General features: G+C 64.4%; 64 protein-coding genes (2 of these 64 cut by a window edge). 37 read left to right on the forward strand and 27 right to left on the reverse strand.

All coding sequences use genetic code 11. The features are described from left to right. Positions 1-151, forward strand: partial view of a hypothetical protein gene (locus HCO70_RS12785; RefSeq protein ID WP_172296296.1) — the end only. Its footprint begins 479 nt before the window's first position; the window shows 151 of its 630 coding nt (coding positions 480-630); its start codon lies beyond the left edge, outside the window; its stop codon occupies positions 149-151. On the opposite strand, the gene HCO70_RS12790 is transcribed toward HCO70_RS12785, so the two are convergent. Further along, positions 118-1,224: a class II histone deacetylase gene (locus HCO70_RS12790; RefSeq protein WP_172296708.1), complete on the reverse strand. Its 1,107-nt coding sequence runs from the start codon at positions 1,222-1,224 to the stop codon at positions 118-120. The genes HCO70_RS12785 and HCO70_RS12790 overlap by 34 nt on opposite strands. Positions 1,225-1,288: 64 nt before the next feature. On the opposite strand from HCO70_RS12790, the gene HCO70_RS12795 reads away from it, so the two are divergent. Next, positions 1,289-1,537 carry a DUF167 domain-containing protein gene (locus HCO70_RS12795; RefSeq protein WP_172296710.1) on the forward strand — a complete coding sequence of 83 codons (249 nt, stop codon included), beginning with the start codon at positions 1,289-1,291 and terminating at the stop codon, positions 1,535-1,537. A gap of 49 nt (positions 1,538-1,586) precedes the next feature. Here the strand turns inward: HCO70_RS12795 and HCO70_RS12800 are convergent, their stop codons facing one another. The 7 genes from HCO70_RS12800 to HCO70_RS12830 form a co-directional block, all read right to left on the reverse strand. Next, positions 1,587-3,932, reverse strand: coding sequence for an aldehyde dehydrogenase family protein (locus HCO70_RS12800; protein WP_172297395.1), 2,346 nt, complete (start codon positions 3,930-3,932; stop codon positions 1,587-1,589). Further along, complete coding sequence (locus HCO70_RS12805; protein ID WP_172296712.1) at positions 3,929-4,318, reverse strand: hypothetical protein; 390 nt, start codon at positions 4,316-4,318, stop codon at positions 3,929-3,931. Before HCO70_RS12805 ends, HCO70_RS12800 begins: the two co-directional genes overlap by 4 nt. Beyond that, positions 4,305-5,309 carry a deoxyribose-phosphate aldolase gene (gene deoC, locus HCO70_RS12810; RefSeq protein ID WP_253913266.1) on the reverse strand — a complete coding sequence of 335 codons (1,005 nt, stop codon included), beginning with the start codon at positions 5,307-5,309 and terminating at the stop codon, positions 4,305-4,307. Before deoC ends, HCO70_RS12805 begins: the two co-directional genes overlap by 14 nt. A gap of 76 nt (positions 5,310-5,385) precedes the next feature. Further along, positions 5,386-6,570 (reverse strand): phytanoyl-CoA dioxygenase family protein, encoded by a 1,185-nt coding sequence (locus HCO70_RS12815; protein ID WP_172296714.1) that lies wholly within the window; start codon positions 6,568-6,570, stop codon positions 5,386-5,388. Positions 6,571-6,640: 70 nt separating this feature from the next. Next, positions 6,641-7,639 carry an NAD-dependent epimerase/dehydratase family protein gene (locus HCO70_RS12820; protein WP_172296716.1) on the reverse strand — a complete coding sequence of 333 codons (999 nt, stop codon included), beginning with the start codon at positions 7,637-7,639 and terminating at the stop codon, positions 6,641-6,643. Between the two features lie 24 nt (positions 7,640-7,663). Next, on the reverse strand, positions 7,664-8,134 hold the full coding sequence (locus tag HCO70_RS12825) for an SRPBCC domain-containing protein (protein ID WP_172296718.1): 471 nt from the start codon (positions 8,132-8,134) through the stop codon (positions 7,664-7,666). Next, the gene (locus HCO70_RS12830) at positions 8,131-8,463 is read right to left on the reverse strand and encodes a helix-turn-helix transcriptional regulator (protein WP_172296720.1); all 333 of its coding nucleotides are present in this window, start codon (positions 8,461-8,463) and stop codon (positions 8,131-8,133) included. Before HCO70_RS12830 ends, HCO70_RS12825 begins: the two co-directional genes overlap by 4 nt. Positions 8,464-8,612: 149 nt before the next feature. Between HCO70_RS12830 and HCO70_RS12835 the strand changes: the two genes are divergently transcribed. The 7 genes from HCO70_RS12835 (at position 8,613) to HCO70_RS12865 (ending at position 13,398) form a co-directional block, all read left to right on the forward strand. Beyond that, positions 8,613-9,251, forward strand: coding sequence for an ATP-dependent Clp protease proteolytic subunit (locus HCO70_RS12835; protein ID WP_172296722.1), 639 nt, complete (start codon positions 8,613-8,615; stop codon positions 9,249-9,251). Positions 9,252-9,395: 144 nt separating this feature from the next. Beyond that, positions 9,396-10,661, forward strand: a complete 1,266-nt coding sequence (clpX, locus tag HCO70_RS12840) for an ATP-dependent Clp protease ATP-binding subunit ClpX (RefSeq protein WP_172296724.1) — start codon at positions 9,396-9,398, stop codon at positions 10,659-10,661. A gap of 96 nt (positions 10,662-10,757) precedes the next feature. Next, positions 10,758-11,144 carry a RidA family protein gene (locus HCO70_RS12845; protein ID WP_172296726.1) on the forward strand — a complete coding sequence of 129 codons (387 nt, stop codon included), beginning with the start codon at positions 10,758-10,760 and terminating at the stop codon, positions 11,142-11,144. Positions 11,145-11,285: 141 nt separating this feature from the next. Continuing rightward, positions 11,286-11,885, forward strand: a complete 600-nt coding sequence (locus tag HCO70_RS12850) for a 2-hydroxychromene-2-carboxylate isomerase (RefSeq protein WP_172296728.1) — start codon at positions 11,286-11,288, stop codon at positions 11,883-11,885. Positions 11,886-12,051: 166 nt separating this feature from the next. Beyond that, on the forward strand, positions 12,052-12,429 hold the full coding sequence (locus tag HCO70_RS12855; protein ID WP_172296730.1) for an NADH:ubiquinone oxidoreductase subunit NDUFA12: 378 nt from the start codon (positions 12,052-12,054) through the stop codon (positions 12,427-12,429). Positions 12,430-12,433: 4 nt separating this feature from the next. Next, entirely contained in the window at positions 12,434-12,892 is a 459-nt protein-coding gene (mlaD, locus tag HCO70_RS12860; RefSeq protein WP_172296732.1) for an outer membrane lipid asymmetry maintenance protein MlaD, read from the forward strand. Further along, positions 12,889-13,398 (forward strand): DUF2155 domain-containing protein, encoded by a 510-nt coding sequence (locus tag HCO70_RS12865; protein WP_172296734.1) that lies wholly within the window; start codon positions 12,889-12,891, stop codon positions 13,396-13,398. The genes mlaD and HCO70_RS12865 overlap by 4 nt, the downstream gene beginning before the upstream one ends. On the opposite strand, the gene aat is transcribed toward HCO70_RS12865, so the two are convergent. From aat to accB, 3 genes are all read right to left on the reverse strand, one after another. Next, a complete protein-coding gene (gene aat, locus HCO70_RS12870; protein WP_253913267.1) occupies positions 13,362-13,943 on the reverse strand; it encodes a leucyl/phenylalanyl-tRNA--protein transferase in 582 nt (193 codons plus the stop codon). The two genes, HCO70_RS12865 and aat, sit on opposite strands and share 37 nt — an antisense overlap. A gap of 175 nt (positions 13,944-14,118) precedes the next feature. Further along, entirely contained in the window at positions 14,119-15,468 is a 1,350-nt protein-coding gene (accC, locus tag HCO70_RS12875) for an acetyl-CoA carboxylase biotin carboxylase subunit (protein ID WP_172296738.1), read from the reverse strand. A 1-nt stretch (position 15,469) separates the two neighbouring features. Then, positions 15,470-15,967 (reverse strand): acetyl-CoA carboxylase biotin carboxyl carrier protein, encoded by a 498-nt coding sequence (gene accB / locus HCO70_RS12880; RefSeq protein WP_172296740.1) that lies wholly within the window; start codon positions 15,965-15,967, stop codon positions 15,470-15,472. Between the two features lie 237 nt (positions 15,968-16,204). On the opposite strand from accB, the gene HCO70_RS12885 reads away from it, so the two are divergent. From HCO70_RS12885 to preA, 4 genes are all read left to right on the forward strand, one after another. Further along, positions 16,205-17,035 (forward strand): glycosyltransferase family 2 protein, encoded by an 831-nt coding sequence (locus HCO70_RS12885; protein WP_216665418.1) that lies wholly within the window; start codon positions 16,205-16,207, stop codon positions 17,033-17,035. 9 nt (positions 17,036-17,044) lie between these two features. Beyond that, a complete protein-coding gene (locus HCO70_RS12890; RefSeq protein ID WP_172296742.1) occupies positions 17,045-17,878 on the forward strand; it encodes a glycosyltransferase family A protein in 834 nt (277 codons plus the stop codon). Positions 17,879-18,057: 179 nt separating this feature from the next. Next, complete coding sequence (locus HCO70_RS12895; RefSeq protein ID WP_172296744.1) at positions 18,058-19,389, forward strand: NAD(P)-dependent oxidoreductase; 1,332 nt, start codon at positions 18,058-18,060, stop codon at positions 19,387-19,389. A gap of 42 nt (positions 19,390-19,431) precedes the next feature. After that, a complete protein-coding gene (gene preA, locus HCO70_RS12900; RefSeq protein ID WP_172296746.1) occupies positions 19,432-20,739 on the forward strand; it encodes an NAD-dependent dihydropyrimidine dehydrogenase subunit PreA in 1,308 nt (435 codons plus the stop codon). Between the two features lie 33 nt (positions 20,740-20,772). Here the strand turns inward: preA and HCO70_RS12905 are convergent, their stop codons facing one another. Then, positions 20,773-21,327, reverse strand: coding sequence for a hypothetical protein (locus HCO70_RS12905; RefSeq protein ID WP_172296748.1), 555 nt, complete (start codon positions 21,325-21,327; stop codon positions 20,773-20,775). Between the two features lie 93 nt (positions 21,328-21,420). After that, the gene (locus HCO70_RS12910) at positions 21,421-22,035 is read right to left on the reverse strand and encodes a TetR family transcriptional regulator C-terminal domain-containing protein (RefSeq protein WP_172296750.1); all 615 of its coding nucleotides are present in this window, start codon (positions 22,033-22,035) and stop codon (positions 21,421-21,423) included. A gap of 219 nt (positions 22,036-22,254) precedes the next feature. Between HCO70_RS12910 and HCO70_RS12915 the strand changes: the two genes are divergently transcribed. From HCO70_RS12915 to HCO70_RS24855, 5 genes are all read left to right on the forward strand, one after another. Then, positions 22,255-22,677: an ACT domain-containing protein gene (locus HCO70_RS12915; protein WP_216665419.1), complete on the forward strand. Its 423-nt coding sequence runs from the start codon at positions 22,255-22,257 to the stop codon at positions 22,675-22,677. Between the two features lie 10 nt (positions 22,678-22,687). After that, positions 22,688-23,938 (forward strand): Zn-dependent hydrolase, encoded by a 1,251-nt coding sequence (locus HCO70_RS12920; protein ID WP_172296752.1) that lies wholly within the window; start codon positions 22,688-22,690, stop codon positions 23,936-23,938. Then, positions 23,935-24,243, forward strand: coding sequence for a hypothetical protein (locus tag HCO70_RS12925; RefSeq protein ID WP_172296754.1), 309 nt, complete (start codon positions 23,935-23,937; stop codon positions 24,241-24,243). Before HCO70_RS12920 ends, HCO70_RS12925 begins: the two co-directional genes overlap by 4 nt. A gap of 66 nt (positions 24,244-24,309) precedes the next feature. Then, the gene (gene hydA / locus HCO70_RS12930; RefSeq protein WP_172296756.1) at positions 24,310-25,764 is read left to right on the forward strand and encodes a dihydropyrimidinase; all 1,455 of its coding nucleotides are present in this window, start codon (positions 24,310-24,312) and stop codon (positions 25,762-25,764) included. Positions 25,765-25,771: 7 nt separating this feature from the next. After that, positions 25,772-26,251: a DUF4760 domain-containing protein gene (locus tag HCO70_RS24855; RefSeq protein WP_172296758.1), complete on the forward strand. Its 480-nt coding sequence runs from the start codon at positions 25,772-25,774 to the stop codon at positions 26,249-26,251. Positions 26,252-26,264: 13 nt separating this feature from the next. Here the strand turns inward: HCO70_RS24855 and HCO70_RS12940 are convergent, their stop codons facing one another. Next, entirely contained in the window at positions 26,265-26,678 is a 414-nt protein-coding gene (locus HCO70_RS12940) for a cupin domain-containing protein (RefSeq protein ID WP_172296760.1), read from the reverse strand. Between the two features lie 102 nt (positions 26,679-26,780). Here HCO70_RS12940 and HCO70_RS12945 point away from each other — a divergent pair, with 102 nt between their 5' ends. From HCO70_RS12945 to HCO70_RS12975, 7 genes are read left to right on the forward strand one after another with little or no spacing between them, the layout of a single operon-like run. Next, the gene (locus HCO70_RS12945; protein WP_371742212.1) at positions 26,781-27,218 is read left to right on the forward strand and encodes a VOC family protein; all 438 of its coding nucleotides are present in this window, start codon (positions 26,781-26,783) and stop codon (positions 27,216-27,218) included. A 22-nt stretch (positions 27,219-27,240) separates the two neighbouring features. Then, on the forward strand, positions 27,241-28,017 hold the full coding sequence (locus HCO70_RS12950) for an ATP-binding cassette domain-containing protein (RefSeq protein ID WP_172296762.1): 777 nt from the start codon (positions 27,241-27,243) through the stop codon (positions 28,015-28,017). Positions 28,018-28,023: 6 nt separating this feature from the next. Further along, complete coding sequence (locus HCO70_RS12955) at positions 28,024-28,362, forward strand: hypothetical protein (RefSeq protein WP_172296764.1); 339 nt, start codon at positions 28,024-28,026, stop codon at positions 28,360-28,362. Then, a complete protein-coding gene (locus HCO70_RS12960; RefSeq protein WP_172296766.1) occupies positions 28,359-28,574 on the forward strand; it encodes a hypothetical protein in 216 nt (71 codons plus the stop codon). Before HCO70_RS12955 ends, HCO70_RS12960 begins: the two co-directional genes overlap by 4 nt. Beyond that, complete coding sequence (locus tag HCO70_RS12965; protein WP_172296768.1) at positions 28,567-29,424, forward strand: ABC transporter permease; 858 nt, start codon at positions 28,567-28,569, stop codon at positions 29,422-29,424. The genes HCO70_RS12960 and HCO70_RS12965 overlap by 8 nt, the downstream gene beginning before the upstream one ends. After that, positions 29,421-30,266 carry an ABC transporter permease gene (locus HCO70_RS12970; protein ID WP_172296770.1) on the forward strand — a complete coding sequence of 282 codons (846 nt, stop codon included), beginning with the start codon at positions 29,421-29,423 and terminating at the stop codon, positions 30,264-30,266. The genes HCO70_RS12965 and HCO70_RS12970 overlap by 4 nt, the downstream gene beginning before the upstream one ends. Before the next feature lie 30 nt (positions 30,267-30,296). Then, positions 30,297-31,289, forward strand: a complete 993-nt coding sequence (locus HCO70_RS12975) for an ABC transporter substrate-binding protein (RefSeq protein WP_172296772.1) — start codon at positions 30,297-30,299, stop codon at positions 31,287-31,289. Between the two features lie 72 nt (positions 31,290-31,361). Here HCO70_RS12975 and HCO70_RS12980 read toward each other — a convergent pair whose 3' ends face one another. Beyond that, on the reverse strand, positions 31,362-31,631 hold the full coding sequence (locus tag HCO70_RS12980) for a glucose-6-phosphate isomerase (protein WP_172296774.1): 270 nt from the start codon (positions 31,629-31,631) through the stop codon (positions 31,362-31,364). Between the two features lie 720 nt (positions 31,632-32,351). On the opposite strand from HCO70_RS12980, the gene HCO70_RS25010 reads away from it, so the two are divergent. The 3 genes from HCO70_RS25010 (at position 32,352) to HCO70_RS12990 (ending at position 34,664) form a co-directional block, all read left to right on the forward strand. Further along, positions 32,352-32,483 (forward strand): hypothetical protein, encoded by a 132-nt coding sequence (locus HCO70_RS25010; protein WP_256372997.1) that lies wholly within the window; start codon positions 32,352-32,354, stop codon positions 32,481-32,483. Between the two features lie 185 nt (positions 32,484-32,668). Beyond that, positions 32,669-33,670, forward strand: a complete 1,002-nt coding sequence (locus HCO70_RS12985; RefSeq protein WP_172296776.1) for an isoaspartyl peptidase/L-asparaginase family protein — start codon at positions 32,669-32,671, stop codon at positions 33,668-33,670. A gap of 214 nt (positions 33,671-33,884) precedes the next feature. Next, complete coding sequence (locus HCO70_RS12990) at positions 33,885-34,664, forward strand: prephenate dehydrogenase (RefSeq protein ID WP_172296778.1); 780 nt, start codon at positions 33,885-33,887, stop codon at positions 34,662-34,664. Between the two features lie 48 nt (positions 34,665-34,712). Here the strand turns inward: HCO70_RS12990 and acs are convergent, their stop codons facing one another. The 7 genes from acs to HCO70_RS13025 all read right to left on the reverse strand — a co-directional run bounded on the left by acs (position 34,713) and on the right by HCO70_RS13025 (position 42,195). Then, complete coding sequence (gene acs / locus HCO70_RS12995) at positions 34,713-36,668, reverse strand: acetate--CoA ligase (protein ID WP_172296780.1); 1,956 nt, start codon at positions 36,666-36,668, stop codon at positions 34,713-34,715. A gap of 78 nt (positions 36,669-36,746) precedes the next feature. Then, entirely contained in the window at positions 36,747-37,529 is a 783-nt protein-coding gene (locus tag HCO70_RS13000) for an ABC transporter ATP-binding protein (RefSeq protein WP_172296782.1), read from the reverse strand. 35 nt (positions 37,530-37,564) lie between these two features. Next, positions 37,565-37,735, reverse strand: a complete 171-nt coding sequence (locus tag HCO70_RS13005) for a hypothetical protein (protein ID WP_172296784.1) — start codon at positions 37,733-37,735, stop codon at positions 37,565-37,567. Next, positions 37,735-38,490: an ABC transporter ATP-binding protein gene (locus tag HCO70_RS13010; protein WP_172296786.1), complete on the reverse strand. Its 756-nt coding sequence runs from the start codon at positions 38,488-38,490 to the stop codon at positions 37,735-37,737. Before HCO70_RS13010 ends, HCO70_RS13005 begins: the two co-directional genes overlap by 1 nt. A gap of 12 nt (positions 38,491-38,502) precedes the next feature. Further along, the gene (locus tag HCO70_RS13015; RefSeq protein ID WP_172296788.1) at positions 38,503-39,708 is read right to left on the reverse strand and encodes a branched-chain amino acid ABC transporter permease; all 1,206 of its coding nucleotides are present in this window, start codon (positions 39,706-39,708) and stop codon (positions 38,503-38,505) included. Positions 39,709-39,714: 6 nt separating this feature from the next. Next, positions 39,715-40,746, reverse strand: coding sequence for a branched-chain amino acid ABC transporter permease (locus HCO70_RS13020; protein ID WP_172296790.1), 1,032 nt, complete (start codon positions 40,744-40,746; stop codon positions 39,715-39,717). Positions 40,747-40,851: 105 nt separating this feature from the next. Then, the gene (locus tag HCO70_RS13025) at positions 40,852-42,195 is read right to left on the reverse strand and encodes a substrate-binding protein (protein WP_172296792.1); all 1,344 of its coding nucleotides are present in this window, start codon (positions 42,193-42,195) and stop codon (positions 40,852-40,854) included. A gap of 222 nt (positions 42,196-42,417) precedes the next feature. On the opposite strand from HCO70_RS13025, the gene HCO70_RS13030 reads away from it, so the two are divergent. The 5 genes from HCO70_RS13030 (at position 42,418) to HCO70_RS13050 (ending at position 48,422) form a co-directional block, all read left to right on the forward strand. Then, complete coding sequence (locus HCO70_RS13030) at positions 42,418-43,728, forward strand: helix-turn-helix transcriptional regulator (RefSeq protein WP_172296794.1); 1,311 nt, start codon at positions 42,418-42,420, stop codon at positions 43,726-43,728. A gap of 114 nt (positions 43,729-43,842) precedes the next feature. Then, on the forward strand, positions 43,843-44,211 hold the full coding sequence (locus HCO70_RS13035; RefSeq protein ID WP_172296796.1) for a response regulator transcription factor: 369 nt from the start codon (positions 43,843-43,845) through the stop codon (positions 44,209-44,211). Next, positions 44,208-44,471, forward strand: a complete 264-nt coding sequence (locus HCO70_RS13040; protein ID WP_172296798.1) for a hypothetical protein — start codon at positions 44,208-44,210, stop codon at positions 44,469-44,471. Before HCO70_RS13035 ends, HCO70_RS13040 begins: the two co-directional genes overlap by 4 nt. Then, a complete protein-coding gene (locus tag HCO70_RS13045) occupies positions 44,468-47,158 on the forward strand; it encodes a sensor histidine kinase (protein WP_172296800.1) in 2,691 nt (896 codons plus the stop codon). The genes HCO70_RS13040 and HCO70_RS13045 overlap by 4 nt, the downstream gene beginning before the upstream one ends. Before the next feature lie 100 nt (positions 47,159-47,258). Continuing rightward, positions 47,259-48,422, forward strand: a complete 1,164-nt coding sequence (locus tag HCO70_RS13050) for a FliM/FliN family flagellar motor switch protein (protein ID WP_172296802.1) — start codon at positions 47,259-47,261, stop codon at positions 48,420-48,422. Between the two features lie 26 nt (positions 48,423-48,448). Here HCO70_RS13050 and HCO70_RS13055 read toward each other — a convergent pair whose 3' ends face one another. The 4 genes from HCO70_RS13055 to HCO70_RS13070 are packed head-to-tail and all read right to left on the reverse strand — an operon-like array spanning position 48,449 to position 50,620. Then, positions 48,449-48,874 carry a TIGR01244 family sulfur transferase gene (locus tag HCO70_RS13055; RefSeq protein ID WP_172296804.1) on the reverse strand — a complete coding sequence of 142 codons (426 nt, stop codon included), beginning with the start codon at positions 48,872-48,874 and terminating at the stop codon, positions 48,449-48,451. A gap of 10 nt (positions 48,875-48,884) precedes the next feature. Beyond that, complete coding sequence (locus HCO70_RS13060; RefSeq protein ID WP_172296806.1) at positions 48,885-49,316, reverse strand: DUF6691 family protein; 432 nt, start codon at positions 49,314-49,316, stop codon at positions 48,885-48,887. Then, complete coding sequence (locus tag HCO70_RS13065) at positions 49,316-49,741, reverse strand: YeeE/YedE thiosulfate transporter family protein (protein WP_172297405.1); 426 nt, start codon at positions 49,739-49,741, stop codon at positions 49,316-49,318. The genes HCO70_RS13060 and HCO70_RS13065 overlap by 1 nt, the downstream gene beginning before the upstream one ends. 15 nt (positions 49,742-49,756) lie before the next feature. Then, on the reverse strand, positions 49,757-50,620 hold the full coding sequence (locus HCO70_RS13070; protein ID WP_172296808.1) for an MBL fold metallo-hydrolase: 864 nt from the start codon (positions 50,618-50,620) through the stop codon (positions 49,757-49,759). A gap of 137 nt (positions 50,621-50,757) precedes the next feature. Here HCO70_RS13070 and HCO70_RS13075 point away from each other — a divergent pair, with 137 nt between their 5' ends. Further along, on the forward strand, positions 50,758-51,096 hold the full coding sequence (locus HCO70_RS13075) for a TraR/DksA family transcriptional regulator (protein WP_371742213.1): 339 nt from the start codon (positions 50,758-50,760) through the stop codon (positions 51,094-51,096). A 51-nt stretch (positions 51,097-51,147) separates the two neighbouring features. Beyond that, a complete protein-coding gene (locus HCO70_RS13080) occupies positions 51,148-51,360 on the forward strand; it encodes a hypothetical protein (protein ID WP_172296810.1) in 213 nt (70 codons plus the stop codon). An 81-nt stretch (positions 51,361-51,441) separates the two neighbouring features. Here the strand turns inward: HCO70_RS13080 and HCO70_RS13085 are convergent, their stop codons facing one another. Beyond that, positions 51,442-51,657, reverse strand: coding sequence for a hypothetical protein (locus HCO70_RS13085; protein ID WP_172296812.1), 216 nt, complete (start codon positions 51,655-51,657; stop codon positions 51,442-51,444). Positions 51,658-51,787: 130 nt separating this feature from the next. On the opposite strand from HCO70_RS13085, the gene HCO70_RS13090 reads away from it, so the two are divergent. Both HCO70_RS13090 and HCO70_RS13095 read left to right on the forward strand, forming a co-directional pair. Then, positions 51,788-52,051, forward strand: coding sequence for a DUF2312 domain-containing protein (locus tag HCO70_RS13090; RefSeq protein ID WP_172296814.1), 264 nt, complete (start codon positions 51,788-51,790; stop codon positions 52,049-52,051). 190 nt (positions 52,052-52,241) lie between these two features. Further along, on the forward strand, positions 52,242-53,280 hold the 5' portion of the coding sequence (locus tag HCO70_RS13095; RefSeq protein WP_172296816.1) for an iron ABC transporter permease. The gene runs 617 nt beyond the window's last position; only the first 1,039 of its 1,656 coding nucleotides appear in the window; its start codon is at positions 52,242-52,244; its stop codon lies beyond the right edge, outside the window.

Genomic DNA, 53,280 nt, shown 5'->3' on the forward strand with positions numbered 1-53,280 from the left:
GCCGGTGCTGGGGCGGGTACGGTTCCCGGGCGTGCTCGCACGCCCGGCGGCGTCGCTGATCCACGGGATCATGGCGCGGCGACAGTTGAAGGGCATCCGCGCGAGGGTGGAGATGGGTCAGAAGAAGAAGTCTTCCAGCTCGCCGATGTAGTCGGACAGGAAGGCCTGCATCTTCGCGTTTGGTTGACGAATTTCCAGTGTCTCGGCCAGCGGGTCGGGGGCGGTGATGGCGGAGCCCGAAAGCTGTTCCAGCACAGCATGGCCGCAGAACGGTACATGCGCCTCGGAATAGCCGCCCTCGTGGACCATGACGACGCGCCCGCCGCAGAGGTCGTCCGCCGCCTCCATCACCTGCCGGGTCATCTGGCGGAAGGTGTCGGCGGTGCAGAGCATCCGCGCCAGCGGGTCGAAGGCGGAGGCGTCATAGCCGCAGGCGACGACGATCACCTCCGGCTGGAAGGCGCGGAGCTTTGGCAGGACCAGCCGTTCCATTGCTTCGAGGTATGTGGCGTGGCCGCCGCCGGGGGGCAGCGGGATATTCATGTTGGCGCCCTTCGCGGCGCCTTCGCCGGTGACATCGGCGTCGCCGGTATCGAGCGGGTAGTTCTTTTCCTGGTGGATCGAGATGGTCAGGACGTCCGGATCGTCGATGAAGATGTGCTCGGTTCCATTGCCGTGATGCACGTCCCAGTCGACCACGGCGAAGCGCCGGGCGAGGCCGGCGGCGCGGGCGGATCTGATGGCGATGGCGATGTTGGCGAGCAGGCAGAATCCGTTGGGCCAATCGGGCAGGCAATGGTGGCCGGGCGGGCGGGAGAGGGCATAGGCGTTGTCCAGCCTGCCTTCGAGGACCGCGAAGAGCGCGCCGCGGGCGAGGCCGGCGGAAAGTGCCGCGATCTCGTAGCCGCCACGGCCGAAAGGGGTGCGCAGACCCAGTTCGCCGCCGCCGGCGTCGGAGGTTGCCTTGAATTTGTCGAGGAAGCTCACGGGATGGACCAGCGCCAGTTCATCCTTCGTGGTGGGGTCGGCCGATTGCGTATGCAGTTCGCTGAACAGCCCTGTGACCTCCAGCAGGTTCTTCAACCGCCGCTTGGTCTCGGGGCTTTCGGGCAGGCCGCCCGCCGCCAGCGGCTGTACCAGCCCGCCGACCGGGAAGGTCAGCGCGTAATTGCCGCCGGAATGCCAGAAGCAGCTTTCGTCCCAGAAAAATCCCGTGCGGTTCATGCTGCCTCCTGCTGGCGGTTGGTCGCGGCGCAGCCTAGAACGGCGCGGTGGAGGTTCCAAGCCGATGACCGACCTGAGCCATATGGCCGTGTCCGGCGCCGAGATCGCGGTGCGGGTGACGCCGAAGGCGTCGCGGAACGCGGTGAAGGCGGAGGACGGCGCGATCCGGGTCTACGTGACGACGGTGCCCGAGGGAGGCAAGGCCAACGCGGCGGTGCAGAAGCTGCTGGCGAAGGCGCTGGGCGTGCCGAAGACCGGGCTGACGCTGATCCGGGGGCAGACTTCGAGGGACAAGGTCTTCCGGGTCGGTTGAGCCTGTTCGGGCCGGTGGATTCCCCTGGGTCGCCAGCGGTCCAGGTGCGCTATTCGCCGTAAGGCACCCAGATCGTCTTGACCTCGGTCGCCGCGGCGAGGAAGGCGCGGCCTTCCGCCGTGGTCCAGTCGGTGGCGCGGCCATTGTTCACCCAGGTCCGTTTCAGGTTTCCGGCCGCCTCTTTCTCGATGACGGCGGAGAGGTCGGAGGAGGAGAAGCTCCAGACCGCGTCCACGTCCATGTGGCCGGCGAGTTGGGGCGCCAGTTCGGCGTGCGATCCGGTGAGGATGTTGGCGGTGCCGGCGGGGACGTCGGAGGTTTCGAGGAGCTGGTAGAAGTCGGTCGCGGCCAGCGGATAGGCTTCGGAGGCGACGGCGACGAGGCGGTTGCCCATGGCCAGTGCCGGGCCGAGGACCGAGACGAGGCCGAGAAGCGGCGCCTCGTCGGGGCAGAAGGCGCCGATGACGCCGACCGGCTCGTTCATTGCAAGGGCGATGCCGCGCAGGGGTACGCCCTTGGCGGCACAGTCGTATTTGTCGGCCCATGCGGCATAGGTGAAGAGGCGGGAGATTGCGGTGTCGACCTCGTCCTGTGCCGCCTTGTGGCCCTCGCTGGTGAGGTCCGTCAGGCGGGCGGCGAATTCCTCGGCGCGGGCGGAAAGGTTCTCGGCGAGGTAATAGAGGATCTGCGCGCGCAGGTGGCCGGTGGTCCTGGACCAACCGGAGGCGTTGCGCGCGGCCTCGACGGCGTTGCGGATATCCTTGCGGTTGGCGATGGGCGGGTGGCCGAGGAGCTTGCCCTTGGCCGACCAGACCGGGCGGGAATAGCCGCCGTCGGGGCGGGCCTGCTTGCCACCGATGTAGAGCTTGGCGGTGCGGTCGAGAGTGTCGACGGTGGCGTCCTTGGGGGCGTCCACCGGTTTCACGGGTTTCAGTGCCTTGGTGCTGCCCTTGGGTTTGGTGTAGGCGAGCAGACCTTCCCAGCCGCCTTCGCGCCCGAAGCCGCTTTCGCGGACGCCGCCAAACCCGGCGGCGGCGTCGAAGAGGTTGGTGGCGTTGACCCAGACCACGCCTGCCGCGAGCTTTGGCGCGATATCGAGGGCGAGGTTCACGTTTTCCGACCAGACCGTGGCGGCGAGGCCGTAGCGGGTGTTGTTGGCGAGCTGCACCGCCTCGGCCGGGGTGCGGAAGGTCGTGCCGACAAGCACGGGGCCGAAGATTTCCTCCTGCATCAGGCGGTCGGCAGGCTCCAGCCCGGTGATCAGCGTCGGCGGGTAGTAGCAGCCGTTCTCGGGCAGCGGCGCGTTGGCGCGGTAGATGTCGCCCGCGCTGCCTTCGACCATCGTGGCGATGGTCTGGAGCTGAACCGGGTCCACCACCGCGCCGACGTCGATGCACTTGTCGAGCGGATCGCCGACGCGCAGTCCGTCCATGCGGCGTTTGAGCTTTTCATAGAAACGGTCGGCGATGCCTTCCTGCACCAGCAGGCGCGAGCCGGCGCAGCAGACCTGGCCGGAATTGAACCAGATCGCGTCGACCAGCCCCTCGATGGCGCTGTCGAGATCGGCGTCGTCGAAGACGATGTAGGGGGATTTGCCGCCTAGTTCGAGCGTCAGCGCCTTGCCGGATCCCGCCGTCGCCTCGCGGATACGGCGGCCGACCGAGGTGGAGCCGGTGAAGGCGACCTTGTCGATGTCGTCGTGGTTCACGATCATCTCGCCAACGGCGCCGTCGCCGGTGACGATGTTGACGACGCCTCTGGGCAGCCCCGCCTCGGCGCAGAGCTCGGCGAAGAGCAGCGCGGTGAGCGAGGTGTATTCGGCGGGCTTCAGCACCACCGTGTTGCCCATCGCGATGGCGGGCGCGACCTTCCATGCCAGCATGAGGAGCGGGAAGTTCCACGGGATGATCTGGCCGCAGACGCCGAGCGCCTCGCGGTCCGGCAGTTCGGCCTGCATCAGCTGCGCCATGCCTGCGTGGTAGTAGAAGTGGCGCGCGACGAGCGGCACGTCGATGTCGCGGCTTTCGCGGATCGGCTTGCCGTTGTCGAGGGTTTCCAGAACGGCGAGCAGACGGGAATGTTTCTGGACGAGGCGGGCGATGGCGTAGAGGTATTTTGCGCGTTCGTGCCCCGAAAGCTTCGACCATTTCGGCTGCGCCTTGCGGGCGGCGGCGACGGCAGCGTCGACATCCTTCTGCGTGGCCTGCGAGATTGTCGCCAGCACCTCGCCGGTTGCAGGGTTCTTCGACGGGAAGCCCTCACCCGGTTCGGTCATCCTGCCGTCGATGAAATGGCCGTAGCGGTCACCGCCGTCGACCAGCCAGGCCAGAGCCTCGGCCGCGCTTTCGGGGGCGGGGCCGTATTCCATCGTGTCGAAGATCTCGGGGACGTTCATAGGTTGCCTTTGCATGAAACTGTCATGTGCCTCACCGAATTCGGGTCCTGCACGATCCGGACGATCTTCACAGGCCAGAAGACACCGCTCCGGGACCGGATATTTGTATGGGCCGAATAGGCGAAATAGGCGTCGCCGTCTTCGACATAAACCCGGCCGAGCTCCGTTTCGTCGACCTGTTTGGCGACGATCCGGTCGTGCCCGTCCGACAGAGTCATCCTTTTGTCGTTGAACTGGATCGTGACGTCGTCGCTTTCCTCGCCGGCGTTGGAAATCCAGGGTCCGCACCGTATCAAGAAGGTCTGCGCATGCGCCGGGACGATGGCGAAGCAGAGTAGCGCCGGGACCAAGATCGAAACCGTTCGGGCGATTCTATGCGAGCGCATGTCGGTATCCTGCGGAGTAGCGGCCTGTCACGTGATGTTCCAATTGACGCTCGATATCGCCGAGGAGCGAGGAGGCGCCGAAGCGGAACATGTCCGGCTCTAGCCAGCGGTTCCCAAGTTCGTCCTTGATCAGTGTCAGGTAGGTCAGCGCGTCCTTGGCCTTGGAGATGCCGCCGGCGGGCTTGTAGCCGATCCGGTGGCCTGTGCGGTCGAAGTAGTCGCGAAGCGCCCGGATCATGACGAGGGAGACGGGCAGGGTGGCGTTCACGCTCTCCTTGCCGGTGGAGGTCTTGATGAAGTCGGCGCCGGCCATCATGCAGACCAGCGAGGCGCGGGCGACGTTGCGCAGGCTGCCGAGTTCGCCGGTGGCGAGGATCGCCTTCACATGCGCGTCGCCGCAGGCGTCGCGGAAGGCGCGCATCTCGTCATAGAGCGCCTGCCAGTTGCCGGTCAGCACGTGGCGGCGGGAGATGACGATGTCGATCTCCTTCGCGCCGGCCTTTACCGACTCGCCGATCTCGGCGATGCGCAGGTTCAGTGGTGACAGGCCCGCCGGGAAGCCGGTGGAAACCGCGGCGACGGGGATGTTCGTGCCCTCCAGCGCGGCGACAGCGGTGGGGACCATCTCGTGATAGACGCAGACCGCGCCGGTGGTGATCGGCGGCATGCCGAGGGCATCGAGGATATCCTGCCGCACCGGCTGCCGCGCCTTGGCGCAGAGGCGGCGGACGCGCCCGGGCGTGTCGTCGCCGGACAGGGTCGTCAGGTCGATCAGGGTGATCGCCTTGCAGAGCCACGCGGCCTGATAGTCCTTCTTGACCGAGCGGCGGCCGGGCAGGGTGGCGGCGCGGCGCTCGATGGCGGAGGTGTTGGCCTGTGCGGACATGACCCAGTCAAGGTCAAGCTCCATCCCCGGATTGCGCGCCTCGTGCAGCTGCGGCAGCTGGGCGGTGCCGGTACCGGAGGCGGCCCTGATTTCCGTCTGTTCCAAGGTTGTTCCTCCACTTGCCCCACGGACGGCGAAGACCGTCGCATGGGGGCTGGTGCTTGGCAAGGCGGACCCGATGTCAGGGTCGGCGGCGTTCCTCCCACCCGTCGAGTGCGGCGGCGAAGGTGGCCTCGTCGTCGCCATCCTGCAGCGCCTTGGTCATCAGGTCCGCCTGGCTGGCGGGAGCGAGGCCGCCGATGGGCGGGTCGCTGTCGAGGTTGGTGGGGAAGGCATAGCCCTCGGCGCAGGCGGCGATGGCGGCGGCGGTTTCCTCTGGCGTCAGCTTGCCATCGGCGACGAGTGCCTTGAGCGGCGAGTAGAGCGCGCGGGTCATGGCGGTGCGGTCGACCGCCTCCATCGCGCGGCCCATCGCGGAACTGATCTGCAGCAGGTTCGCCATGCGGCAGATGTCGGCGGTGCGGTTGGTGCCCGCGCCGTGCATCAGTGCCGGGTTGAAGAACACGGCGTCGCCCTTCTTCAGTGGCAGCTGCGCGTGGTTCTCGGCGAAATAGGCCTGAAAGTCGGGGCGCGTGAAGGCGATGTACCCGGCGCCGTAGCGCTGCGAATAGGGCAGCAGCATCGTCGGGCCGCTTTCCACGGGCATGTCGCAATGAGCGACGGCGCCCTGAAGGGTCAGGCCGGGCGACAGCGCGTGAATATGCGCCGGGAAGCGGGCGGCCTGCTCGGTCGACATGAAGCCGAGATGATAGTCGCGATGCGCATTCTGGGCGGCGCCGCCGGGATTTACACGGTTGACCTGCGCGGTGAACTGGTAGCCGGGGCCGAGCCATGCCTCTGCGGCGAGAGCCAGGCAGGTGTTGCCGTAGTAGAGCGCGAAGCCTTCCGGATCTGCGAGGCAGTGCTTTTGCAGCGCGTTCCAGATCCGGTCATTCGCGCCGGGCTTGGCGAAATGGTCGCCCGCGCCGGCACCTGCGGCACGTTCTTCTTCAATGATACGGTCGAAGAGGGCGGTGGCACGGTCGACGGGCGCGGTGTCGGGGTAGGCGGACTGGATAACGAGGACGCCGGGGCCGTTCAGCAGAAGCTTCGCCCATTCCTGCATCAGCGCCTTGCGGCCCTGCGCATCCATCGCGCGGATGGCGTTGCCGTCATAGATCGGGATCTTCGCTTCGATCCCGCTGGCGTGGGGGTAGTCGGCGGCGTCGGTCTCGGCGGGAATGCCGGCGGCGAATTCCGACAGGTCGCCACTGTCGGCGGCATACCAGACATCGCCCCGCCGGAAGCTGGGATTGGGTTCGTTCATGATGTCCTCCCTACGGCCCGTAGTCTACGGCATGGCCGGGCGCGAGGGAAGTTCCGCGGCCGTGGGATCGTCAGAGATTTGAAGAGGCGAACAGGCGGTCTTCGCGCGCGTAGTCGAAGTGATCTCGCGGGTAGGCGGCGAACTGCGGCAGGACCTTGCGCCAGTCGGCGTTGCGGGTGGCTTCGGCAAGCCAGTCGAGCGCTTTTGGGACGGTTTCGGCGTAGGTTCCGGCGTTTGGGGCCGAGCTGGCGCAGACGAAGGGGCGCGGGGTGGACCAGGGCGTTGCACCGACCTTGGCAGGGAAGCTGGTGTCGGAGAGCAGCACGAGCTCTGCCGTGAGGCCGGTCGCCGCCATGATCGCCCGGCCGATTTCGGCCACCGTCGGCGCATCGGCATCCGTCACATTCAGGATCTGCGGGCGGTCTGGCTCCAGCGCCCACAGTAACGCCTCTGCTATTGCGGCGGTCGAAGTGGTCTGGAACCGGCTGCGCCCGTCGAAGGCGAGCGGGATCTTCGTGCGGCCATCCTGAAGGCGGCGGAGAAACCAGTATTCCCGCGCGTGCCTGCTGTGGGGGCCGTGGATGGCGCAGGGGCGGAGGATGGTCACGCGGCCGGTGGCGCCGTCGAGCAGACGGCGCTCCATCGCGACCTTGCGGGTGGAATAGGTGGCGGGGCCGGGTGCGACGGTGGGGTGATCCTCGGGGATCGGGACGGGGAGGTCCGGGAAGCCGGTATCGGCGGCCTCGTCCAGCGTGCGGCCCTGTTCGTCGCAGTAGACGCTGGCGCTGGAGATCGCGGCGATGTGACCGACCGACACCTGCACCTCCAGCAACTGCCCGGCGTGGTCCGCGTCGTAGGCGATGCAGTCCAGCAGCAGGTCGGCACCGTCGCCGATCGCGTCCGCCAGTGTGCCGGAGGTGTCCCGGTCGAGGATTGCGTGCCGCCACGGCCCCTGGCTCGGCGGGGGCGTCCGGGAGGCGAGGACGACGTTCCAGCCCGCGCGGTCAAGGCGGTCGGCGACCGCCATGCCGATCTGGCCGGTCCCGCCGAGGAGCAAGGCGCGCGGCATGGCGGCGGACCCGGCGGGCCGGGATCAGGCCGCAGTCACCATGACGGACTGTGCGGCACCGGCGTAGAGGGCGCAGAACACGGTATCCCAGCCGCTGTGGTAGTTCTGGCGTAGCGACGCGGCCTCGGCGCCGAGGGCCCGCCAGTTGTCGTGGATCAGCGTCACTTTCGTGCCGTCGGCGACGACGTCGAAACTGACATGAACGTGGCTCGCCTGATCCTCCGGCCGGCCGACATGCCAGGTCATGCCGAAGGCGCGGCCCGGATCCCATTCGGTGACGCGGCCCCATTGCGCGGTGCTGCCATCCGGTTTGGTTTCAAAGACCGCGCCGCCTTCCTCCGGTGTCACCGTGACGGATTTCGCCGTCTCGCCGTCGCCGGCGGAGAGGGAATGGGTGTCGAGCGGCCACCAGTCGGACATTTCCTCGGTGAATAGCGTGAAGGCGCGCTCGGGAGAGAGCGGCACGGTGACGGTCTTGACGATGGGGCCGGTCATTTCGGGGGGTCCTTGCTGTTGCTCTCTTTCGCGATCTCTCGGGCGCGGGCGGCGAAGCTGCCGAGCGCGTCGTCCCACAGGCTGTCGAGCCAGCGGCGCAGGTCCTCGAAACCCTGCGGCGCAAGGCGGTAGAGGCGGCGGGTGCCGCTTGGTTCGACCAGCAGAAGCCCGGCATCGCTGAGCACTTTCAGGTGCTGCGACACGGCCGGGCGGCTGATCGGAAGGTCCTGCGCCAGCCGTCCTACCGGCTGCGGCCCGTCGCGCAACCGCTCGATCAGCGAGCGGCGCGTCGGGTCGGCCAGGGCGGCGATGGCAGATTCGTAAGACATGACTTACCGTAAGTGATGACTTACATACCTGTCAAGCGCGTGCTAGGGTCGATTCGTCCGGGCGGTGCCCTTGCGGCTGGTTCCGGCAGTAAATAAGACTCTGTTGACAGTTCACCGGCTACACCGGTGCCGATAGCGAGGCAGGCGATATGATGGACCCGATCGATCAGTATAATCACTACATGAACAACCTCGTGCCGATGGTGGTCGAGCAGACCAGCCGCGGCGAACGGGCCTATGACATTTTCTCGCGCCTGCTGAAGGAGCGGATCATTTTCGTGAACGGCCCGATCCACGACGGCATGTCGAGCCTTGTCGTCGCGCAGCTGCTGTTCCTGGAGTCGGAGAACCCGAAAAAGGAAATCTCCATGTATATCAACAGCCCCGGCGGTGTCGTCACCTCGGGCCTGGCGATGTACGACACGATGCAATACGTGCGCCCGAAGGTGTCCACGCTGATCGTGGGGCAGGCGGCCTCGGCCGGGTCGCTGCTGGCGATCGCGGGTGAGACGGGGATGCGCTTTGCGCTGCCTAACGCGCGCATCATGGTTCACCAGCCCTCTGGCGGCTACCAGGGCCAGGCGACGGACATCATGATCCATGCCGAGGAAACCCAGAAACTGAAGCGCAGGCTCAACGAAATTTACGCAAAACACTCCGGTCAGCCTGTCGAAGCGGTTGAGGCTGCGCTGGAACGTGATAACTTCATGTCCCCGGAAGAGGCCCTGGAATGGGGCCATCTGGACGAGATTGTGGAGAACCGCGCCAGGCCTGAAGGCGACGCTTAACCACGAAAGCACGTTGTTGCTTTCCTGTCATTTTGGCGTTGTGCCTTTTTGGGCTCTGCCCTAGGCTACCTGGCAAATCAGGAGCATCGCCGGCGCGTGCGGCAGAACACGCCGCTCGGGCCACGAAGCCCAGGGGAATAAGAGATGGCAAGTAGTTCAGGCGGCGACAGTAAGAACACACTTTATTGCTCTTTCTGCGGGAAGAGCCAGCACGAGGTGCGCAAACTGATTGCGGGGCCAACCGTTTTCATTTGTGACGAGTGTGTCGAACTTTGCATGGATATCATCCGGGAGGAGACCAAAACCTCCGGGCTCAAATCCTCTGACGGCGTACCGACGCCGAAGGAAATCTGCGAGGTGCTGGACGACTACGTGATCGGGCAGTCCCACGCGAAGCGCGTGCTGTCGGTGGCTGTGCATAATCACTACAAGCGGCTCAACCACGCCGGGAAGACCGACATAGAGCTGGCGAAGTCGAACATCCTGCTGATCGGCCCGACCGGTTGCGGCAAGACGCTGCTGGCGCAGACGCTGGCGCGGATCCTCGATGTGCCCTTCACCATGGCGGACGCGACCACGCTGACCGAAGCGGGTTACGTGGGCGAGGATGTCGAGAACATCATCCTGAAATTGCTTCAGGCCTCGGAATACAACGTCGAGCGGGCGCAGCGCGGCATCGTTTATATTGACGAAGTCGACAAGATCACCCGCAAGTCCGACAATCCCTCAATCACCCGCGACGTGTCGGGCGAGGGCGTGCAGCAGGCGCTGCTGAAGATCATGGAAGGCACCGTTGCCTCCGTGCCGCCGCAGGGCGGGCGCAAGCATCCGCAGCAGGAATTCCTGCAGGTGGACACGACGAACATCCTGTTCATCTGCGGCGGCGCCTTTGCCGGCCTGGAAAAGATCATCGCGCAGCGCGGTCGTGGCTCTGCCATGGGCTTCGGTGCCGATGTGAAGGACGAGGAATCGCGCTCTGTCGGCGAGATGTTCACCGAACTGGAGCCGGAAGACCTGCTGAAATTCGGGCTGATCCCGGAATTCGTCGGCCGTCTGCCCGTGATCGCGACCCTGCAGGACCTGGACGAAGACGCGCTTGTCACCATCCTGACCGAGCCGAAGAACGCGCTGGTCAAGCAGTACCAACGCCTGTTCGAGCTGGAGGACGTGTCGCTGACCTTCACCGACGACGCGCTTTCCGCCATCGCCAAACGTGCGATCGAACGGAAGACCGGCGCACGTGGCCTGCGGTCGATCATGGAAGACATCCTGCTGAACACGATGTTCGACCTGCCCGGCATGGATGGGGTCGAGGAGGTGGTCGTCAACGAAGAGGCGGTCAGCTCGGATTCGCAGCCACTGATGATCTATTCGGAACAGCAGAAGAAAGAAGGCGCGAGCGCGAGCTGAGCGCGGCGCGACTAGCGAATTCAGGCCCGTCCCGAAAGGTGGCGGGCCTTTTTCATGGGTGCGGATGATTGAGGTTCGTACAGACGGAGTAATGCTATGACCCGCCAGCACATCACCACCGGTTCCCCGTTCGAGCGAGACATCGGCTATTCCCGCGCCGTAGTCAGCGATGGCTGGGTCTTTGTCTCCGGTACCACCGGCTATGACTATGCGACGATGAGCATGCCGGACTCCGTCGTCGACCAGTGCCGCAATGCGCTTGCCACCATCGCCAAGGCGCTGGCAGAGGCGGGTGCGTCACTCGATGACGTGGTGCGGGTGCGTTACATCCTGCCCGATCCGGCTGACTGGCCGGAATGCTGGCCAATCACGGCAGAAGCATTTCGCAGAGCACTCCCGGCTGCGACGATGTTGTCGGCCGCGCTGCAGAACCCTGAGATGAAAATCGAGATCGAGGCGACTGCGCGGCTGCCACACACGTAAGGGCCGAAATTTTCTCGGAAAAAGGCTTTTCGACAAACGTTATTCGCGTTTGGGTCGACAATTGTCTGGAATTGCAGACTTTGTTGAAGACTCCCAAAAGGGTAGGCTCTAAGGAGCGTTAACGGTTTTGGGACGAGGTCTATGGCGTCCGTGGATTTTTGGTATTCGATAGGCAGCACCTACTCCTACCTGACCGTCATGCGGCTGGAGGAGGTCGGGTCCTGGGAGGGCATCAGCTTCAACTGGCGACCGTTCAACGTGCGATCAATCATGGTCGAACAGAACAACGTGCCGTTCAAGGACAAGCCGGTGAAGTCCGCCTACATGTGGCGCGATATCGAACGCCGTGCCGGGCTGTACGGGCTGCCGATCTCGACCCCGGTTCCCTATCCCCTGCCCGAACTGGAACTGGCCAATCGCGTGGCGCTTCTGGGCATGCGCGAAGGCTGGGGCGTGGCTTATACGGTCGAGGCTTACCGGCTGTGGTTCCAGTGCAACCAAGCCGCAGGCAGCGAGCCGAACCTTTCGGAAAGCCTGCGCCTGGCCGGACAGGATCCGGAGCGTATCATCGCGGCCGCGATGTCGGACGAAATAGGCGCGGCCCTGGCGGACGAGACCGAGACCTGCAAGGCAATGGGCGTCTTCGGCTCTCCCAGCTTCGCCGTGGACGGTGAGGTGTTCTGGGGCGACGACCGGCTGGAAGACGCGATTTCCTGGGCGCGGGACGGCCGGCTGGGGTGACGGACCGCGCAGCGGGAAAGCCCCGGTTTATCTTTGCCTGATACCTATTTGGTGATCCGCGCGGCACCGGTTCATGATGTGCACAGGTCTCCGCTCTGCGCGGCCTTGTCACTGGACGTTGGCCGTCGCATGGGTCATATGGGGGTAACGGAAACCGGAGGTGCCGATGGGCATTCTGAATTCGCTTCTTCGTGCCGTGACCTGGTGGAACGGATCGACGCTGAACACCCAGTTCTGGACCTGGCGCAAGGGCGTCAAGGTCGGCGAAGATGACGCCGGAAACACCTTTTATCAGACCTCGGACGGCAAGCGGCGCTGGGTGATCTACAACGGCGAATCCGAGGCGAGTCGGGTCAGTCCGGACTGGCACGGCTGGCTGCACCACACCTACGACGAGTTGCCCAAGGACCTGAAGCATAAGCCCTGGGAAAAGCCGCATCAGGAAAACCTGACAGGCACAATGCTGGCCTATGCGCCTCCCGGGTCCATCCGCCGCCCCGATCCGGTCGATCGGCGCGATTACGAGGCCTGGCAGCCGGAATAATCCGATGGCCGAACGCACTTCAGAAATACTGGTCGGCGCCGCAGTCCTCGCCGTGGCAGGGGCTTTCCTGTTCTACGCGGGACAGATCGCCGGGTTCACCGGCGGGCAGGGTGGTGTGTCGGAATACACCGCGTCCTTCCGCTCGGTCGAGGGGATCACGGTCGGCACCGACGTGCGCCTTGCAGGCGTGAAAGTCGGTACTGTCGTTGGGCTAGAGCTAGATCCTGTGACCTATCGGGCGGAGACGCGGCTGACTGTGGACGAGAATGTCGTCCTGACCGACGACACTGCGGCTGTGATCGCATCCGAGGGACTGCTGGGCGGCAGCTTTGTCGAGATCGTGCCGGGTGGCTCACCGGTTGAGATCGAACCGGGCGGCGAGATCTACGATACCCAAAGCGCCCTGAGCCTTGTGTCGCTGCTGATGAAATTCGTTTCCGGCGACAGCGAGGAAGCTGAATGATCCTTCGCGCTGCGCTGTTCTGCGCGCTGGCGGCAGGACCGGTGGCAGCGCAGGAACCGGGATCCGTTCTGATCGTGCCCCCGGAGCAGGACGGAACCATCCTTCGCCCGAACCTGTTTCCCGACGATTCCTCGATCCTCGAGCCAGATCTGGACCTTGAATACATCCCTGATCTGGGCCGCATCGAGGAGGATCCCCGCGTCGCCGCGACCAAGGCACCGCAGGGCGCCGTGCTGCGCGGTCTTGACAAGCTGACCGGCAGTGTCGAGGACATGACGCTGGCCCCGGGCGAAAGCGGCGGGTTCGGGCGGCTGCAGGTGACGCTGGGCGAGTGCCGCTATCCCGAGGACAACCCGTCTGGCGACGCCTATGCCTATGTGGTGATCCGCATGTCGGGCGAGGAAGTGCCTGCCTTCGAGGGCTGGATGATCGCCTCTTCTCCGGCTCTGAACGCGATGGACGACCCGCGCTACGACGTCTGGGTACTGCGTTGCAGGATGTCCTGAGGCGGCGGTAGCGTCGTTTCCTTCAGGAAATCGCCTTCATGCTGCAATGCGTCCTGCAGCAGGTCGTGATAATCCGCCCGCGGGATTTCGACCCCGCCCATCGTGGCGAGATGCGGCGTGATGAACTGGGTGTCGAACAGCGTAAAGCCGCAGCGCGCCAAGTGGTCGGTCAGATAGGCCAGTGCGATCTTCGATGCCGACGGGATTCGCGAGAACATGCTTTCGCCGAAAAAGGCGCCGCCGAGGGTGACGCCATAAACACCGCCCGCAAGCTGCCCGCATTGCCAGACCTCGATGGAATGGGCATGCCCCATCCGATGGAGCGCGAGGTAAAGCGAGAAGATCCTGGGATTGATCCAGGTTTCTTCGCGGTCGGCACAGCCGCGCAGCACGCCCTCGAAGTCCCGGTCCAGCGTCACTTCGTAATCCTGCTGCCGCAGCGTGCGGGCCAGCGAGCGCGAGATGTGGAAACCGTCGAGGGGCAGTATCCCACGGAACCGCGGGTCAACCCAGAAGATCTCTTCGCTTTCCGCGGATTCCGCCATCGGAAAGATCCCCGCAGCATAGGCGCGGAGCAGGGTTTCGGGGGTTATGCCGGCGTTCTGTGGGTGCAATTGCAGGCTATTCGAAGCGGGTCATGGACCCGGACGGCACCAGCGTACTGCGGCAGAAGGCAATTGTCACCGCCGCAGGGCGCTGGCCCTGCAGCGGCATAAAGGCTCAGGCGTCGAGATTTTCCGCCAGCCACTTCTCCAGCCAGTGGATCGTGTAATCCCCGGTCTGGAGCGCCGGTTCCTCGAGCAGAGCGTGAAACAGCGGCACGGTGGTTTCGATGCCGTCGACGATCAGTTCCCCCAGCGCACGGTGCAGCCGGGCGAGCGCCGCCGGGCGGTCCTGTGCGTGGACGATCAGCTTGCCGATCAGGCTGTCGTAATAGGGCGGGATCCGGTAGCCGTCGTATAGCGCGGAATCCATCCGAACGCCCAGCCCGCCGGGGGCGTGGTACTGCGTGATGCGGCCCGGTGAGGGGGCGAAGTTCGGCAGCTTTTCGGCGTTGATCCGCACTTCGATGGCGTGGCCGTTCACCTGCAGGTCTTCCTGCCTGAACGACAGCGGCATGCCGGCAGCGACCTGGATCTGTTCGCGCACGAGGTCGACGCCGAACACGGCCTCGGTCACCGGGTGTTCCACCTGCAGCCGGGTGTTCATTTCGATGAAGTAGAACTCGCCGTCCTCATAGAGGAACTCGATGGTGCCGGCGCCGGAATAACCGATCTCTGCCACCGCCTCGGCGCAGGTCTTGCCGATCCGCGCACGGGTTTCGGGGTCGATTGCGGGGCCGGGAGCCTCTTCGAACACTTTCTGGTGCCGGCGCTGCAGCGAGCAGTCGCGTTCGCCAAGATGGACCGCGTTGCCTTTGCCGTCGCCGAAGACCTGAACCTCGATATGGCGCGGGTTACCGAGATATTTCTCGATATAGACCTCATCATTGCCGAAGGCGGCCTTCGCCTCTGCGCGGGCGGTCGGGAAGGCATGGTCCATCTCGGCCTCGGAGCGGGCCAGTTTCATGCCGCGGCCGCCGCCGCCGGCGGTGGCCTTGACGATGACCGGATAGCCGAATTCGGCGCCGATCTTCTTGGCCGAGGCCAGATCGGGCACGCCGCCGTCAGAGCCGGGCACGCATGGCACGCCGAGGTTCTTCATCGTGTCCTTGGCGGTGATCTTGTCGCCCATCAGGCGGATATGCTCGGCCGAAGGGCCGATGAACGTGATCTCGTGATCCTCGACGATCTGCACGAAGCTGGCGTTTTCCGACAGGAAGCCATAGCCCGGATGGATCGCCTGTGCGCCGGAGATCTCGCAGGCGGCGATGATGGAAGGGATCGACAGGTAACTTTGCGTGGCAGAGGCGGGGCCGATGCAGATCGCCTCGTCCGCCATGCGCACATGCATGGCGTCGGAGTCCGCGGTGGAATGCACCGCGACGCTGGCAATCCCCATCTCGCGGCAGGCGCGGACGACGCGCAGGGCGATTTCGCCCCGGTTTGCGATCAGAATCTTGTCGAACATATCACTCGATGACCATCAGCGGAGCGCCGTATTCGACGGGGCTGGTATCCTCGACCACGATACGCTTCACGGTGCCGGAGCGGGGCGAGGGGATGTGGTTCATCGTCTTCATCGCTTCGACGATCAACAGGGTCTGCCCCTCGGAAACGGTATCGCCCACCTTCACGAAGGGCGCAGCACCCGGTTCCGGCGAAAGATAGGCGGTGCCGACCATCGGCGAGGTCACGGCGCCGGGCAGGTCGGCGGGATCGTCGCTGATCGCCGGAGGCGCGGGCGTTTCGGGCGTGGACGGTGTGGATGGAGTGGCGGGCGCTGCCGCGGCGGGAGCGTGGAACATCGGCGATGGCGCGGTGCGCGGCGTGCGACTGAGACGAAGTGTCAGCTTGCCAGCTTCCTTGGTTCCGCGTTCGACTTCCAGCTCGGCAAGGTCGTTTTCCTTCAGGATTTCGGCCATCGCCTGGACAAATGCCACGTCATTGTCGTTCGTCGGTTTCGCCATCTCGTCCTCGTTCCGGATTCTGTTTTCCGCAAGCAGCGATTGTCCCGTGCGGTGCGCCGCTTATACGCGAGGCGATTCTGACATAAAAGCCGTTTTGACCGTCTGGTCCGGTCCTTCCGCGGGCGCTTGACATCATCGCGCCACGCAGGGACAAGCGGCCTCCCGACGACTGACCCACCGGACAGGCATGGCAGACGGCACTCGAAATTTCCCGCCAGCGGAGGCCTGTGCAAAGTGGTGATCCTTACCCTTTCCTCGATTCCGCCGCGCTTTGGGCTGCTGGAGCCGACGCTGCGCCGCCTGCTGCAGCAAACCGCGGAGATCGACGCGATCGAGCTGTACATTCCCCGCAGCTACCGGCGTTATCCCGAATGGGATGGCACCCTGCCGGAAGTGCCCGAACCTGTACGAATCGTCCGTTGCGAAGAGGATCTGGGACCGGCGACAAAGGTGCTGTTCGCGGCTCAGGCGTATCGCGGGCAAGACCTGGACCTGTTGCTCTGCGACGATGACCGGCGGTACCGGCCGAACTGGGCACAGGCCTTCATCGACGCGCGGGCCAAGCATCCAGATTATTGCCTTGCCATCGCCGGGTTCGAGGCGAACCGTTACCGCCAGAGCCGCATGAAGGACCGTCCGCAACCCCGAGCACTGCCGCGCCGGGCCCTGCTGGACCCCGGCTTCATGGCGCAGATGCTATGGGAATTCGCCTTTCCGCCGGTGGACCGCAAGGTGCTGCATGACCCGCCGCGGCGACGGTTCCGGCGGTCCGGCTATATCGACTGTTTCGAGGGGCTGGGCGGCGCGCTGGTCAAGCCGGATTTCTTCGATGACGAAGTGTTCGACATACCGCCCGTGCTGTGGACGGTGGACGATGTCTGGTTGTCGGGGCACCTCGCACGGCGCGGCATCCCGATCTGGGTGATCGCGGACGAATTCGACACCCAGCACACCCCGGCAGGGACCACCGACGCGCTTTACCAGTCGGAGATCGAAGGTGCCCGGCGGAACGAGGCGAACCGCCGCTGCATCGCCTATTTCCGCGAGCATTACGGCATCTGGCCGTGAGGGACTGAAGTGCTCGTCGTTTCCCTCTCGTCGGTGCCGCCGCGGTTCCCGCTGCTGTCGCATTCGCTGAAAAGCCTTGCCGCGCAGGGCGGGCCAGTATCACGCATCGTGCTTTACATCCCGAAATGTTATCGCCGGTTCCCGGACTGGGACGGGCGATTGCCGGATGTGCCCGAGGGGGTGGAGATCCGGCGGACCGAGGCCGATTACGGCCCGGCCACCAAAATCCTTTGCGCCGCGCGGGACTTTGCCGGGCAGGATGTGGATATACTGTTCTGCGATGACGATCACGTCTATGCGCCCGGCTGGGCGCAAAGTTTCGTCGACCTGAAGGCGCGTCATCGCGGGTGCGTCATCGCGCAGGGTGGCTGGCAGGTCTTTGAATACACCGACAGCAGCAATGAACGCGATCTGGAGCCACGCGCGGTAAGGACATGGCGGATCACCGATGTCGGGTTCCAGCTGCGCTATCTATGGCAGGATATCCGACACTGGCGGCGACGACACAGTCTGACTGCGCCGCCGCGCCGGACCTTCAAGCGTTCCGGCTATGTGGATGTGTTCGAGGGCTATGCCGGCGTGCTGGTGCGACCGGAGTTCTTCGATCAGGGCTTTTACGAGATTCCGCCGGCGTTGTGGACGGTCGACGATGTCTGGCTGTCGGGCATGCTGACGCTGAAGGGCATACCGATCTGGGTCGAGGGCAATATCATGGACCCGCGCCAAAGCGCGGCGCAATGCCATGCGCCTTTGGCGCGCGAGGTGGTGGACGGTGTGGACCGCCGGGCTGCCAATCGCCGCGGTGTGCTGTATTTCCGCGACCAGCATGGAATTTGGCCCTAATCGCGTCAGCGAACAGATCAGCATCCGCACAAAACGCTAGTTCCACTGGGCGCCATTGGCGTGAAATTGGGCAATAACGGTGCCATCGGTAGCCGTTTCGCATATCAAAATTTTACCAGTTGATAAAATTCCTGCCTGTGTCAGTGTGGATGCATCATAAATGCGACAGGGAGACCCAGATGGGACACAGCCCCTTCACCCCCGGCGTTGCCGCGGGTCGGCTGCCCAGCGAGGCAATGACCCGGAATTTCGGCGACCTGCATCCGCCGCTCGATGCGCATGAGGCGACCGTCGCCGCGGATCGCTGCTATTTCTGCCACGACGCGCCCTGCATGACCGCCTGTCCGACCTCGATCGACATTCCGCTGTTCATCCGCCAGATCGCGACCGGCACGCCCGAGGCGGCAGCGAAGACGATTTTCGACCAGAACATCCTTGGCGGCATGTGCGCACGGGTCTGCCCGACCGAGACGCTGTGCGAGGAGGTCTGCGTGCGCGAGGTGGCCGAGGGTAAGCCCGTGGAGATCGGGCGGCTGCAGCGCTACGCGACCGACAAGCTGATGGCGAAGAACTCGCATCCGTTTTCGCGGGCTGCGGCGACTGGCAAGCGGGTGGCGGTTGTCGGCGCGGGGCCGGCGGGCCTGTCCTGCGCGCATCGACTGGCGATGAAGGGCCATGACGTGGTGATCTTCGACGCGCGGACAAAGCCGGGCGGGCTGAACGAATACGGTATCGCGTCTTACAAGTCGGTGGACGATTTCGCGCAGAAAGAGGTCGACTGGCTGCTGCAGATCGGCGGCATCGAGGTGCGGCAGGGGCAGGCACTGGGCAACGGGCTGTCGCTGGACGCGCTCGTGGCGGAGTATGACGCCGTCTTCCTGGGTATCGGACTGGCCGGGGTAAATGCCCTGCGTGCCGAGGGCGAGGAGGTGGAGAACGTCGCCGATGCGGTCGACTTTATCGCCGAGCTGCGTCAGGCGCGGGATCTTGGCGCGTTGCCCGTCGGGCGGAACGTGGTGGTGATCGGCGGTGGCATGACCGCCGTGGACGCCGCCGTGCAGTCGAAGCTGCTGGGCGCCGAGAATGTCACCATCGTCTACCGCCGTGGGCAGGACCGGATGGCGGCCTCGGGCTATGAACAGGACCTCGCGGCGTCGAAGGGTGTCCGCATAATGACCCACGCGATGCCGGTGAAGGTGATCGGCAACGGCGCGGTGCGCGAGGTCGAGTTCGAGTACACCGAGGACGGTCCCGGCGGTCTGACCGGCACTGGAGAGCGGTTCACTTTGCCCGCCGACCAGCTGTTCCGCGCCATCGGGCAGAAGCTGGACGGCGCGCCGGAAGGGTTGGCGCTGGACGGCGGCAAGATCAAGGTAAGCGGCGCCGGCCGTACTTCGGTCGCGAAGGTCTGGGCCGGGGGCGACTGCGCCACCGGCGGCGACGACCTGACCGTGACGGCGGTGGCCGAGGGGCGCGACGCGGCCGAGGATATTCACGCGAGCCTTAGCTAGGCTCGCAGCAACAGGGACGACAGCCACCAGGAGGTGCCAGCGATGGCCGATCTGAGCAGCGAATTCGTGGGGATCAAGTCCCCGAACCCATTCTGGCTGGCCTCGGCGCCGCCGACCGACAAGGAATACAACGTCCGCCGCGCCTTCGAGGCCGGCTGGGGCGGCGTGGTCTGGAAGACGCTGGGCGAGGAAGGCCCGCCCGTGGTCAACGTGAACGGCCCGCGCTATGGCGCGATCTGGGGCGCGGACCGGCGGCTTCTGGGTCTGAACAACATCGAACTGATCACCGACCGGCCGCTGGAAGTGAACTTGCGCGAGATCAAGCAGGTAAAGCGGGATTATCCGGATCGGGCGGTCGTGGTCTCGATCATGGTCCCCTGCGAGGAACAGGCGTGGAAGTCGATCCTCCCGCTGGTCGAGGAAACCGGCGCCGACGGGATCGAGCTGAATTTCGGCTGTCCGCACGGGATGAGCGAGCGGGGCATGGGCTCGGCTGTGGGCCAGGTGCCCGAATACATCGAGATGGTGACGCGCTGGTGCAAGCAGTACTCGCGGATGCCGGTGATCGTGAAGCTGACGCCCAACATCACCGATATCCGCAAGCCTGCGCGTGCGGCGAAAGCCGGCGGCGCCGACGCGGTGTCTCTGATCAACACGATCAACTCGATCACCGGCGTGGACCTCGACAGTTTCGCGCCGGAGCCGACGATTGACGGCAAAGGTTCCCACGGCGGCTATTGCGGCCCGGCGGTGAAGCCGATTGCGTTGTCGATGGTGTCCGAGATCGCCCGCGATCCGGAAACTCACGGCCTTCCGATCTCCGGCATCGGCGGCGTGACCACCTGGCGCGACGCTGCGGAGTTCATGGCGCTGGGCGCGGGCAACGTACAAGTCTGCACCGCCGCCATGACCTATGGCTTCAAGGTGGTGCAGGAGATGATCTCTGGCCTGTCGCAGTGGATGGACGAGAAAGGTCATGCTTCGGTCGCCGACTTTGTGGGTCGTGCGGTGCCGAACGTGACCGACTGGCAGTACCTGAACCTCAACTACATCACCAAGGCGCGGATCGATCAGGACGCCTGCATCAAGTGCGGCCGTTGCTATGCTGCCTGCGAAGACACGTCACACCAGGCGATCTCGATGAGTGCGGATCGGGTGTTCGAGGTGAAGGACGACGAATGCGTCGCGTGCAATCTGTGTGTGAACGTCTGCCCGGTCGAGGGCTGCATTACGATGGAGGAATTGGCACCGGGTGCAATGGACGAGCGGACCGGTCGGAAAGTCGCGAAAGAGTATGCGAACTGGACGACGCATCCGAACAACCCAGCTGCGCGGCCAGCCGCAGAGTAGCGCGTTGCTGGCTGCCCCGTTAAGCGGGGAAGGTCAGGCTTCGGTGGCCTCGACAGGTTCAGGTGGCGGCGCTTCCGTCGCGGCCACTGCTTCCTTCGGCGGTTCCGGCGCCTCGGGGACGGCCGGTGTAGCCTGAACCGGCGCGACAGGTTTCTCAGGCTTTCTGGCTTTCGACTCGGCCGTGTCGCGGGCGGTCTCCGCCGCGTCTGCGCGTGCCTCCGCCCGTTCGATCTTGATCGCCGCCTCCGCTTCGACCCGGCTGCGTTCCGCCTCCAGCCGCTCGATGGCGCGCTGCAGGTCGCGTTCCAGCTCAAGTACGTTGGCCTGGAACGCCGGCGACGGTCCGATCAGCGTGAACTCGTCGATCTTCGGCCGCTCGGGCATTCGGGCCGCGGTGTCGCTTTCGCCCCGTTCGCGCGTGGACGGTCGGGCCAGTGGCGGCGTGGCAGTGTCCATCCGGGCCTGCGGGCCGCGCCCGCCAGAGGTGGATTCCACCGGCGCCAACACCGGGGCAATGGCCTCTGTATGCGCACGGATCGGGAGGACGCCCCCGCCCAGCGTCTGTTGTATCGGGGCAAACTCACCCATTCTTCTGCTCCTGCACTCGGACTCGATCAGGGCTCAATATAAGCCAGCGAGGTGCCGGAAAGTGTTAACACAACCGGGATTCTGGGGTGCTGGTTAACGGGGTGTAAGGGCGCTTCGATAAAGGTGCTCGAGAAACGCTGCCGCGTCTTCGAAGTGCCCGTTGCCGGGTCCGAGGATTCCACGCACCTGGATGTCAAAATCGGCATAGTGCTGGGTCGTCGACCAGATCGAAAAGATCAGGTGATAGGGGTCGATATCCGCAATCCGCCCGGCACGGGTCCAGCCCCGGATCAGCGCGGCCTTCTCGTCCACCATCTGCTTCAGCGGACCTTCGATGATGTCCAGTATGCGCGGTGCGCCCTGCAGAATCTCATTCGCGAACAACCTGCTTTCGCGAGGATATTCCCGCGCCATTTCCAGCTTGCGCTGCGCATATGCGACGACCTCTTCTATGGGGTCGCCGTCGTCGGTCAGTTCTTTGAGGGGATCCAGCCACAGATCCAGAACGCCCGACAGGACCTGTACGTAAATCGCTTCCTTGGAGGCGAAATAGTAGAGCAGATTCGGCTTCGAAAGACCGGCGGCCCTGGAGATGTCATCGAGCGTCGCACCCCGGAAACCGGCCTGCGAAAAGGCATCCAGCGCGGCGTCGAGAATAGCAGCGGTGTTCTTTTCCTGAATGCGTGTTCGGGGCGCGGAAGCGTCCATTTTTATCCTTTTTTCCGTGCAGAATTGTTACTGACTATGCGTCGCTTTGGAAGGCCTTGACGTCTTTCCTTGCCGTGGTAGCGTCTTCCTGACCAATTGGTCAAACTCTTTGCTTCGCGCAGCCAAAGCCCATCATGGAGAAATTGCCATGGCGCACGACCGGCCCGCCGCTTCGATCTTCGGTATCCGTGCCGGGGCAGGCGGAACGGACGGCGGCACATGCTCGTCCCTGGCGCGACTATGACCGAGGGGGCGGTAAAGGACAGCACGGCCTTGGTCCGCCAGATGGACCCGGAATTGACGGCCGGGCGATTTGCGTTCGCGACATTTTCGGGCGAGCCACCTGCAGCATTGCAATCAGCGGCCACTGCGCTGTTCCGCGAGCCCGAGGCGCTGTCGCTGATCGTGGATGCTGAGCATGCGCCTGCAGAGATGCCGATGCGGATGATCCGGCTGCGCGTACATTCGGCGCTGGACGGCGTCGGGCTTACCGCCGCTGTGTCCGGCGCACTGGCGCAGGAAAACATCCCCGCGAATGTCGTCGCGGGCTATCATCACGACCATATCTTCGTGCCCGAGGATCTGGCGGAGCAGGCGATGGCCGTGCTGCGCCGTCTTGCGGCCGAAGCGGGACAGGACTGAAGGAGACCCCATGGCAGCCCCCGGCGAAAACCTGAGGATCAATGGCGAGCGGCTTTGGGACTCGCTGATGGAAATGGCCAAGATCGGCCCCGGTGTCGCGGGTGGCAACAACCGGCAGACCCTGACTGATGCCGATGGCGAAGGCCGCGCACTGTTCCAGAAATGGTGCGAGGCGGCGGGCTGTTCCATGGGCCTCGACCAGATGGGCAACATGTTCGCCCTGCGGGAAGGGACGGACCTGGATGCGCTGCCGGTCTATGTCGGCTCGCACCTCGACACGCAGCCGACCGGCGGCAAGTACGATGGCGTTCTGGGCGTACTTGGCGGGCTGGAGGTGATCCGCACGCTGAACGATCTGGACATCAAGACCAAGCACCCGATCGTGGTGGTGAATTGGACCAACGAGGAAGGCACCCGGTTCGCACCCGCGATGCTCGCCTCCGGCGTTTTCGCCGGGGTGCATACGCAGGACTGGGCCTATGACCGCGTCGATGCAAAGGGCAAGAAATTCGGCGACGAATTGGTGCGGATCGGCTGGAAAGGCGACGAGGAGGTCGGCGCGCGGAAGATGCACGCGCTGTTCGAACTGCATATCGAGCAGGGCCCGATCCTCGAGGCCGAGGGTAAGGATATCGGCGTCGTCACCCACGGGCAGGGGCTGTGCTGGCTGCAGCTGACCATCATCGGCAAGGACGCGCATACCGGCTCCACTCCGATGCCCATGCGCAAGAACGCGGGCCTCGCCATGGCGCGGGTTCTGGAGAAGGTCGAGGAAATCGCACTGTCCCACGCGCCCCATGCGGTCGGCGCGGCCGGGCATATCGACATCTACCCGAACTCGCGCAACGTGATCCCCGGAAAGGCGGTGTTTACGGTAGACTTCCGCTCGCCGGAACTGGCGGTGATCACCGATATGGAGGCGCGGCTTCGTGTGGCGGCGCAGACCATCTGCGATGAGATGGGGCTGGAAGTCGAGTTCGAGAAGACCGGCGGTTTCGATCCGGTGGAATTTGACGAAACCTGCGTGGCTGCGGTGCGGAATGCGGCGGAACGGCTGGGATACTCGCACAGAAACATCATTTCCGGCGCCGGGCACGATGCCTGCTGGATCAACCAGGTGGCGCCGACGGCCATGGTGATGTGCCCCTGCGTGGACGGGCTGAGCCACAACGAGGCCGAAGAGATATCGCCCGAATGGGCCCGCGCCGGGACAGACGTGCTGTTCCACGCGGTGGTGGAAACGGCGGAGATCGTGGAATGAGCGACGGACCGGAATTCGAGGAAATCCAGATCACAGCGGCGGATGTCCGCAAGAAGAAGATGCTGAGCGCGCTGATGTTCGGTGCGGTTCTGCCCGGCATGGCCGAAGCGCTGCCGGAACTCGAAGACAAGCGACCGGCTGAGAACGGCGCCACGGAAGTTGCCGCCGAGGCCGCGGCTGGGCCCGAAACGGCCCCGCCCACCAGCCCGGTGCGGTTTGTGGCCCAGGAAGGCGTGGTCGTGGCCGTCGAAAATCGGGTGCCGGCGGAATACGCCGCCTTCGCGCGGCTGTTCCGGAAAAGCTGACACGCCGCGACACCTGCGGCTGCATGAAACACAACGAGACGAAAAGACGAGAACAGGGAGCACAGCATGACCACTGTCATCAAGAACGGGACCGTCGTGACGGCCGATCTGACCTACAAGGCCGATGTGCTGGTCGAGGGCGGCAAGATCGTCGAGATCGGGCCGGACCTGAAGGGCGACGAGGTGCTGGACGCGACCGGCTGCTACGTCATGCCCGGCGGGATCGACCCGCACACCCACCTCGAAATGCCGTTCATGGGCACCTACAGCTCTGATGATTTTGAAAGCGGCACGCGCGCCGCGCTGGCAGGCGGCACCACGATGGTGGTCGATTTCGCGCTGCCCAATCCGGGGCAGGGGCTGCTCGACGCGCTGCAGATGTGGGATAACAAGTCCACCCGTGCGCATTGCGACTACAGCTTCCACATGGCGATCACCTGGTGGGACGAGCAGGTCTTCAACGAGATGGAGACGGTGGTGAAGGACCGGGGCATCACCACCTTCAAGCATTTCATGGCATACAAGGGCGCGCTGATGGTGAACGACGACGAGATGTTCGCGTCGTTCCAGCGCTGCGCCGAACTGGGCGCCATGCCGCTGGTCCATGCCGAGAACGGCGATATCGTCGCCGACCTGTCCGCCAAGCTGCTTGCCGAGGGGAATAACGGGCCCGAAGGCCACGCCTATTCCCGGCCGCCGCAGGTTGAGGGTGAGGCCACCAACCGCGCCATCATGATCGCCGACATGGCGGGCGTGCCCTTGTACGTGGTCCATGTGTCCTGCGAGGACAGCCACGAGGCCATTCGGCGCGCCCGCATGCTGGGCAAACGCGTCTACGGCGAACCGCTGATCCAGCACCTGACGCTGGATGAGAGCGAGTATTTCGACAAGGACTGGGACCACGCCGCCCGCCGCGTGATGTCGCCGCCCTTCCGCAACAAGCAGCACCAGGATTCTCTGTGGAACGGCCTCGCCTCCGGCTCCTTGTCCTGTGTCGCGACGGACCACTGCGCCTTTACCACTGATCAGAAACGCTATGGCGTCGGCGATTTTACCAAGATCCCGAACGGCACCGGCGGGCTGGAGGATCGGATCCCGATGCTCTGGACCTACGGCGTCGGCACCGGGCGGCTGACCCCGAACGAGTTCGTCGCGGTCACGTCGACCAACATCGCGAAGATCCTGAACTGTTACCCGAAGAAGGGCGCGATCCTCGTTGGCGCGGACGCCGACATCGTCGTGCTGGACCCGGAGAAGGAAAAAACGATCTCTGCCAAGACGCAGGAATCCTCGATCGATTACAACGTCTTCGAGGGCAAGCACGTGAAGGGCCTGCCGCGCTTTGTCCTGACCCGCGGCCGCGTCGCGGTGATGGATGGCGAGACGAAGCCCGAGGAGGGTCACGGCAAGTTCGTCAAGCGCGAGCCGGTGAACCCGGTGAACAAGGCGCTCAGCACCTGGAAGGAGCTGACCTCGCCGCGCAAGGTCGAGCGGACGGGCATCCCGGCCACCGGGGTCTGACGGCCAGGTGTGGTGGGTCGACGTACTTGCCGACGTCTCGACGGTCGCCGCCTCGCTGGCGGTGATCGTCACGACGGTGTTCATCTGGTGGCAGGTCGGACTTCAGCGGCAGGATGTCGATACCGATAAACGGCGGCTGCAGCGCGAGTCGCTGGCGTCGATCCACGAGACCCTGCAGGACGAGAAATTTCGCGACGCCCGGGCAGAGTTTTTCGCCGGGCCGCATATGAAGGACTACGATGCGCTCGAAGATGTCGAGAAACGCCGCGCCCGGTTCATCCTGTCGGTCTACAGCCTCATGTCACGGATGGTCGGCAGCGGCGCCATCGACGAGGCGCTCTATCGCGACTACTGGCGCAGCACACTACTGCGCGACTGGGACCGGATGGAGAATTTCATCGCCGGGGAACGGCTTGCCACGCGAAGCCACAGCCTGTTCGAGGCGACCGAAAAGCTGGCGGAGCGTTGGAGGCACGCCGATGTCTAGGCATGCCGCCGCATCAGGCGGGGACCATCTCCTCCAGTTCCGGCAGAAGGCGAACGCTCTCCTGTTCGTGCGGGTCGGTGCGGGCGATCACGGCGACCGCCTCTGTCGCGCCGGTGTTGATCGGGAGGTGCGGCACGCCGGCGGGGATGTAGATCAGCTCGCCGGCATTCGTCTCCATCCGGTGCTGCAGCTTGTCGCCCCAGTACATGATCGCCTCGCCCTCCAGCACGTAGATCGCCGTCTCGTGGGATTCGTGCATATGCGCCTTGGCGCGGCCACCCGGAGGAATGCGCAGGATGTGCATGCAGATCGCCTGCGCGCCAGTCGTCTCGCGGGCGATGCCCTCGAAATAGGTAAAGCCCTGCTTGCCGTCATAGGTGCCGCCAAGGCGGAGTTTCTTGCAGTCTGTCGGCATCTGGTCGGACATCGCTACCTCCATTACCCTAATGGCAAAAGTGGACGCAGCGCGGGCGGGGTGAGTCAAGCATGATCCGCGCCGCACGCCGCCTGCGCGGAAAGGGGAGCATTGGTGACCGACACGGCGGAGATATCCGGACTGACCGGCGTGCTGGAAGCATCCGTCTATGTCGACGACCTCGACGCGGCAGCGGGGTTCTATGGCGACCTGCTGGGGCTGGAAGAGATCCTGCGCGTACCGGGGCGGCACGTGTTCTTTCGCTGCGGGACGACGGTTCTGCTATGTTTCATCGCGGAAGCCACGCGGCAACAAACGGCCAACGCCCGGCTGCCAGTGCCGCCGCATGGCTCGGAGGGACCGGGGCATGTCTGCTTTGCCGTGAAACGCGCGGCGCTGGACGGCTGGCGCGCGCGGGTCGAGGCGGCGGGGTTGACGGTAGAGGCGGATTTCGAGTGGCCGAACGGCGCCCGCTCTATCTACCTGCGCGACCCGGCGGGAAACTCTGTGGAATTCGCCGAGCCGGGGCTGTGGGGGATGCCGGAGGATTGAGACTGAACGGGGAAGGACTGGCGTGAGCGTCATCGAAGCAAAGAAGCTGGAACTGGTATTCCAGACGAATGACGGACCCGTCCATGCGCTGACGGACGTGAACCTCGGGATCGGGAAGGGTGACTTCGTATCCTTCATCGGCCCGTCCGGCTGCGGCAAGACCACCCTGCTGCGTTGCATCGCCGGGCTGGAAACACCCACTGGCGGCGATCTGACCGTGAACGGAATGACCCCAGACGAAGCGCGCCGCAGCCGCGCCTACGGTTACGTTTTCCAGGCGGCGGGCCTTTACCCGTGGCGGACGATTGCGGGAAATGTGCGCCTCCCGCTGGAGATCATGGGCTATCCGAAGGCTGAAATGTCGGAAAGAGTCGCGCGCGTGCTGGATCTGGTGGAACTGGCGGGGTTCGAGAAAAAATATCCCTGGCAGCTTTCCGGCGGCATGCAGCAGCGCGCGTCGATCGCACGGGCGCTGGCCTTCGACGCCGATATCCTGCTGATGGACGAGCCCTTCGGTGCACTGGACGAGATCGTGCGCGACCACCTGAACGAGCAGCTCCTCCAGCTCTGGTCGCGGACCGAAAAAACCATCGCCTTCGTCACCCACTCGATCCCCGAGGCGGTGTATCTTTCGACCCGCATCGTGGTGATGTCGCCGCGCCCCGGCCGGATCACCGACGTGATCGAAAGCCCGCTGCCAAAGGAACGTCCACTGGATATCCGCGACAGCAAGGAATTCCTCGAAATCGCCCACCGCGTCCGCGAGGGGCTCAGGGCGGGACATGCCTATGACGAGTGACCCGAGATGAGCGGCGCAACACAGATCCTTCTCGTCGTCACGGCGGCGGTCTTCCTTCTGGGAAGCGCGGCGCTGCGCCGATATGTCGATGCGCCGCAGACGTGGATGCTGCTTCTGGCGTTGGCTCTGTACACCTCGGGCAACTTGCTGATGGTGCGGCTGATGCGCGAAACCGGGCTGGCGGTCGCCGTCTCGGTGTCCGCCGTTCTTCAACTGGTGCTGATCAACGTCGTGGCTTTCGGCATCTTCGGCGAACGGCCACGGCCAATCCAGCTGGCCGGCATCGCGCTAGGCATCATCGCAGTGGCGCTGATCGTCTGGCCCGCAGGGGCCGCGCGACGATGACGGTGCGGCGCTGGATACTGCTGGCCGGGCTGATCCTTTGGCTGATCCTGTTCGGGCTCTGGATGCGTGGCGTCTGGGCGCCGGAACCGGGCAAGCCTGACGTGCTGGCCTATTTTATCGCCATGATCGCGCTGCTTCTGGTCTACGAGCTGTCGAACATGGGCATGCAGTACCTGCGCAAACGACGGGCCCGGAGGGACGGCGATGCGTAACATCCTGCCAATCCTCACCGTCCTCTCGGCGATCCTGATCATCTGGTATCTCGGCGCGATCTGGATGAACTCCGCGTGGACACTCGACCGTGCCGAGGGGCCGCTGACCCTGACCGAGATCGTGCAGGACACGATGACCCAGGATCGCCCGCGCCTGCCCGCGCCGCACCAGGTGGCGGCGGAGCTTTACGACACGGTGATCGACAAGAAGGTCACCTCGAAGCGCAGCCTCGTCTATCACGGCTGGATCACCCTGACCTCGACGCTGGCGGGTTTCATTCTGGGCACGGTCGTCGGGCTGCTGATGGCCGTCGGCATCGTCTATAGCCGCACCCTTAAGATGAGCCTGATGCCGTGGGCCATCATCTCGCAGACCATTCCCATCGTCGCCATCGCGCCGATGATCATCGTCGTCCTGGCCTCGATGGGGGTAGAGGGGCGCGCAGTACCCAAGGCAATCATCGCGGCCTATCTCTGCTTCTTCCCGGTGTTGGTGGGCATGGTGAAGGGGCTGACGGCGCCCGACGCCATGCAGATCGACCTGATGAAGACCTACAACGCGACGCCGGCGCAGGAATTCTGGAAGCTGCGGCTGCCGACCTCGGTTCCTTATCTCTTCACCTCGCTGAAGATCGGCATCGCCGCGGCGCTGGTGGGCACCATCGTGGGTGAACTCCCGACCGGTGCGGTGCGGGGTCTAGGCGCCCGGATCCTTGTCGGTGACCAGTTCGGCAATCCGCTGATGATCTGGTCGGCCCTGCTGGCGGCGGCGGCGCTGGCCGGCATCCTCGTCAGCGTCGTGGCGCTGCTGCAGACCGTCGTGATGAAACGCATGGGGTTCGCGCAATGAGTTCCGTGATCCTCGCCTTCGTGGTCTGGGCCGCCGGGTCCTTCATCTGCGTCCGTATCGCCCAGGGTCCGGGCCACGACACGACGGCCGCGCGGGTGGCGGTGCCGGTCCTGTTCGGCGTCACGATCCTCGCGATGTGGGAACTGCTGGTGCGCGGGCTCGAAGTGTCGCCGGTGATCCTGCCGGCACCCTCGGGTATCGCGGACCGCTTCTCTGGCTCTGCCACAGTTCTGTGGCAGGACTTCTTGCAGACGGTGCTGAAGGGTGCACTGACCGGCTACATCATCGGCTGCAGCATCGCGTTCCTGGCGGCGCTGGCCATCGACCGCGTGGATTTCCTCAAGCGCGGTCTGCTGCCCATCGGCAATTTCGTCGCCGCCCTGCCGATCATCGGCATCGCGCCGATCCTGGTCAGCTGGTTCGGTTTCGACTGGCATTCCAAGGCGGCGGTCGTGGTCGTCATGGTGTTCTTCCCGATGCTGGTGAACACGGTACAGGGCCTCGCCGACACCACCCAGATGCAGCGCGACCTGATGAAGACCTACTCGGCCAGCTACTGGCAGTCGCTGGTCAAGCTGCGGCTGCCCGCCGCTTTGCCCTTCATTTTCAACGGGCTGAAAATTTCAACAACGCTGGCGCTGATCGGAGCGATTGTCGCCGAATATTTCGGTTCCCCCACCCGGGGCATGGGCTTTCGCATCTCGACAGAGGTGGGGCGGCTCGGGATTGATATGGTCTGGGCCGAGATCACCGTGGCCGCCATCGCCGGTTCCGTCTTTTACGGGCTTGTGGTGCTGGCCGAACGGGGGCTGACCTTCTGGCATCCCTCGCAACGAAGCTGAGAATACCTGAACGACAACAAGGAGGTAACGATGAAGAAACTGATGATCGGCGCAATGGCGCTGGGGATGGGCACGGGTGCTGCCCACGCCGCCGATGAGGTCACGCTGCAGCTGAAATGGGTCACCCAGGCGCAGTTCGCGGGCTATTACGTGGCGCAGGAAAAGGGCTTCTACGAAGAGGAAGACCTTGACGTCACCATCAAGCCGGGCGGCCCGGATATCGCGCCCGAGCAGGTGATCGCCGGCGACGGTGCCGATGTGATCACCACCTGGATGGCCGCCGGCCTTGCCGCCCGCGAACGCGGCCTGCCTCTGGTCAACATCGCCCAGCCTTTCAAATCCGGCGGCCTGCAGCTGACCTGCCTGAAGGAATCCGGCATCGAAACGCCCGATGACTTCCCCGGCCACACGCTGGGCGTCTGGTTCTACGGCAACGAATATCCCTTCTACGCCTGGATGGCGAAGCTGGGCGTGCCGACCGATGGCGGTGCCGAGGGCGTCGAGGTGCTGAAACAGGCATTCAACGTCGATCCGCTTCTGAACAAGCAGGCCGACTGCATCTCGGTCATGACCTATAACGAATACGGTCAGGTGCTGGATGCGGGCATCTCCGAGGATGAGCTGGTCACCTTCAACTACCTCGAAGAAGGCGTCGGGATGATGGAGGACGGCCTCTATGTCATGGAAGAGGACCTGCAGGATCCGGAATTCGTCGACAAGATGGTCCGCTTCGTCCGCGCTTCGATGAAGGGCTGGAAATACGCCGAGGAGAACCCGGAAGAAGCGGCCGAGATCGTGGTCGAAGCCGACGAAACCGGCGCGCAGACCTACGAGCACCAGCTCTACATGATGGGCGAGATCGCCAAGCTGACCGCCGGCTCCGACGGTTCGCTTGATCCGGCTGATTTCGACCAGACCGTGGCCACGCTGCTGTCCGCCGTGTCGCCCGAGAACCCGGCGATCACCGAGGAACCCAGCGAAGGTGCCTGGACCCACATGATCACCGACGAAGCGCTGAAGTAGGCATTCGTTCCGACAAATAGAAAGGGCGGTCCCGTGGGGCCGCCCTTTTTCGTGGGGTGTGAGTGGTGGGAATTACGGGCAGGGCGCCGTGTAATAGGTGCCGTCACCGTTGGAATAGGCGCAGGTATTCTGCTGCTGGTTACGGGCGACCATGGTCCCCGCAGCCACGCCGCCGAGCGCGGCGATTACAGTCCAGTTGTCATCGGCCCCAAGCATCTTTGCGGTAACGGTGCCAACGCCGGCGCCGACGAGCGCACCGGCCACTTCGTCGTTCGAATATCCGCTGCAGGCGGACAGGCCGACAATACCGGTAAGGGCGATGGCGGTTGCGATGCGTTTCATAGGGTCTCCTCAGTTCCTTAGTACTGTCCAGCCTGCCGCGTTCTGCGGGACGGCACGCCGGATACCTGCTTTGCTAACGTTATGCCGTACGGAAAGTTCCCTGCCGGACATAACCGCAGCGCAGGCCCGTTTCCGTGGGGATCGTGGAAGGTCTGGTTTTCCTGACTGGCCGGTCAAAAACCGAAATGATACGCCACGTCATACGCAGAATTATTTCTCTGCAACATCTGATTTTGAACATGAATTTCAAAGGAGGTCGGCATGAACGTGCACGTCGCGAGATGCCTTTTGCCTGTCCGGAACCGGAGTGACTGGAAAACCGGACGATTATCCTACCTGCCGCCGAACCTTTACGGTCGGAAGGCACGGCGTTAACGAGTATCGTCGAAACGACTGCGATGGCCGGAGAATTAGCTCCGGCCATCTGCGTTTCCGACCCCTGCAACGCACAGAGAACTCAAATGCGCCGGCCACGTTGCCAGTGCCGAATTCGCCGGTTGACCGCGTCCGGCTCCGGCCTAAGTCAACGCTCTTGCCGGCTGGAAAGCGTTTCCGCCGGCGCGTCTGTGCACGACAGACGCATTCGGGGTTCCGAACCGGAAACTTGGCCAGACTCCGAAAAAATGTATATACAAAGTATTGACGTTTCCGTTGTGCGGATCTATATGAGAACCATTCGCAATACAGCGAGACGAAATAGAAACTGAATAGGAGAGCATCATGACTGTTGTGACCGCACGCGCGCTGCTGCCCTTCCACCCTGTGAAGAAGAATGGACAGCTGCGCCTGAGCTACCTGCCCAAGGCAGTGTACAAGACCGCGAAATCGATGAAGGCTGCGCTGGTTCGGTAAACCCGATACGCAGCTAGACAGTTTGACAAAGGGCCGGGGCGCACGCTCCGGTCCTTTGTCGTTGATGCCATGGGCAACCGCGCCGGCGGAAATGCGCGGGATCGCGGACCCGTCGCACTCTGCTGTTGGCGGCTCGGTTGGCCGGTTGCGATACTGCCAATGTATCAGGCCCTCGGAACCGGACCATGACGATGAAGAAAGTGTCGATGTCGATGACCGGAGCAGCTGTTCTGGTGGCCGCCGTCGCTGTGCTGTCGTTCTGGGTGGCGCCATCACGGGCGGATACCGCCTGGCTTGAGGCCCGGATCGCCAACCCGAAGCTGCGCTGTCGCGCGTCCGACCGGTTCACGATCATAGTACATGGCGGCGCCTTCTGGGGTGATCCGCCTGGCACGACGCGCAGAACGGTCCTGCGCGATGTCGCCGTGCAAGCCGCCCGTTGGCTCGACGGAGGCGCACCCGCGCTCGCCGTGGTGGAGGAAGCCGTCGCAATGCTCGAGGACTCGGGTGCGTTCAACGCGGGCAAGGGCGCGAACGCCAACGCGAAAGGTGTCGTCGAACTCGATGCCGGCATCATGGATGGTCGCACCCGCCGTGCCGGGGCAGTCGCGGCGGTCCGGAGCTTGAAGAATCCGGTGCGTGCCGCACGGCTGGTGATGACATGGACGCCGCATGTAATGCTTTCCGGGGTATCGGCGGACGAAGCCCTGTCCGAGCTCGGCGCAGAGACAGTTGATACAGGCTATTTCGAACGCACCGGTAACGGTGAGGCCTTCGAAGAGAAGGGGACGGTCGGCGCTGTGGCGCTGGACCGCTGCGGTGATCTTGCTGCCGCGACCTCCACCGGCGGGTTCGGGGCAAAGTTGCCCGGCCGTATCGGCGACAGCCCAATCCCCGGCGCCGGATTATTTGCCGAGAACGGGCTGGTGGCGATTGCGGCCACCGGGCATGGCGAAAGCTTTCTGCAGACGGTACTGTCACACGAGGTAGCGGCGCGAATGCGCTACGGCGGTGAAACACTGGACGCCGCTGTGCGGGGCGCAATCCTCGAGACGCTCGCTTCGGTCGGAGGCGAGGGTGGGCTCGTCGCCGTGGATGCAGCCGGGAACGCCGTATCGCTCTTCAATTCGGATGGAATGCTGAGCGAAATGATGAGCAGTGCTTCTTTGACGGACCCCGATAAATAGGGTGCAGGCAGCCGCCATCTTCCCAACGTACATCCAGTTGACTTACATCCGCCCCTTCGGTATCGCCACCCCATGACGACTGCATCGCATCACGCCGGGATCTATTACGCGCCGCTCTCATAGCGGCGGATGCTCAGTCTTTGTTCAACCGCTGCATCGCCAGCGGTTTTTTCATGGGATGCCTCTGGCGCTGCGCCACTACAGAGGTCACCCCATGCGGAACGGCACGGAACCCACGAAAAATACAGTCGGCATCGTCGGCTTCGGCGCCTTCGGGCAGTTGATGGCGCGGGAATTGCGGCGCTATGTGCCGTTGTGCGCATACGACCCCGATCCGGGGTTGGCGGCGGTGGCGGATCGGTTGGGTGTGGAACTGACCGACCTCGCGCAGGTCGCGCGCTGCCACATGGTCGTCCTGGCTGTGCCGGTAGCCAAGCTGGCTGAAACGGTGGCGGCCATCGCCCCGCATTTCCGGCCCGGCGCTTTGGTGCTCGATGTGGGCTCGGTCAAGGTGAAGCCCGCCGAGATCATGCGGCGCGGCCTGCCTGATCACGTCGATATCGTTGCGACGCATCCGCTCTTCGGCCCGCAAAGCGCCGCGAACGGTGTCGCCGGGCTGAAGATTGCGCTTTGCCCTGTGCGCGGGCGGCGGCACCTGCGGCTGGCCGCGTTCCTGCGCCGGGCGCTTGGGCTGCGGGTAATCATCACCACGCCCGAGGCGCATGACCGGGAAGCCGCCACCGTGCAGGGCCTGACCCACCTGATCGCGAAGGTGCTGGTGCGGATGGAACCGCTGCCAGGCGAGATGACGACCCTCAGCTACGACCGCCTGATCGAGGCCGTGGATATGGTGCGCCACGACGCGCCGGGGGTCTTCGAGGCAATCGAGCGCGACAATCCCTTTGCGGACGATGTACGGCGGCAGTTCTTTGGGCTGCTGGCGGAGCTGGATGCCGAAATGTCCGCCCGCGCCATGGCCTGTGCGGCGGAATAAACGGGGTGCGCGGTCAACGCGCACCCCGTTCAAGGCTGGAATCGGGCGTTACTTGTTCGCCCGGTTCTCGATCAGTTCGTCAACCACCGACGGATCGGCCAGCGTCGAGGTATCCCCCAGCGCACCGTAATCGTTCTCGGCGATCTTGCGCAGGATGCGGCGCATGATCTTGCCCGAGCGGGTCTTGGGCAGGCCCGGCGCCCACTGGATCACGTCCGGCTTGGCAATCGGGCCGATCTCCGTACGCACCCAGGTCTCCAGTTCCTTCTTCAGCTCGTCCGAAGGCGTCTGATCGTTCATCAGGGTCACGTAGCAATAGATGCCCTGACCCTTGATGTCGTGCGGAAAGCCGACGACGGCGGCCTCGGCGACCTTGGCATGGGCGACAAGCGCGGATTCGATCTCTGCCGTGCCCATCCGGTGGCCGGAGACGTTGATCACGTCATCAACGCGGCCGGTGATCCAGTAGTAGCCGTCCTCATCCCGGCGGCAGCCGTCGCCCGAGAAGTAGTAACCCTTGTACTGTTGGAAATACGTGGCCTGGAACCGTTCGTGATCGCCCCAGACGGTGCGCATCTGGCCGGGCCAGCTGTCCTTCACGGCCAGCACGCCCTCGGCAGGGTTGCTGTCGATGATCTTGCCGCTTTCGGCCTCCAGCACCACCGGCTGCACGCCGAAGAAGGGCAGGGTGGCCGAACCCGGCTTGGTCGCAACCGCGCCGGGCAGCGGCGTGATCATGTGGCCGCCGGTTTCGGTCTGCCACCATGTATCGACGATCGGCAGTTTTCCTTTGCCGATATGGTCGTTGTACCAGTTCCAGGCTTCCGGGTTTATCGGTTCACCGACCGTTCCCAGCACCTTGAGGCTGGACAGGTCGGATCTCGCCGGGAATTCCGTGCCCTGACCCATCAGCGCGCGGATCGCGGTGGGGGCGGTGTAGAATTGGTTGACCTTGTGTTTCTCGATCACCTGCCAGAAACGGCCGGCATCGGGATAGGTCGGCACGCCTTCGAACATCAGCGTCGTCGCGCCGTTCGCCAGCGGGCCATAGACGATATAGGTATGGCCAGTGACCCAGCCCACATCTGCACCGCACCAGAAAATATCGCCGTCGTGATAGTCGAAGGTGTATTCCTGCGTCATCGAGGCGTAAACGAGATAACCGCCCGAGGTATGCACCACACCCTTCGGCTTCCCTGTGGAGCCTGACGTGTAGAGGATGAACAGCGGGTCTTCCGCCTTCATCGGGCGCGGCGGACAATCCGGTGCGGCCGTCTCCATCAGCGCCTTCACGTCGACATCGCGGCCCTGGATCCAGGTGGTCTGGTCGCCGGTATGCTTCACGACCAGACAGCGCACCTTGTCCGAGCAGTGCAACAGCGCAGCGTCGGTGTTGGATTTGAGGTTGGTCCGGCGGCCGCCGCGCGGCGCGGTATCCGCGGTTATCACCAGCTTGGCGCCGCAGTCGTTGATCCGGTTCGCCAGCGCGTCGGGCGAGAAGCCGGCGAAGACCACCGAATGGATTGCGCCGATACGGGCGCAGGCGAGCATCGCATAGGCCGCCTCGGGGATCATCGGCAGGTAGATGATCACGCGGTCGCCGCGCATCACGCCCTGGCTCAGCAGCACGTTCGCAAAGCGGCAGACCTTCTCATGCAACTCCCGATAGCTGATGTGCTGCGCCGGGGTCTCCGGGTCGTCGGGCTCGAAGATGATCGCGGTCTGATCGGCGCGCGTTGCCAGGTGACGGTCGATGCAGTTGGCGGCGACGTTCAGGACGCCATCCTCGTACCACTTGATCGAAACCTTGCCGAAGCTGAAGTCAGTGTCCTTCACCTTGCTGTAAGGCTCGATCCAGTCGATCCGCTTGCCGTGCTCGCCCCAGAACGCTTCCGGGTCGGCGACGGATGCCTCGTACATTTCCTTGTATTTCTCGGGAGTCACATGCGCCTTGGCGACAAAATCGTCGCTTGGCTTGTAGACGTTATCTACGGTGTCCAGCATTGCTATCTCCTCCATCCCTTAGCACCCCCGGCCCGGAGAGGGCGGGGGCTTGGTACCGCCCGGCTAGGGGCATCCGGCCTAGATCGCCAGGTACTCGGCGCGCAGCGCCTCGTTGTCGAGTACTTCCTGTGCCGTTCCGTCAAACACAACGGTCCCGGTGTCAAGGATCACCGCCCGGTCAGCGAGCATCAGCGCGCGGACAGCGTTCTGCTCCACGATGACAGTGGTGATGCCCTGTTCCTTGATGATGTTCAGTGTCTTTTCGATCTCGTCCACGATGACAGGGGCCAGTCCCTCGTAAGGCTCGTCGAGCAGAAGCACCTTGATGCTGCGTGACAGCGCGCGTGCGATGGCCAGCATCTGCTGCTCCCCGCCCGACAGCGTCACACCCTCCTGCTTGCGGCGTTCTCCGAGCCGGGGGAAAAGTTCGTAAATCCGGTCCAGCGACCAGCCCACTGGCGGGGTGATCTGCGCCAGTTGCAGGTTCTCTTCGACGGTCAGGCCGGGAATGATACGCCGGTCCTCGGGGACCAGCTGGATTCCGGCTGCGGCGGCCTGATGGCTGGTCATGCTGTGCAGCGGCTGATGATCCAGCCAGACTTCACCGTGGGTCAGGAGCGGGCTGCCGACACGCGCAATGGCGCGAAGCGTCGAGGTCTTGCCGGCGCCGTTGCGGCCCAGCAGGGCCAGGATCTCGCCCTCGTGGATGTTGAAGCTGACGCCCTGCACGATGTAGCTCTCGCCGTAATAGGCGTGCAGGTCCCAAGCCGAAAAGAAGGCTGGCGCGGTCGCGGCGTGATTGGAATGCCGGGAAAAATCCGGCCTTTCGCGCGTTGTCAGCTGATCTTCGGTCAACGTCATCTTCAGGTTTCCTTCGTTCCCGCCCTAGCCGGGCGTCATTGCGGTTCGCATCGCCACTGCACGAACGCCCGCGACTTGGTGATGCCTTCCGCGGCGGCCTTGCAGGTTTCTTCCGTCGTGAATGCCTGCATTTCTATGCCGATTACGGTTTCCATGCGCGCGTTGCTGAATAGGAGCAGTACCAATACGTAGGTGGTCTCAGCCATCAGTGTGCCTCTCCGAGATACGCCTCCCGTACTTTGGGATGGCCCTTGATATTCTCGGGCGTATCCTCAACCAGAGGCGTGCCTTGCGCAAGTACGGTAATCCTTTGCGCGAGAGAGAAAACTACGTGCATGTCGTGTTCGATGATGCACATGGTGATGTCGCGGTCGGCGTGTATCTGCTTCAGCAGGTCGATCGTGTTGTTGGTGTCGGCCCGCGCCATGCCGGCGGTGGGCTCGTCCAGTAGCAGCAGCTTGGGCTGCTGGACCAGGCACATTGCCATCTCCAGCCGCCGCTTGTCGCCGCGTGACAACGAGGCCGCGAGCATGTTGCGCTTTTCCAGCATGTTGACGTCGGCCAGCATCTGCTCGGCCTGATCGTTGATCTCGCCCTCGTTGGCGACGGTTTCGAAGGCGTGCATGCGAAACGCGCCGTCGCGGCGGGCGAAACAGGGGATCAGGACGTTTTCCAGCACCGACAGATCAGCGAAGATTTCGGGCGTCTGGAACACCCGGCTGATGCCCATCTGGTTGATCTCGTGCGGCTTGCGCCCCAGCACCGACTGGCCGTCGAACATCACCGAGCCGGTGTCGGGGATCAGCTTGCCGACCAGGCAGTTGAGCAGTGTCGACTTACCCGCTCCGTTCGGTCCGATGATCGCGTGGACCGACTGTTCGGCAACCGAAAGGTTTACATCTCCCAGCGCCTGCAATCCGCCGAAGCGCTTGTTGACGCCCTTGACTTCAAGAATGCCCATGGTCGCGCCTCCTTACTCGCCAACGTGTGGGGCGGGTTTCGGGTGATGCTCGGCGTCGCTGTCCGAGGTCTTCTTGCGGCGGAACATCCGTGCGATGCGCTGGCCGCCCTCGACCAGGCCACCGGGCAGGAAGATGACCACCAGCATGAACAGCAGGCCCAGCGTCAGGTGCCAGCTCTTGCCGACGAAGAAGTGAGAGACCGAGATAATCGCATCCTCCATCCCGTCAGGCATCCAGCCGAACCAGCCGTGCAGGACGCTGTCGTTGATTTTCGAGAAGATGTTCTCGAAGTACTTGATGAAACCCGCGCCCAGAACCGGCCCCATCAGGGTGCCCGCGCCGCCGAGGATCGTCATCAGCACCACCTCGCCCGAGGCGGTCCATTGCATCCGCTCGGCCCCGGCCAGAGGATCCATGGCCGCCAGCAGCCCGCCTGCGAGCCCGGCATACATGCCGGAGATCACGAAGGCCGCCAGCGTGTAAGGCCGCGAATGCAGTCCGGTGTAGTTAAGCCGCGTCTGGTTGGTCTTGATTGCGCGCAGCATCATGCCGAAGGGCGAGCGGAAGATCCGAAGCGACAGGTAGAAGGCCAGGATCGCGACGATGGCGCAGAAATAATAGCCGTAGTTGAAGGTGAACTCCCACCCACCGACACTCGGTTGCCAGAAGTTGTCGCGCATCACGATGCCGAAGAGATGCGGAGAGGTCGGAGAGTTCTCTCCGGCCAGGATCTGCGGGTCATCGGTATAGACCTGCAAACCCGTTTCGCCGTTGGTCAGCGGCGTCAGCACCGAGTAGGCGAGGTTGAACGACATCTGCGCGAAGGCCAGCGTCAGGATCGAGAAGTAAATCCCCGTCCGCCGTAGCGAGATGTAGCCGATCGCCAGCGCGAAGATGCCCGAAACGATGACTGCAAGGATCAGCCCCGGCAGGATGTTGTAGCTCAGGAGCTTGTACATCCAGACCACCGAGTAGGACCCCACGCCCAGGAACGCGGCGTGACCGAAGGACAGGTATCCGGTCAGGCCGAACAGGATGTTGAAGCCGATGGCGAAGATCCCGAAGATCGCGAAGCGCTGCATCAGGTCCGGGTAGCCTGCGTTGAACTGCGCCAGGCCGGAACCTTCCGGGAACGGCTGCAGCAGGATCGGCGTCAGCAGAGTGAGCGCGATGACGATCAGCAGGAACCGGGTGTCTTTTTTGGAAAGGCCAAGCATGGTCTCTTATTCCTCCATCACGCCCTTGCGCCCCATGAGGCCGCGCGGACGGGTCAGCAGGATCACGATTGCGATCAGGTAGATGATGATCTGGTCGATGCCGGGAATGATGTCCTTGATCCAGTTCATCGAGGCGAACGCCTCCAGGATCCCAAGCAGGAAGCCCGCCAGCACGGCCCCGGGCAAAGAGCCCATGCCGCCGACGACGACCACGACGAAGCTGAGCACGAGGAAATCCATGCCCATGTGATAGTTCGGCGAGTTGATCGGCGTGTACATCACGCCCGCTACCCCGGCCACCGCGGCCGCTATGCCGAACATGATGGTGAACTTGCGGTCGATGTTGATGCCCAGCAGCCCGACGGTCTCGCGGTCGGCCATGCCGGCCCGAACCACCATGCCGAACGTCGTGAACTGCAGGAAACCGAAGACCATCGCGATTATGAGCAGCGAGAAGACGAAGTAGATCATCCGCCAGTAGGGATAGATGATCGCATTCGGCGGAAAGCCGATCAGGACGCCGAAATCGAACGAGCCCTGGAACACCTCGGGCGCGGGGGTCGGGATCGGGTTGGCGCCGAAGAAATACTTGATCAGTTCCTGCAGAACGATGGCCAGGCCGAAAGTCACCAGGATCTGGTCGGCATGTGGACGCTTGTAGAAATGCTTGATCAGGCCGCGTTCCAGGATGAAGCCCAGAAGGATCATCACCGGGATCGCGAACAGCACTGCCAATGGCACCGACCAGTCGATCAGCCAATGCCCGAAATCCTCGCCGAACCAGGATTCCACATAAGGAATCTGCACCTTCTTCGGATTGCCGAGAAAATCTGTCTGCGTCTCATCGATCACGGTGTAGCTGAGGGTGAACAGCCGCTGCAGCGTCACCGCGCAGAAGGCCCCCAGCATGAACAGCGCGCCGTGGGCGAAGTTGACCACGCCGAGCGTGCCGAAGATCAGCGTCAGCCCGAGCGCGATCAGCGCATAGGCGGAGCCCTTGTCGAGCCCGTTCAGCACCTGGAGAATGATTGCGTCCATCGGTCCCACCAGAACAGCCACAGGGAAATGGCACGCTGCGACGGGCAGCGTCCATCCTGTTAGGGCGGGAGTTTCCCCGCCCTAACGGTTAGCATTTTTCGTCTGTTAAGCGCCCGGGTTGCAGGACCCGAGATCGCCGCCGGCGAACATCGGATGATCCGGCGGATAGGTCACCTGGGTGACCGGCGTCACTTCGACGATCTCCACCAGGTGGAACTCGTCTTCCGGGTTCTCGGCGCCACGCACGACCAGCACGTCCTTGAAGCACTGGTGGTCGTCGGCACGATACAGCGTCGGGCCGTTGCCGAGGCCGTCGAACTCGTAGCCTTCCAGCGCTGCGGCCACGTCGCACGGGTTGAACGACCCGGCGCGGGTGACGGCATCCGCATAGATCAGTGTCTGAGCGTAGCAGGTGTGTGCAGCCTGGCTCGGCGGGAAGCCGTACTTGGTGCCGAACGACTGCACGAAAGCCTTGGTGCCCTCGTCCTCCAGTTTCCAGTCCCAGTTCTGCGAGCCGACGATGCCAGAAATGTTCTCGCCCGCACCCTTCGCCATCAGTTCGGAGTAAAGCGGCACGACGATCTCGAAGTTCTTGCCGTTCACCTGCTTGTCGCGCAGGCCGAACTGAACTGCCTGGGTCAGCGAGTTGACCATGTTGCCGCCGTAGTGGTTCAGGACCAGCACGTCGGCGCCAGAGTTCAGGACCGGCGCGATGTAGGACGAGAAGTCCGTCGATGCGAGCGGCGTCATCACGTTGTTGACGGTGTTCCAGCCCATGGCTTCGGTCGCCGCGGCGATCGATTCCTGCTGGGTCCAGCCCCAGGTGTAGTCGGCGGTCAGGTGATAAGCCGAACGGTCAGTGCCATAGAGCTTCTCAAGCACCGGCGCCAGCGCGGCGGCCGACATGTAGGCATTGAAGAAATGGCGGAAGCCGTTGGCCTTTTTGTCCTTGCCGGTGGTGTCGTTGGAGTGGGTCAGACCCGCCATGAAGATGACGCCGGCTTCCTGGCAGAGGCCCTGAACGGCAACAGCCACACCCGAGGACGAACCCCCGGTGATCATGATGGCGCCGTCTTTTTCGATCATTGACTTGGCCGAGGCGCGTGCGGCGTCCGACTTGGTCTGCGTGTCGCCGGTCACGTAGCTGACCTTGCGGCCCAGAATGCCGGTTCCGTCGAGAACCTTCGACGAGAAGGTGTTCAGCATGCCGCCGTCACCACCGCCGTTCAGGTGCTCGACCGCCAGTTCATAGGCGCGCAGTTCGTCGGCGCCCTCGTCTGCATAGGGGCCGGTCTGCGGCACGTTGAAGCCGAGAACGACCTCGCTGTCGCCGGGCTCGTTGGTGAAGGCGGAGGCGCCGGAGGTGAAGATCGTCGGCAGCGCCAGGCCGGCGCCGGTAGCGGCGCCCGTTCTGAGCATGCCACGACGAGTCAGAGTCGTTTTGGACATGAAAATCCTCCCGTTGCGATGTTGCGGCGCACCCGTTTCCTCCCCGGTCGCGCCCTGTCCCTTTTACAGGATGCGGCAATTATTGGGCGTGGTCCGATAATTTCGCAACAAGGTCTTTTAAAGTAACGAAAAATCTGTAAATAAATACACAATGCCCACGCGGCATTTGTAAAGTATTTTTCACCGCAGCGCGGAAACCGTTTCAGAACAGAGGTCTAGGCGATGGCCATTGGAACGTTAACAGGCAGTCGCATACGTGAGCGCAGAACGCTTCTGGGTCTTAAACAGGCCGGGCTGGCAAAGGCGGTCGGAATCTCCGCCGCCTATCTCAACCTGATCGAACACAACAAGCGCAGAATCGCGGGCAAGCTGCTGACCGACATCGCCCGCGCGCTTCAGGTGGAACCGTCGGTTCTGGCCGAAGGCGCGGAGGCGACGCTGGTCACGAACCTGCGCTATGCCGCCGCGGCTCTTCCCGATATCGGTGCCGAAGAGGCGCGGGCAGAGGAGTTCGCCGGCCGTTTTCCCGGCTGGGCGACGCTGGTCGCGGCACAGCGCCGCCGCATCGGCCATCTCGAGCGCACAGTCGAGCAGCTGACCGATCGCATGGCGCACGATCCGCATCTCGCCGCCTCGCTGCACGAGTTGCTCTCGACCGTTACCGCGATCAACGCCACCGCTTCGATCCTCGTCGAACCGGGCGAGATCGAGCCCGAATGGCGCGACCGCTTTCACCGCAACATCCACGAGGACAGCCAGCGCCTGGCGGACTCGAGCCAGGCGCTGGTCTCTTATTTGGAGGCGACCGGGGAAGAGACACGATCGACCGGCACGCCGCAGGAGGAACTTGAGGCATGGCTCGAGGCGCGCGACTATCATATCCGGGCGATGGAGCGCGAACTGCCGGTGGATGCGGACATGCTGGTCCGGGACGCACCGGAACTGACCACGGCGGCGGGGCGCGAACTGGCAACGGCGTGGCTGAACCGCTACCGGCGTGATGCCGAAGCGCTGCCGCTCGCCGCGTTTCAGAAGACCGCCGAGGACCTGCAATGGGACCCCGGCGCACTGGTCGAGCACTTCGGCACCGGCATGGCCGGCATCCTGCGCCGCCTCGCCACGTTGCCGACACCGCGGGGCGCCGGGCGGATCGGCTTGGTAACCTGCGACGGCTCCGGCGCGCTGACATTCCGCAAGCCGGTGGACGGTTTCCCGCTGCCGCGCTTCGGCGCTGCCTGTCCGCTCTGGCCGCTCTATCAGGCGCTGGGTCGCCCGCTGGCGCCAGTGCGCGCCGTCGTCGAGATGACCGGCCGCGACCGACGCCGCTTTCTCGCCTACGCAGTGGCCGAACCCGTCGGCCAGCCTGGCTTCGACGCGCCGCCGGTTTTCGAGGCGGTGATGCTGATCGTGCCGGGTGACCGGGTGCGGATTCCGGAAGAGCGCGGGCTGGCCGTGGGCACAAGCTGCCGGATCTGTCCGCAGCGGCGCTGCGCCGCGCGTCGCGAACCCTCGATCCTGGCCGAGGCGGGATAGCCGCAGTGCCAAAGCCACCGTCGTGCCCTTCTGTCGTTGCTTTTGACACGGTCCGATGCTTGGGGGATAGTCGCTGAAAACGCGCAGGTGCGGGCCAAGGGGAGGGGTCGGCAGATGGGAAAGCGTGTTCTGCTCATCGAAGATGAGCCGAATATCATACAAGCGATCAGTTTCATCCTGTCGCGCGACGGATGGGCGGTGGATACCCATGCCGACGGCCGGACCGCCATGGACGAGATCGCGCGGCGCGCACCGGATCTGGTGATCCTCGACGTGATGCTGCCGAACCGGTCGGGCTTCGACATTCTGGCCGACCTGCGCGCCGATCCGGCGATGCAGGCGCTGCCGGTACTCATGCTGACCGCACGCGGCCAGACGCGCGACCGCGAAATGGCCGAGCGCATGGGTGCCAGCCGCTTCATGACCAAGCCCTTCGCCAACGCCGAGGTGCTCGAGGCGGTGCGCGAACTGGTGGCGACATGAGCCGCCGCCCCGTCTTTCTGGAACGCCGCGGCTACCGCCGTCGGCGCGCTATGGACGGGGCGCGGCTGTTGCCGGTTCTGGGGGCGTTTCTGCTCCTGATGCCCCTGATGTGGGCAGCCGCGCCGGATGGCCGGCTTGGAACCGCATTGGGCGGCATCTATGTCTTCACGGTCTGGGGCGGCCTGATCGTGGGCGCCTTCGTCTTCGCGCGCTTCCTGTCGCGTCCCGAAGACCCGGAGGACAAGGAGCCCGGCGAATGATCGGGTTCAACCTGCTTGTCGTTGTCTGCCTGGCCTATGTGGTGCTGCTGTTCAGCGTCGCCTTCGCCGCCGAGCGACGGGCGGAACGCGGCGACGTGGGCTGGCTGCGCTCGCCGCTGGTCTACACTCTGTCGCTCTCGATCTACTGCACTGCCTGGACCTTCTACGGTGCCGTCGGCTACGCGGTGAACTCCGGGCTGGAATTCGCCACCATCTACCTCGGCCCGACGCTGGTGATGGCGGGTTGGTGGTGGATCTTGCGCAAGCTCGTCCGCATCGGCCGGTCGCAGCGCATCACCTCCGTCGCCGACCTGATCTCCAGCCGGTATGGCAAGTCGAACCTGCTGGGCGTCTGCGTTACCCTGCTCGCCGTCGTCGGGACCACGCCCTACATCGCTCTGCAGCTCCAGTCGGTGACGCTGTCCTTCTCGGTCTTCGCGGGGCACGAGGGCGCTGTTCCTGATTTCGAGCAGCTCAACGCCACCGCAGTGGTGGTCGCCATCGGCCTGACCGTGTTCACCATCCTCTTCGGGACCCGCACGCTCGATGCGAACGAGCGGCACCACGGCGTGGTCACCGCCATCGCACTGGAGGCGGTCGTGAAACTGGTCGCCCTGCTCGCCGTCGGTATCTTCGTGGTCTGGGGCCTGGCCGACGGGCCGGTGGACATCGCCCGCAAGATCGAGGCGTCGAAGCTGGCGGAATGGAACCCTGCCCCGGGCCGCTGGGCGGGGCTGATCTTCCTGTCGGCCGCAGCGTTCCTGTGCTTGCCCCGCATGTTCCAGGTCATGGTGGTCGAGAACTCGAACGAGCGTCACGTGGCCGTCGCGTCCTGGGCTTTCCCTCTGTACCTGTTCCTGATGAGCCTATTCGTGGTTCCCATCGCTGTGGTGGGGCTGGAAGTTCTGCCGAACGGGAATGCCGACCTCTATGTGCTGACCGTTCCTTTGGCCGAGCGGCGCGAGGGATTGGCAATGCTGTCCTTCCTCGGCGGGTTCTCTTCCGCCACCTCGATGGTGATCGTGGCGGCCATCGCGTTGTCGACCATGGTCTCGAACCATATCGTGATGCCGATCTGGCTGAACATGCGGCGAGAACGGGCGAGCATGTCGGGCGATGTGCGCGACGTGGTGATCACGGCGCGGCGCATCTCCATCGCAGGGGTTCTGTTGCTGGGCTACCTCTATTTCCACCTCTCGGGCGGCTCGACGGCACTGGCGGCAATCGGCCTGATCAGCTTCGCCGGCGTGGCGCAGGTCCTGCCGGCGCTGCTGGGCGGACTGTTCTGGCGCGGTGCATCTCGCAACGGCGCTGCGGCGGGGCTGGGGATCGGTTTCGCGGTCTGGGCCTATACCCTGTTCCTGCCCAGCTTTGGCGAAACCATCCTGATGTCGGGGCCGTTGCTCGCAGAGGGCCCGTTCGGCATCTCATGGCTGCGCCCGCAGGCGCTCTTCGGCGTTTCGGGGCTGGACCCGGTGGTGCATTCGGTCTTCTGGTCGATGGTCCTGAACACGGCCGCCTTCGTGGTCTTCTCGCTGGCCAGCTTTCCCGGCCCGTTGGAACGCTTGCAGGGCGCGCAATTCGTGAATGTCTTCGAGCATTCGACGGCAGCGCCCGGCTGGTCCTCGGGCGGCGCCGAAGCGGAGGATCTGCTGATAATGGCGCAGCGCATCCTCGGCCCCGACGAGGCACAGGCGCTGTTCCAGAAAGAAGCGGCGCGCCAGGGCGGGGCCGGATACCTGCCCGACACGACGCCTGATTTCATCGAAACGCTGGAACGCCAGCTTGCCGGTTCCGTCGGCGCCGCGACGGCGCACGCCATGGTCGGGCAGATCACAGGCGGTGCCTCCGTCTCGGTCCAGGACCTGATGGCTGTGGCCGACGAAACCGCGCAGATCATGGAACACACCACCCAGCTCGAGGCGCAGCGCGAAGAACTCTCGCGAACCGCGCGGCAGCTGCGCGAGGCGAATGAGAAACTGACGCAGCTTTCGATCCAGAAGGACGCCTTCCTTAGCCAGATCAGCCACGAGCTGCGCACCCCGATGACCTCGATTCGCGCCTTTTCGGAAATCCTGATGACGGAAAGCCCGATGCCTGAAGCCGATCAGCGCCGGTTCTCGACCATCATTCACGACGAGACGATCCGCCTGACCCGCCTGCTGGACGATCTGCTGGACCTGAGCGTTCTGGAAAACGGCCAGGGCTCGCTTAACTGGCAGAACGCGGATCTGGGCCACGTGATCGAACGCGCCGTCGCTGCGACCACCGGGCGCGAGGCCGGCGCTCCAATGACCATCCTGCGTGATCCGACCGTGGAGAAGGTGCGCCTCGTCACCGATCCCGACCGGCTGGCGCAGGTCTTCATCAACCTTATCGCCAACGCGCAGAAATACTGCGACGCCGAGGCGCCGGAGCTCCGTATCTCTGTGTCGGGTCGGGACGACGCTGTACGGGTAGATTTCACCGATAACGGCACCGGCATCCCGAAACAGAGCCAGGCTGTGATATTCGAGAAGTTTTCCCGCCTCAGCGATCAAAGCCGTGCCGGGGGTGCGGGGCTCGGACTTGCGATCTGCCGCGAGATCATGGAGCGGCTGGGCGGCTCGGTTTCGTATCTGCCGGGACAGGGCGGCGCGGCATTCCGCGTGGTGCTGCCAAGGGCGCAGGCGAAGGCGGCCGAATAGGCCGCGATCCCCGAAAATTCCCGTGTGAAAGAGCTGGGTTATCGCTTTGGTAACGCTGATCTGTCAGCACTGCCCCCGTATGCGTACATGGGCGAGAGGCATGGGCGACAAGGCGGATACTCCGGTCCTCAGGCGCAAGCTCGCGGCGCGACGCGCGTCGATGGGACTGGCAGAAATGACGCCCGCAAAGGCGATGCGAATGTCCCTGGCGAAGGCCGGGGACGATGCTCTCGGCGTGCCCGTCTCTCTGGTGGACCTGCAGCAGGACAGTGTGACGCCGGACGACCTGCAGGGCGTGCTTCCGACCCCGTCCCTCATCCTGCGGCTGGAGGGCCCAGGCGGTTCCGTCGCGTTGGCCGTGCTGTGCCCCCAGGCGGTGGCCGCCGCGAACGAGGCGCTGACAATGGGTAAGGTACTGCCCGGCGCCGCGGCAGAACGAAAGCCGACCAATACCGACGCCCGCATGGTGCAGGAATTCGTCGAGACCGGTCTGGCCGGCTTTGCGCTCCTTTCGGGCGATTGCCGCGGGCTGCCTCCTGTGGATGGCTACAGGGTGGCGGAGCGGATGGGAGATGTGCGCGTGGCCGCGATGGTCCTGCAGGACGCGCCGCACCTGCATCTGACCGTGGGCCTCGATTTCGCCAGCGGCACCAAGACAGGCTTAATGCACTTGGTGCTGCCAACCCGGGCGCGATCAGTTTCCGGTGGCGAGGATGGCGAAGAAGACTGGTCTGCCGCGCTGGAAAAGGCAGTCCTCGGCGCCCGTACCCGGCTGGAGGCTGTGCTCTGCCGCGAAAAGCTGCCGCTGTCGCGGATTACCCGGCTGGAGGTTGGGCAGGTGCTGCCGCTCGCCTCCGCCGACCTCGACAATGTCGTGCTGCGGGCCAGCGACGGGCGCAAGGTGATCACCGCACGGCTGGGTCGTTCGGGGGTGATGCGCGCGCTGCGTTTGCAGCTGGTCGAAGGTGCTCCGCGCCGCGCGGCGCTGCCGCAGGAATTTGGCGGCGGCGTCGCGGCAGCCGCGGCCGTAGCCGTGCCTGACCCGGCGATGCCTGAGCCGATGTCCGGTGGCATGGATCTGTCGGATCCCGCGCCATTGGATGACCTGCCCGGGCTCGACAACCTGCCAGAGCCCGGCGACCTGCCGGGCCTGGACGAACTGCCGGATCTGGACACAGCGGATCCCACCCCGCTTGGCGACCTCCCGGAACCACAACCGCTTGATATCGCGCCGACGCCGGCACCGCTTGATCTGCCGGACTGACCCGGCGCGGCGCGCCGTGGCCGGGTTTAGCCCTTCGACAATGCGTCGATCTGACCGCGCAGACCGCCAAGGTCGTAGCCCGCGTCCTGCGCGGCCTTCAGCAGGTCATCCGTAGGCTGCGTGCCCGCCTGGCTCAGGGCCCAGACGATGGAAGACCGCGTGCCAGACCGGCAATAGGCAAAGACCGGTCCCTCGGACGCCTCGATCGCCGCGCCCTGGCCGATCACCATGTCCATGGTCATCGCGCCGTTGACCACCGGGTTTTCGACATAGTCGAGTCCCGCCGCCTCGGCCGCCGCGCGCATCGTGTCCGACTGCAGCTCGGGCGGTACTTCGCTGTCCGGACGGTTGTTGATCACCGTCCGGAATCCTTCCGCGGCCAGCGTGGCCATATCGGTGGGTTCGATCTGCGGGGCGACGGCGTATTCGGGGGTAATGCGACGGATATCCATATGCGTCGTCTTACGACGACGCTGCGATGCCGTCTACCCAGACCCTCACCGGCGGCGCCGCCAGCATGCCGGCGATCATCGCCGCCATGAAGACCAGTCCGCCCATGCCGCCCCAGGTCAGCGAGGCCATCGCCGGGCCAGGACACAGTCCGGCCAGCCCCCAGCCGGCGCCGAACAGAAGCGATCCCAGGACCAGGTTATGTCCCAGCTTCGCTTCTGGTTTCGCCGGGAAGGCGCCGCCAAGCGCCGGGACCCGCCCCATGGCAAACCGCCATGCGATCGCCATCGGCAGGATCGCACCGCCCAGCACGAAGGCCAGCGTCGGATCCCAGTCGCCGAATATGTCCAGCCAGCCCTGCACCTTGGTGGTGTCGGTCATGCCGGAAATCAGCAGCCCGGCGCCGAACAGGCCACCGGCGAGAAAGGCGAAGACATTGCGCATCAAATCACTCCCAGCAGGTGGCGGAAGATAACGACGGAAAAGCCGCCCGCCAGAAGGTAGAAGACCGTGGCGACCATGCCCCGCAGGGAAAAGCGCGAGATGCCGCAGACGCCGTGGCCCGAGGTGCAGCCATTGGCCAGCCGCGTGCCGATGCCCACCAGCAGTCCCGCCGAGATCACGACGGCAAGATTGGGTGTCAGGTTGGTCTCCGGCTCGAAGAACAGCAGCGCCAGCACCGCCGGCACCGTGACGAGCCCCGCGATGAATGCGGCGCGCTCGGCCCGGTTCGGGCTGCCAGAGCCATCCACCAGCCCGCCCAGAAGGCCCGAAGCCCCCATGATGCGGCCATTGACCAGCAGGAAAAGCGCCGCCGCCCCGCCGATCATGAGGCCCCCGACGAGGCCCCAGATCCAGTCCATTTCAATCATGATATCTTACCGTTACAGCTTGTTGATCGGCACTTTGAGATAGCTGGTGCCATTGTCCTCGGGTTCGGGGAAGTGGCCCGCCCTCATGTTCACCTGCAGCGATGGCAGGATCAGCCGGGGCATGCCCAGCTTGGCGTCGCGCGCTTCGCGCATCGCGACGAAATCGTCCTCGGTCTTGCCCGCGCCGACATGTACGTTCTTGGCCTTCTGCTCGCCCACTGTGCTTTCCCAGGCATAGGTGTCGCGGCCCTCGGCCTTATAGTCGTGGCAGGTGAAGATCCGCGTCTCGTCCGGCAGGGCGAGGATCTTCTGGATCGACCGATAAAGGTCCCGCGCCGAGCCGCCCGGGAAATCGCAGCGTGCCGTGCCGTAATCCGGCTGGAACAGCGTGTCGCCGACAAAGGCCGCGTCGCCGATGACATATGTCAGGCAGGCGGGCGTATGGCCTGGCGTGTGCAGCACGTCACCGCGCATCTGGCCAATGTGGAAACTGTCGCCCTCCTGGAACAACTGGTCGAACTGCGATCCGTCGCGCTGGAACTCGGTGCCCTCGTTGAAGATCTTGCCGAACGTGTCCTGCACCACGGTGATCCGGTCGCCAATGCCGACCTTTCCTCCCACGGCCTCCTGGATATAAGGCGCTGCGGACAGATGGTCGGCATGAACGTGCGTTTCCAGAAGCCAGGCGACCTCCAGTCCCTCGTCGCGGATCCAGTCGATTATGGCATCGGCGGATGCGGTGCTGGTCCGGCCGCTGGCATGGTCGAAATCCAGCACGCTGTCGATCACGGCACAGGCGCGTCCTGCCGGGTCGCGGACCACGTAAGATATTGTATTCGTTGCTTCATCAAAGAAAGCTTTGACCTCTGGCGACATCGCGACAACTCCTTGGGCAAGAGGGGCTTCGAGACACATAGCATTCTTTGCATGTGTTTCAATAGGTCTAGGACATTGACTTGTATCAAGGCGGCCACTGGCTGAAGCTAGGATAATGCAGTGCAAGGGAGTGTGCGATGCCTTTGACAACGATAAACCAGCGCCGCGAAGCGCTCGAAGCCCGGCTTACAGAGCTGGAAAACCGGCTCGAGGGGATCGAACAGGAACTCGATTCACACCAGTCGAGGGACTGGGAGGAATTGGCCACCGAGCGCGAGGAAGACGAAGTCCTCGAAGGGCTCGGTTCCTCGGGTCAGGTTGAGATCCGCATGATCAAGGCGGCGCTCCAGCGAATGGACGAGGGAGAGTACGGTTTTTGTGCCCGCTGCGGCGAGGTGATTCAGCCGGAGCGGCTAGACGTGTTACCCTATACTCCGCTATGTCGGGCATGTGCCGGGGCAACGGCAAAAGGCTAGCCCGGTCGGTCCGGCACGCGGGGTGGGGAGACCCGCAATGAGGAGGACGATATGGGACTCGACAAGCATAGGACGTCTATTGTCGAAATCATCGACGATATTGCCCGTAAGCCCGAAGATCGCGACGAGCTGCAGGACCTGCTGCGCGAGAAAATCGCAGAGCTGGAAGAGATGGGTCAGACTGTGCCGGACCACTACCTCCGCTATGCCGAGGATATGTCCGAGGACGAGGCCGACGCGCTTTTCAACAATATGCCGGTCTGACGCAGCCCGGACTCAGTACAGATGAAAAACATTCCGCGTCGGGTCTGTCCCGGCGCGGCTTTGCTTTTCCGCCGCAGTTTCTCAGCCGAGCGCGATCCCCATCACCACGAGGATCAGCCCGAACACGGACAGCAGCAGCGCGCCCATGTTCAGCGGGATGACCTTGCGCACCTTCTCGCGCAGTTCCTCGTCCGGCAGGTTGGCCTTCCGGGCGCGGCTGACCAGAACGATGCACCAGACCAGCCCCGCCAGTCCTACCAGCGACACCGCCGCGCCCGTCCAGATCAGCCAGTCCATCCCGGTCTCCCGTCATTCATCGCCCGCCCGGTACCCCGTAAGCCGCCCATGAGCAAGTCCGGGCCTTGCGGGGCAGGGGCGGCAAGGGTAATTCCGTTTCCCTGACACAGAGGCAGGAGAGACCCCCGAGATGAGCGACACCGCCACCGATATCGACCAGAGCTACCGCGTGACCGCCGACGAACTGCGCCAGTTCATCGAACGCTTCGAACGGCTGGAGACCGAGAAGAAGGACATCGCCGACCAGCAGAAAGAGGTGATGGCCGAGGCCAAGGCCCGCGGCTACGACACCAAGGTGATGCGCAAGGTCATCGCGCTCAGAAAGCGCGACCGCGACGAGATCGCCGAGGAAGAGGCCGTTCTGGAAATGTACAAGCAGGCGCTGGGAATGTGACCCTGGGCGGCGCGCAGCCAGACTGAGCGCTGCCGCGCATGCCAGTTCCAGACTTCGCGAGTCGACCGCGGCGTCAAGGACCAGCCGCCTTCGGTGGCCGCCTCCTGCGTTCATTGTTCCGGCGGTCGCCTCGCGGCCGCGGGTGGCGGCCGCTGGACAGATTTCCCGCGCTCGGCTAGGCCCTTGCGGAATGATCGATCAAACCACTCAGGTTTCCGCGCCGTCGCGGCGGCTACCCTTCGACCGCTGGTCGGCCGGCGCGCTGCTAATCGCGGCGCTGGTCCTGATGCCGATCGTCTCGGTCGCCTGGATCGCTTTTCACCCGACAGAGAACATCTGGCCGCACCTCGTTTCCACCACCCTCCCGCGTTATCTGAAGAACACCATCGTGCTGACCCTGTCGGTCGGGGCGATCTGCGCCGTGACCGGCACCGCGCTGGCGTGGATGACCACGCTCTACCGGTTCCCCGGCTCGCGGATACTGCAGTGGCTGCTGTTGCTGCCGCTGGCGATCCCGGCCTATGTCGGCGCCTACGCGCTGGTCGATTTCCTCGAATATGCCGGCCCGGTGCAGACCGCCCTGCGCCAGATGTTCGGCTGGCAGTCGTCGCGCGACTACTGGTTCCCCGAGATCCGCTCGCTCTGGGCCGCCATCGTGGTGCTGTCCGGCGCCCTGTTCCCCTATGTCTACCTGCTGGCCCGCGCCGCCTTCCGCGAGCAGTCCGGCGCCGTATACGAGGTGGCGCAGGCGCTGGGAGCGGGCCCGTTCCGCCGGTTCTTCCGTGTCGGCGTACCGTTGGCGCGGCCGGCCATTGCCGCAGGAACCGCCATCGTCATGATGGAGACCGTCAGCGATTTCGGCACCGTCGACTATTTCGCGGTCCAGACGCTGACCACCGGCATCTTCTCCACCTGGCTGCAGACCGGCAATGCCGGCGGCGCGGCACAGATCGCCGCAGTGATCCTGGTGCTGATCCTTGCGCTGGTCACGCTGGAAAAGATCGGCCGTCGCCGCAGCCGGTTCTATCGAATGGGCCGGTCGCAGCGCCCGCTTGAGCCGATCCGCCTGACCGGCTGGCCCGCCTGGGCCGCGACCGTGCTTTGCACGCTGCCCTTCCTGATGGGGTTCGTCCTGCCCGGCGGCGTGATCCTGAGCCACGCGCTGGACAACCCCGAACATTGGGTCGATCGCGGCTTGGGCCTTGCGCTCTGGCACACGCTGGTTGTGG

Source organism: Pseudoruegeria sp. HB172150, from assembly GCF_013184805.1.
Taxonomy (GTDB): domain Bacteria; phylum Pseudomonadota; class Alphaproteobacteria; order Rhodobacterales; family Rhodobacteraceae; genus Psychromarinibacter.

Coding starts and splice junctions, on each gene's coding strand:
- HCO70_RS12965 (WP_172296768.1), top strand. CDS start 28,567: ATGCGTAACATCCTGCCAATCCTCACCGTCCTCTCGGCGATCCTGATC.
- HCO70_RS13010 (WP_172296786.1), bottom strand. CDS start 38,490: ATGGGCATTCTTGAAGTCAAGGGCGTCAACAAGCGCTTCGGCGGATTG.
- HCO70_RS13055 (WP_172296804.1), bottom strand. CDS start 48,874: ATGGATATCCGTCGCATTACCCCCGAATACGCCGTCGCCCCGCAGATC.
- HCO70_RS13005 (WP_172296784.1), bottom strand. CDS start 37,735: ATGGCTGAGACCACCTACGTATTGGTACTGCTCCTATTCAGCAACGCG.
- HCO70_RS25010 (WP_256372997.1), top strand. CDS start 32,352: ATGACTGTTGTGACCGCACGCGCGCTGCTGCCCTTCCACCCTGTGAAG.
- HCO70_RS12970 (WP_172296770.1), top strand. CDS start 29,421: ATGAGTTCCGTGATCCTCGCCTTCGTGGTCTGGGCCGCCGGGTCCTTC.
- aat (WP_253913267.1), bottom strand. CDS start 13,943: ATGGCGGAATCCGCGGAAAGCGAAGAGATCTTCTGGGTTGACCCGCGG.
- acs (WP_172296780.1), bottom strand. CDS start 36,668: ATGCTGGACACCGTAGATAACGTCTACAAGCCAAGCGACGATTTTGTC.
- HCO70_RS13020 (WP_172296790.1), bottom strand. CDS start 40,746: ATGGACGCAATCATTCTCCAGGTGCTGAACGGGCTCGACAAGGGCTCC.
- HCO70_RS12910 (WP_172296750.1), bottom strand. CDS start 22,035: ATGGACGCTTCCGCGCCCCGAACACGCATTCAGGAAAAGAACACCGCT.
- HCO70_RS12855 (WP_172296730.1), top strand. CDS start 12,052: ATGGGCATTCTGAATTCGCTTCTTCGTGCCGTGACCTGGTGGAACGGA.
- accB (WP_172296740.1), bottom strand. CDS start 15,967: ATGGCGAAACCGACGAACGACAATGACGTGGCATTTGTCCAGGCGATG.
- HCO70_RS12975 (WP_172296772.1), top strand. CDS start 30,297: ATGAAGAAACTGATGATCGGCGCAATGGCGCTGGGGATGGGCACGGGT.
- HCO70_RS13000 (WP_172296782.1), bottom strand. CDS start 37,529: ATGACGTTGACCGAAGATCAGCTGACAACGCGCGAAAGGCCGGATTTT.
- HCO70_RS13070 (WP_172296808.1), bottom strand. CDS start 50,620: ATGTCGCCAGAGGTCAAAGCTTTCTTTGATGAAGCAACGAATACAATA.
- HCO70_RS13025 (WP_172296792.1), bottom strand. CDS start 42,195: ATGTCCAAAACGACTCTGACTCGTCGTGGCATGCTCAGAACGGGCGCC.
- HCO70_RS13040 (WP_172296798.1), top strand. CDS start 44,208: ATGAGCCGCCGCCCCGTCTTTCTGGAACGCCGCGGCTACCGCCGTCGG.
- HCO70_RS12825 (WP_172296718.1), bottom strand. CDS start 8,134: ATGACCGGCCCCATCGTCAAGACCGTCACCGTGCCGCTCTCTCCCGAG.
- HCO70_RS12905 (WP_172296748.1), bottom strand. CDS start 21,327: ATGGGTGAGTTTGCCCCGATACAACAGACGCTGGGCGGGGGCGTCCTC.
- HCO70_RS12985 (WP_172296776.1), top strand. CDS start 32,669: ATGACGATGAAGAAAGTGTCGATGTCGATGACCGGAGCAGCTGTTCTG.
- HCO70_RS12845 (WP_172296726.1), top strand. CDS start 10,758: ATGACCCGCCAGCACATCACCACCGGTTCCCCGTTCGAGCGAGACATC.
- HCO70_RS13030 (WP_172296794.1), top strand. CDS start 42,418: ATGGCCATTGGAACGTTAACAGGCAGTCGCATACGTGAGCGCAGAACG.
- HCO70_RS12790 (WP_172296708.1), bottom strand. CDS start 1,224: ATGAACCGCACGGGATTTTTCTGGGACGAAAGCTGCTTCTGGCATTCC.
- HCO70_RS12990 (WP_172296778.1), top strand. CDS start 33,885: ATGCGGAACGGCACGGAACCCACGAAAAATACAGTCGGCATCGTCGGC.
- preA (WP_172296746.1), top strand. CDS start 19,432: ATGGCCGATCTGAGCAGCGAATTCGTGGGGATCAAGTCCCCGAACCCA.
- hydA (WP_172296756.1), top strand. CDS start 24,310: ATGACCACTGTCATCAAGAACGGGACCGTCGTGACGGCCGATCTGACC.
- HCO70_RS13080 (WP_172296810.1), top strand. CDS start 51,148: ATGGGACTCGACAAGCATAGGACGTCTATTGTCGAAATCATCGACGAT.
- HCO70_RS12955 (WP_172296764.1), top strand. CDS start 28,024: ATGAGCGGCGCAACACAGATCCTTCTCGTCGTCACGGCGGCGGTCTTC.
- HCO70_RS12800 (WP_172297395.1), bottom strand. CDS start 3,932: ATGAACGTCCCCGAGATCTTCGACACGATGGAATACGGCCCCGCCCCC.
- HCO70_RS12835 (WP_172296722.1), top strand. CDS start 8,613: ATGATGGACCCGATCGATCAGTATAATCACTACATGAACAACCTCGTG.
- clpX (WP_172296724.1), top strand. CDS start 9,396: ATGGCAAGTAGTTCAGGCGGCGACAGTAAGAACACACTTTATTGCTCT.
- HCO70_RS13035 (WP_172296796.1), top strand. CDS start 43,843: ATGGGAAAGCGTGTTCTGCTCATCGAAGATGAGCCGAATATCATACAA.
- HCO70_RS12805 (WP_172296712.1), bottom strand. CDS start 4,318: ATGCGCTCGCATAGAATCGCCCGAACGGTTTCGATCTTGGTCCCGGCG.
- HCO70_RS12830 (WP_172296720.1), bottom strand. CDS start 8,463: ATGTCTTACGAATCTGCCATCGCCGCCCTGGCCGACCCGACGCGCCGC.
- HCO70_RS13050 (WP_172296802.1), top strand. CDS start 47,259: ATGGGCGACAAGGCGGATACTCCGGTCCTCAGGCGCAAGCTCGCGGCG.
- mlaD (WP_172296732.1), top strand. CDS start 12,434: ATGGCCGAACGCACTTCAGAAATACTGGTCGGCGCCGCAGTCCTCGCC.
- accC (WP_172296738.1), bottom strand. CDS start 15,468: ATGTTCGACAAGATTCTGATCGCAAACCGGGGCGAAATCGCCCTGCGC.
- HCO70_RS12960 (WP_172296766.1), top strand. CDS start 28,359: ATGACGGTGCGGCGCTGGATACTGCTGGCCGGGCTGATCCTTTGGCTG.
- HCO70_RS12850 (WP_172296728.1), top strand. CDS start 11,286: ATGGCGTCCGTGGATTTTTGGTATTCGATAGGCAGCACCTACTCCTAC.
- HCO70_RS12980 (WP_172296774.1), bottom strand. CDS start 31,631: ATGAAACGCATCGCAACCGCCATCGCCCTTACCGGTATTGTCGGCCTG.
- HCO70_RS13015 (WP_172296788.1), bottom strand. CDS start 39,708: ATGCTTGGCCTTTCCAAAAAAGACACCCGGTTCCTGCTGATCGTCATC.
- HCO70_RS13075 (WP_371742213.1), top strand. CDS start 50,758: ATGCCTTTGACAACGATAAACCAGCGCCGCGAAGCGCTCGAAGCCCGG.
- HCO70_RS12815 (WP_172296714.1), bottom strand. CDS start 6,570: ATGAACGAACCCAATCCCAGCTTCCGGCGGGGCGATGTCTGGTATGCC.
- HCO70_RS12925 (WP_172296754.1), top strand. CDS start 23,935: ATGAGCGACGGACCGGAATTCGAGGAAATCCAGATCACAGCGGCGGAT.
- HCO70_RS13045 (WP_172296800.1), top strand. CDS start 44,468: ATGATCGGGTTCAACCTGCTTGTCGTTGTCTGCCTGGCCTATGTGGTG.
- HCO70_RS13060 (WP_172296806.1), bottom strand. CDS start 49,316: ATGCGCAATGTCTTCGCCTTTCTCGCCGGTGGCCTGTTCGGCGCCGGG.
- HCO70_RS13085 (WP_172296812.1), bottom strand. CDS start 51,657: ATGGACTGGCTGATCTGGACGGGCGCGGCGGTGTCGCTGGTAGGACTG.
- HCO70_RS12895 (WP_172296744.1), top strand. CDS start 18,058: ATGGGACACAGCCCCTTCACCCCCGGCGTTGCCGCGGGTCGGCTGCCC.
- HCO70_RS12865 (WP_172296734.1), top strand. CDS start 12,889: ATGATCCTTCGCGCTGCGCTGTTCTGCGCGCTGGCGGCAGGACCGGTG.
- HCO70_RS13090 (WP_172296814.1), top strand. CDS start 51,788: ATGAGCGACACCGCCACCGATATCGACCAGAGCTACCGCGTGACCGCC.
- HCO70_RS12940 (WP_172296760.1), bottom strand. CDS start 26,678: ATGTCCGACCAGATGCCGACAGACTGCAAGAAACTCCGCCTTGGCGGC.
- HCO70_RS12795 (WP_172296710.1), top strand. CDS start 1,289: ATGACCGACCTGAGCCATATGGCCGTGTCCGGCGCCGAGATCGCGGTG.
- HCO70_RS12820 (WP_172296716.1), bottom strand. CDS start 7,639: ATGCCGCGCGCCTTGCTCCTCGGCGGGACCGGCCAGATCGGCATGGCG.
- HCO70_RS12920 (WP_172296752.1), top strand. CDS start 22,688: ATGGCAGCCCCCGGCGAAAACCTGAGGATCAATGGCGAGCGGCTTTGG.
- HCO70_RS12915 (WP_216665419.1), top strand. CDS start 22,255: ATGCTCGTCCCTGGCGCGACTATGACCGAGGGGGCGGTAAAGGACAGC.